Annotated in this window: 51 protein-coding genes, 1 tRNA gene and 1 riboswitch (2 of these 53 running past the window's edge); of the genes, 11 read left to right on the top strand and 41 right to left on the bottom strand. The window is 66.0% G+C overall.

Annotation, left to right across the window (positions count from 1 at the left end; genetic code table 11):
- A protein-coding gene (mobF, locus tag ACV22W_RS15530) for a MobF family relaxase (RefSeq protein WP_448020262.1) crosses the window boundary here: on the top strand, positions 1 to 3,876 show its 3' portion. The gene continues 1,110 nt to the left of window position 1, outside the view; 3,876 of the gene's 4,986 nt are visible here — the last part of the coding sequence; the start codon falls outside the window, past its left edge; it ends in the stop codon at positions 3,874 to 3,876.
- A 36-nt stretch (positions 3,877 to 3,912) separates the two neighbouring features.
- Here the strand turns inward: mobF and ACV22W_RS15525 are convergent, their stop codons facing one another.
- Positions 3,913 to 4,830, bottom strand: coding sequence for a hypothetical protein (locus tag ACV22W_RS15525; protein ID WP_448020261.1), 918 nt, complete (start codon positions 4,828 to 4,830; stop codon positions 3,913 to 3,915).
- Between the two features lie 170 nt (positions 4,831 to 5,000).
- On the opposite strand from ACV22W_RS15525, the gene ACV22W_RS15520 reads away from it, so the two are divergent.
- Positions 5,001 to 5,813: a UPF0489 family protein gene (locus ACV22W_RS15520; RefSeq protein WP_448020259.1), complete on the top strand. Its 813-nt coding sequence runs from the start codon at positions 5,001 to 5,003 to the stop codon at positions 5,811 to 5,813.
- A 163-nt stretch (positions 5,814 to 5,976) separates the two neighbouring features.
- Positions 5,977 to 7,995 carry an ATP-binding protein gene (locus ACV22W_RS15515; RefSeq protein ID WP_448020257.1) on the top strand — a complete coding sequence of 673 codons (2,019 nt, stop codon included), beginning with the start codon at positions 5,977 to 5,979 and terminating at the stop codon, positions 7,993 to 7,995.
- Between the two features lie 101 nt (positions 7,996 to 8,096).
- On the opposite strand, the gene ACV22W_RS15510 is transcribed toward ACV22W_RS15515, so the two are convergent.
- From ACV22W_RS15510 to ACV22W_RS15470, 9 genes are all read right to left on the bottom strand, one after another.
- Positions 8,097 to 10,871 (bottom strand): restriction endonuclease, encoded by a 2,775-nt coding sequence (locus ACV22W_RS15510; RefSeq protein WP_448020255.1) that lies wholly within the window; start codon positions 10,869 to 10,871, stop codon positions 8,097 to 8,099.
- Positions 10,855 to 12,840: a site-specific DNA-methyltransferase gene (locus tag ACV22W_RS15505; protein ID WP_448020253.1), complete on the bottom strand. Its 1,986-nt coding sequence runs from the start codon at positions 12,838 to 12,840 to the stop codon at positions 10,855 to 10,857. The genes ACV22W_RS15510 and ACV22W_RS15505 overlap by 17 nt, the downstream gene beginning before the upstream one ends.
- A 171-nt stretch (positions 12,841 to 13,011) precedes the next feature.
- Entirely contained in the window at positions 13,012 to 13,236 is a 225-nt protein-coding gene (locus ACV22W_RS15500) for a hypothetical protein (RefSeq protein WP_448020251.1), read from the bottom strand.
- A 22-nt stretch (positions 13,237 to 13,258) separates the two neighbouring features.
- A complete protein-coding gene (locus ACV22W_RS15495; RefSeq protein ID WP_448020250.1) occupies positions 13,259 to 13,777 on the bottom strand; it encodes a hypothetical protein in 519 nt (172 codons plus the stop codon).
- A 216-nt stretch (positions 13,778 to 13,993) separates the two neighbouring features.
- Positions 13,994 to 14,069 (bottom strand) — tRNA-Ala (locus tag ACV22W_RS15490).
- Positions 14,070 to 14,135: 66 nt separating this feature from the next.
- The gene (locus ACV22W_RS15485; RefSeq protein ID WP_448020248.1) at positions 14,136 to 14,495 is read right to left on the bottom strand and encodes a c-type cytochrome; all 360 of its coding nucleotides are present in this window, start codon (positions 14,493 to 14,495) and stop codon (positions 14,136 to 14,138) included.
- Positions 14,492 to 15,289 (bottom strand): BON domain-containing protein, encoded by a 798-nt coding sequence (locus tag ACV22W_RS15480; protein WP_059601873.1) that lies wholly within the window; start codon positions 15,287 to 15,289, stop codon positions 14,492 to 14,494. The genes ACV22W_RS15485 and ACV22W_RS15480 overlap by 4 nt, the downstream gene beginning before the upstream one ends.
- Before the next feature lie 17 nt (positions 15,290 to 15,306).
- Complete coding sequence (locus ACV22W_RS15475) at positions 15,307 to 15,891, bottom strand: SIS domain-containing protein (RefSeq protein WP_059691549.1); 585 nt, start codon at positions 15,889 to 15,891, stop codon at positions 15,307 to 15,309.
- Between the two features lie 128 nt (positions 15,892 to 16,019).
- Complete coding sequence (locus tag ACV22W_RS15470) at positions 16,020 to 16,448, bottom strand: YraN family protein (RefSeq protein WP_448020344.1); 429 nt, start codon at positions 16,446 to 16,448, stop codon at positions 16,020 to 16,022.
- A 46-nt stretch (positions 16,449 to 16,494) separates the two neighbouring features.
- Here ACV22W_RS15470 and rsmI point away from each other — a divergent pair, with 46 nt between their 5' ends.
- Positions 16,495 to 17,373: a 16S rRNA (cytidine(1402)-2'-O)-methyltransferase gene (gene rsmI / locus ACV22W_RS15465; RefSeq protein WP_448020246.1), complete on the top strand. Its 879-nt coding sequence runs from the start codon at positions 16,495 to 16,497 to the stop codon at positions 17,371 to 17,373.
- Positions 17,374 to 17,468: 95 nt separating this feature from the next.
- On the opposite strand, the gene ACV22W_RS15460 is transcribed toward rsmI, so the two are convergent.
- Complete coding sequence (locus ACV22W_RS15460) at positions 17,469 to 18,080, bottom strand: septal ring lytic transglycosylase RlpA family protein (protein WP_059691546.1); 612 nt, start codon at positions 18,078 to 18,080, stop codon at positions 17,469 to 17,471.
- Positions 18,081 to 18,740: 660 nt separating this feature from the next.
- Here ACV22W_RS15460 and ACV22W_RS15455 point away from each other — a divergent pair.
- The 3 genes from ACV22W_RS15455 (at position 18,741) to ACV22W_RS15445 (ending at position 20,591) form a co-directional block, all read left to right on the top strand.
- Complete coding sequence (locus tag ACV22W_RS15455; RefSeq protein WP_059533448.1) at positions 18,741 to 19,385, top strand: MBL fold metallo-hydrolase; 645 nt, start codon at positions 18,741 to 18,743, stop codon at positions 19,383 to 19,385.
- Positions 19,382 to 20,041 carry a hypothetical protein gene (locus tag ACV22W_RS15450; protein WP_059452651.1) on the top strand — a complete coding sequence of 220 codons (660 nt, stop codon included), beginning with the start codon at positions 19,382 to 19,384 and terminating at the stop codon, positions 20,039 to 20,041. Before ACV22W_RS15455 ends, ACV22W_RS15450 begins: the two co-directional genes overlap by 4 nt.
- A gap of 79 nt (positions 20,042 to 20,120) precedes the next feature.
- Entirely contained in the window at positions 20,121 to 20,591 is a 471-nt protein-coding gene (locus tag ACV22W_RS15445; RefSeq protein WP_006477376.1) for an Lrp/AsnC family transcriptional regulator, read from the top strand.
- Between the two features lie 27 nt (positions 20,592 to 20,618).
- Here ACV22W_RS15445 and ACV22W_RS15440 read toward each other — a convergent pair whose 3' ends face one another.
- The 3 genes from ACV22W_RS15440 to ACV22W_RS15430 form a co-directional block, all read right to left on the bottom strand.
- On the bottom strand, positions 20,619 to 21,776 hold the full coding sequence (locus ACV22W_RS15440; RefSeq protein ID WP_059533450.1) for a cation diffusion facilitator family transporter: 1,158 nt from the start codon (positions 21,774 to 21,776) through the stop codon (positions 20,619 to 20,621).
- 235 nt (positions 21,777 to 22,011) lie between these two features.
- Positions 22,012 to 22,305: an H-NS histone family protein gene (locus ACV22W_RS15435; protein ID WP_448020343.1), complete on the bottom strand. Its 294-nt coding sequence runs from the start codon at positions 22,303 to 22,305 to the stop codon at positions 22,012 to 22,014.
- Between the two features lie 355 nt (positions 22,306 to 22,660).
- Positions 22,661 to 23,320, bottom strand: coding sequence for a HugZ family pyridoxamine 5'-phosphate oxidase (locus ACV22W_RS15430; protein ID WP_448020245.1), 660 nt, complete (start codon positions 23,318 to 23,320; stop codon positions 22,661 to 22,663).
- 276 nt (positions 23,321 to 23,596) lie between these two features.
- Between ACV22W_RS15430 and ACV22W_RS15425 the strand changes: the two genes are divergently transcribed.
- Complete coding sequence (locus ACV22W_RS15425) at positions 23,597 to 24,811, top strand: MFS transporter (protein WP_448020244.1); 1,215 nt, start codon at positions 23,597 to 23,599, stop codon at positions 24,809 to 24,811.
- A gap of 97 nt (positions 24,812 to 24,908) precedes the next feature.
- On the opposite strand, the gene ACV22W_RS15420 is transcribed toward ACV22W_RS15425, so the two are convergent.
- Positions 24,909 to 26,051, bottom strand: coding sequence for a branched-chain amino acid ABC transporter substrate-binding protein (locus ACV22W_RS15420; protein ID WP_448020242.1), 1,143 nt, complete (start codon positions 26,049 to 26,051; stop codon positions 24,909 to 24,911).
- Positions 26,052 to 26,471: 420 nt separating this feature from the next.
- A complete protein-coding gene (locus ACV22W_RS15415) occupies positions 26,472 to 27,551 on the bottom strand; it encodes an NAD(P)H-dependent flavin oxidoreductase (protein WP_448020241.1) in 1,080 nt (359 codons plus the stop codon).
- Positions 27,552 to 27,821: 270 nt separating this feature from the next.
- Between ACV22W_RS15415 and ACV22W_RS15410 the strand changes: the two genes are divergently transcribed.
- The 3 genes from ACV22W_RS15410 (at position 27,822) to ACV22W_RS15400 (ending at position 32,000) form a co-directional block, all read left to right on the top strand.
- Positions 27,822 to 28,514 carry a dienelactone hydrolase family protein gene (locus ACV22W_RS15410; protein ID WP_448020240.1) on the top strand — a complete coding sequence of 231 codons (693 nt, stop codon included), beginning with the start codon at positions 27,822 to 27,824 and terminating at the stop codon, positions 28,512 to 28,514.
- Between the two features lie 74 nt (positions 28,515 to 28,588).
- On the top strand, positions 28,589 to 30,067 hold the full coding sequence (locus tag ACV22W_RS15405; protein WP_448020341.1) for an amidase: 1,479 nt from the start codon (positions 28,589 to 28,591) through the stop codon (positions 30,065 to 30,067).
- 388 nt (positions 30,068 to 30,455) lie between these two features.
- A complete protein-coding gene (locus tag ACV22W_RS15400) occupies positions 30,456 to 32,000 on the top strand; it encodes a hypothetical protein (RefSeq protein ID WP_448020239.1) in 1,545 nt (514 codons plus the stop codon).
- Positions 32,001 to 32,209: 209 nt separating this feature from the next.
- On the opposite strand, the gene metF is transcribed toward ACV22W_RS15400, so the two are convergent.
- The 25 genes from metF to flhD form a co-directional block, all read right to left on the bottom strand.
- The gene (gene metF / locus ACV22W_RS15395; RefSeq protein ID WP_059452643.1) at positions 32,210 to 33,040 is read right to left on the bottom strand and encodes a methylenetetrahydrofolate reductase [NAD(P)H]; all 831 of its coding nucleotides are present in this window, start codon (positions 33,038 to 33,040) and stop codon (positions 32,210 to 32,212) included.
- A 24-nt stretch (positions 33,041 to 33,064) separates the two neighbouring features.
- Positions 33,065 to 33,418, bottom strand: coding sequence for a phage holin family protein (locus ACV22W_RS15390; protein ID WP_006477367.1), 354 nt, complete (start codon positions 33,416 to 33,418; stop codon positions 33,065 to 33,067).
- A 152-nt stretch (positions 33,419 to 33,570) separates the two neighbouring features.
- Positions 33,571 to 34,989, bottom strand: a complete 1,419-nt coding sequence (gene ahcY, locus ACV22W_RS15385) for an adenosylhomocysteinase (protein WP_059533465.1) — start codon at positions 34,987 to 34,989, stop codon at positions 33,571 to 33,573.
- Between the two features lie 34 nt (positions 34,990 to 35,023).
- A riboswitch (S-adenosyl-L-homocysteine riboswitch) is annotated at positions 35,024 to 35,140 on the bottom strand.
- Between the two features lie 84 nt (positions 35,141 to 35,224).
- Complete coding sequence (locus tag ACV22W_RS15380) at positions 35,225 to 35,959, bottom strand: RNA polymerase sigma factor FliA (protein ID WP_448020237.1); 735 nt, start codon at positions 35,957 to 35,959, stop codon at positions 35,225 to 35,227.
- Positions 35,960 to 35,981: 22 nt separating this feature from the next.
- On the bottom strand, positions 35,982 to 36,791 hold the full coding sequence (locus ACV22W_RS15375; RefSeq protein ID WP_448020235.1) for a nucleotide-binding protein: 810 nt from the start codon (positions 36,789 to 36,791) through the stop codon (positions 35,982 to 35,984).
- Positions 36,784 to 38,523, bottom strand: a complete 1,740-nt coding sequence (flhF, locus tag ACV22W_RS15370; protein ID WP_448020234.1) for a flagellar biosynthesis protein FlhF — start codon at positions 38,521 to 38,523, stop codon at positions 36,784 to 36,786. Before flhF ends, ACV22W_RS15375 begins: the two co-directional genes overlap by 8 nt.
- Positions 38,520 to 40,622 (bottom strand): flagellar biosynthesis protein FlhA, encoded by a 2,103-nt coding sequence (gene flhA, locus ACV22W_RS15365; RefSeq protein WP_059533471.1) that lies wholly within the window; start codon positions 40,620 to 40,622, stop codon positions 38,520 to 38,522. The genes flhF and flhA overlap by 4 nt, the downstream gene beginning before the upstream one ends.
- A complete protein-coding gene (flhB, locus tag ACV22W_RS15360) occupies positions 40,619 to 41,818 on the bottom strand; it encodes a flagellar biosynthesis protein FlhB (protein ID WP_448020232.1) in 1,200 nt (399 codons plus the stop codon). Before flhB ends, flhA begins: the two co-directional genes overlap by 4 nt.
- 407 nt (positions 41,819 to 42,225) lie before the next feature.
- Positions 42,226 to 42,927, bottom strand: coding sequence for a DUF805 domain-containing protein (locus tag ACV22W_RS15355; protein WP_448020231.1), 702 nt, complete (start codon positions 42,925 to 42,927; stop codon positions 42,226 to 42,228).
- A 41-nt stretch (positions 42,928 to 42,968) separates the two neighbouring features.
- A complete protein-coding gene (locus ACV22W_RS15350; protein ID WP_448020229.1) occupies positions 42,969 to 43,466 on the bottom strand; it encodes a VOC family protein in 498 nt (165 codons plus the stop codon).
- Between the two features lie 165 nt (positions 43,467 to 43,631).
- Positions 43,632 to 44,873, bottom strand: coding sequence for a DUF3443 domain-containing protein (locus ACV22W_RS15345; RefSeq protein WP_448020228.1), 1,242 nt, complete (start codon positions 44,871 to 44,873; stop codon positions 43,632 to 43,634).
- A 16-nt stretch (positions 44,874 to 44,889) separates the two neighbouring features.
- Positions 44,890 to 45,393 (bottom strand): DUF2844 domain-containing protein, encoded by a 504-nt coding sequence (locus tag ACV22W_RS15340; RefSeq protein WP_448020227.1) that lies wholly within the window; start codon positions 45,391 to 45,393, stop codon positions 44,890 to 44,892.
- Between the two features lie 278 nt (positions 45,394 to 45,671).
- Complete coding sequence (gene cheZ / locus ACV22W_RS15335; RefSeq protein ID WP_448020225.1) at positions 45,672 to 46,403, bottom strand: protein phosphatase CheZ; 732 nt, start codon at positions 46,401 to 46,403, stop codon at positions 45,672 to 45,674.
- Between the two features lies 1 nt (position 46,404).
- A complete protein-coding gene (gene cheY / locus ACV22W_RS15330; protein ID WP_006754880.1) occupies positions 46,405 to 46,800 on the bottom strand; it encodes a chemotaxis response regulator CheY in 396 nt (131 codons plus the stop codon).
- A gap of 67 nt (positions 46,801 to 46,867) precedes the next feature.
- Positions 46,868 to 47,959: a protein-glutamate methylesterase/protein-glutamine glutaminase gene (locus ACV22W_RS15325; RefSeq protein ID WP_059682805.1), complete on the bottom strand. Its 1,092-nt coding sequence runs from the start codon at positions 47,957 to 47,959 to the stop codon at positions 46,868 to 46,870.
- Entirely contained in the window at positions 47,956 to 48,702 is a 747-nt protein-coding gene (gene cheD, locus ACV22W_RS15320) for a chemoreceptor glutamine deamidase CheD (RefSeq protein WP_059699654.1), read from the bottom strand. Before cheD ends, ACV22W_RS15325 begins: the two co-directional genes overlap by 4 nt.
- Positions 48,699 to 49,685, bottom strand: coding sequence for a CheR family methyltransferase (locus tag ACV22W_RS15315; RefSeq protein ID WP_448020223.1), 987 nt, complete (start codon positions 49,683 to 49,685; stop codon positions 48,699 to 48,701). The genes cheD and ACV22W_RS15315 overlap by 4 nt, the downstream gene beginning before the upstream one ends.
- Positions 49,686 to 49,688: 3 nt before the next feature.
- Positions 49,689 to 51,635 carry a methyl-accepting chemotaxis protein gene (locus ACV22W_RS15310; RefSeq protein ID WP_448020222.1) on the bottom strand — a complete coding sequence of 649 codons (1,947 nt, stop codon included), beginning with the start codon at positions 51,633 to 51,635 and terminating at the stop codon, positions 49,689 to 49,691.
- Between the two features lie 37 nt (positions 51,636 to 51,672).
- Positions 51,673 to 52,188: a chemotaxis protein CheW gene (gene cheW / locus ACV22W_RS15305; RefSeq protein WP_031397017.1), complete on the bottom strand. Its 516-nt coding sequence runs from the start codon at positions 52,186 to 52,188 to the stop codon at positions 51,673 to 51,675.
- Positions 52,189 to 52,239: 51 nt separating this feature from the next.
- The gene (cheA, locus tag ACV22W_RS15300) at positions 52,240 to 54,459 is read right to left on the bottom strand and encodes a chemotaxis protein CheA (RefSeq protein ID WP_448020220.1); all 2,220 of its coding nucleotides are present in this window, start codon (positions 54,457 to 54,459) and stop codon (positions 52,240 to 52,242) included.
- A 33-nt stretch (positions 54,460 to 54,492) separates the two neighbouring features.
- A complete protein-coding gene (locus ACV22W_RS15295; RefSeq protein WP_448020219.1) occupies positions 54,493 to 54,870 on the bottom strand; it encodes a response regulator in 378 nt (125 codons plus the stop codon).
- A 24-nt stretch (positions 54,871 to 54,894) separates the two neighbouring features.
- The gene (gene motB, locus ACV22W_RS15290; RefSeq protein ID WP_448020218.1) at positions 54,895 to 55,914 is read right to left on the bottom strand and encodes a flagellar motor protein MotB; all 1,020 of its coding nucleotides are present in this window, start codon (positions 55,912 to 55,914) and stop codon (positions 54,895 to 54,897) included.
- 13 nt (positions 55,915 to 55,927) lie between these two features.
- The gene (gene motA, locus ACV22W_RS15285) at positions 55,928 to 56,788 is read right to left on the bottom strand and encodes a flagellar motor stator protein MotA (protein WP_448020216.1); all 861 of its coding nucleotides are present in this window, start codon (positions 56,786 to 56,788) and stop codon (positions 55,928 to 55,930) included.
- A 191-nt stretch (positions 56,789 to 56,979) separates the two neighbouring features.
- Positions 56,980 to 57,534 carry a flagellar transcriptional regulator FlhC gene (gene flhC / locus ACV22W_RS15280; protein WP_059452623.1) on the bottom strand — a complete coding sequence of 185 codons (555 nt, stop codon included), beginning with the start codon at positions 57,532 to 57,534 and terminating at the stop codon, positions 56,980 to 56,982.
- A 94-nt stretch (positions 57,535 to 57,628) separates the two neighbouring features.
- Positions 57,629 to 57,671: the 3' portion of a flagellar transcriptional regulator FlhD gene (flhD, locus tag ACV22W_RS15275; RefSeq protein ID WP_014895554.1), read on the bottom strand. It continues 278 nt past the right edge of the window; the window shows 43 of its 321 coding nt (coding positions 279–321); its start codon lies off the right edge, out of view; it ends in the stop codon at positions 57,629 to 57,631.

The raw sequence follows: 57,671 nt of genomic DNA, 5'->3' as shown, positions 1-57,671 counted from the left end.
GGGTTCGTGCAGAAACCGGCGAACCATCGCGGCCAGATCATGTACACGAGCACGTGGATGATCCAGAAGGAGCGCAGCCTGCGCGACATCGACCTGCAACTGCGTGCGAACACCGCCCACAACCTCTCGCCGGAGGTCGTGCGGCAGGCGCTCGCGGACTATGAGCAGCGCAAGACCGCCGAGTTTCAAGCCACCATGTCGCCGGAGAAGTTGAAGGCCGGTCTGGCGAAGGTCGCCGAGGCCGAGGACAACCTGGCGAAGGCTCTCACGCCGGGCGACCGGGCGCTCGCCGAGAAGGCGCTGGGCATCGCGCAACGCAAGGCCGGCATCGCACGCTTGACCGACGAGCAGCGGCGCAACATCGAGTACGCCACCCTGCACACCGGTGGCGTGGCAAACCTGGTCGGCCGCGCCGGCACCGGGAAAACCTTCACCGCGCAAGCGTTCGTGGACGCATACCGCTCGCAGGGTTACGAGGTGATCGGCGTTTCCGGCGGCTGGAAAGCCAGCAAGAAACTCGAGTCCGAGGTCGATGGCATGGAAGCCCGGGCGCTCGCGTCGATCCTTGCCCGGCTCGACGCAGGTACGCTCAAACTGAACGCTAAAAGCCTGGTGATCCTTGACGAGGCCGGTATGGTCGGCACCATCGACCGGCAACGTCTCGAACAACACGTCGCCGCCGCGGGCGGCAAGATCATCGCCACCGGCGACCCGCGCCAGTTGCAATCGCCGAGTGCGGGCGAGTCGTACCGCGTCTCGATCGACGCCGTGGGCAAGATCGAGATGACCGACGTGCAGCGCCAGAAATCCGCGGAGCACCGCCAGACCGTGGCAATGCTGTACGCCGCCGACAACGGCCTGGAAACGTTCAAGCGCATGAAGGCCCACGATCACATCGTGGACGTATCCGTGACCGAGAAAGACCGGGAGTACGGCCGGACGCGCTTCGTGGTGCAGGAACGGATCGCGAAGGACTGGGGCGAGAGCCTGGCGGCGAGCAAGGAGGCCGACCCGAGCAAGCGGCTCAAGAGCCACATGGTGATCGCAACGCTCAACGAGGACGTGCGCGGGCTCAACGAGGCCATGCGCAAGGTGGCGCGTGAGCAAAACCTGCTCACCGGCAACGACGTAACCCTGTCCGTCGTTCCGAAGGCCAGCAAGACCGGCATCGCGGTACAGAAGAACTTCGCGGTGGGCGAGCGTATCCAGTTCATCGACAACCACGATGACCTGGCCGCGGCCAAGAAGTCGCTGCGCATCCTGAACGCCAACATCAACAAGGCGAAGCGCGGCGAGACCGTCACCGATTTCAAGACCGGGGTGACGTTGACGCTCGCCGATCTGCAAGCCCGTTTGCCCGACGTGCAGCGCACGGCCCGGCTGGCCCCGCTGGGCGTGAGCAACGGCACGAACGCGATCATCGAGCGCATCGTGGACCAAGGCAACGGCCACCACACGATCCACGCAACGATTCTGGACGACGTGGTGAAGGACGCGAAGGGCCGGCAGCAGAACGGCCGGCGCATCTCGTGGAGCACCGCCGACTTGAACGCGTTCGACCACGCGTGGGCGATCACCAATCATGGCGGACAAGGCCAAGGCGAGGAGCAGGTGTTCGTGATGGCCAGCCCGACCGACACGAACGACTCGATCCTGGTCCAGTTCACACGCGAGAAGGACATGGTGAGGTTCTACGGGACCACCGAGGACTTCGAGGGCTTTCCGAAAGCCCTTGAGACGTTGACCGTGAAGGGCAACGCGACCGACGACTTGCCCGAGCACCTGCGCGACGACCACGAGAAGGTGCGTTACGCCAAGATCGAGGCCGAGGCCGCCGTGAAGCGCCAGGCACTCGCTGCAACCGCCCGCGAACAACTCACCGGCATGGGCCTCACCGCCGACGCAACGGCGCACGACCGCCGGGCCGACGTGGTGGCCGCGATGGCAAGCGAGCACGCCGCACGCGTGCGCGAACACCCGGAGCAGCCGACCGTCACCGCCGCGGTAAATCCTCGCGACGTGCCCGCGCTCAACGAGGCCATCCGCACCGTACTGCGCGCGGACGGTTCGATCACCGGCGACGACGTGACGCTCAAGGTCGCACGCGGCGGCGACTTCAACCCGCCGTCGTTCCGGCCCGAGCCCGATGCGCGCGTGGCGAAGAACGAGGACGGCGATCGGTACTACCGCGGCGTGCTTTTGGAAACCGGCACCGGCCTGGTCGATCCGAACGACCCGACGAGCCGTTCGCCTTACGCCATCGTCCGCACCCGAGACGGCCACGAGCATCAGGTGTTCGGCGTGGACGTTGTGCCCGGGCTCGAGCGCGCGGGCGTGACGCCGGGCGACACCATCGAACTGCGGCGCACCGGCGAGCAGCCGGTCGCGATCACCGACCGCAAGACCGGCGAGGCAAAGACCGTCATGCGCAACGGTTGGGAAGCCGTCCCGCACGATTTCGCGACCCATGAGCAGGCGCAGCGCGAGACGTACAGCGTCGAGGTGCAACGGCAGCGCGACGCGGCCGAGGCACCGACAACCACCGCCGACCTCAACCTAGCGGCCGGCGACGTGGTGACGTTCGGCAGCCGGGGCGCGGCGCTGTACCACGGCATCACCGACCCGAGCGCACGGCTCACCATCACGGCGGTGGACGGCACCGACCCGGCCAACCCCAAGGCCACGGCCCACTGGAACGGGCAAGACTTCACGCTCACCAACGGCGACCAGATCGAGCACGCGCACGCGGTACCGGTTTGGAAAGCCGCGCGCGATGCGAAAGCGCAGGACGGCCCGACGCCGTTCGTGCAGGTCATGGCGAGCAGCGCGGAGCCGGAGACCGAACCGGACCCGAGCCAGCCGGCGCGCGACCTGATCGACCCGCAAGCGTTGCGCGACCTGAACGCCAAGGCCGGCACGTTGCACGTTCACGGCACCGCCCAGTCGTTCCGGGCCACCGCCCGCGCCCACGCCGACCACCTGGGCCAGCGCGATCAACTCACCGAGCGCGCGGACGACGCCGTACGTTCGATCAACCGGAGCAGCACGATGCAGATCAACGAGAAACCCGACGACGCCGTGAAGGCGCTGGCGCACGCGTTCGTCGCCAGCGACACGCCCGAGCAGGACCGCCGCGCCGTGGGCGGCACGCCGCACGACGTGGCCCGGCTCACGGACGCGATCCGCGACGCCAAGCGCGAAGCCGGCCAGATCACCGGCGACGATCACGCGGTGCGCGTGCGGGCCGGCACGACCAGCATCGAGATGCCCGTGGCCGCGGGCGATCGGATGGTGCTGCGCAACCACAAAAACCTCTCGCTCGCCTTGCCCGTCCGGCTCGAGGAACCGATGGCGGCCACGCTGCACCTGAACGCCGTGGCCCGCGGCGGGGACGGTGTGCTGCGCGCGACCGCCACCGTCGAAAGCCCCAACGAGCACGACCGACAGAACGTGACGCTCGACGAGGACAACCTAAAACGGTTCCGCCATGCTTACGCGACGACGCAGAAAGACGCGGCTGAGCGCCCGCGCCCGCATGTGTTCGCGCTCGTGGGCGAGCGGGACGCACCGGCCCGTGTGGTCGATGCGTTGAAGCCGGCCGGCCAGGCCGAGGTGTTCACCACGCCCAAGGCCGCCGAACGCTTGATCACCCACGTCGAAACCGCCGCACGGCAGGACGCGAAGGCGGTACAAGACAAGGCGCAGACCGCCGAGCGCGCAGCGGCCGGTCGGGACGCGGTCCAGGGCATGATCGAGCAGCGGGAGGCGGCCAAGCAGCAGGCGATCGAGGCGAAGCAGCAGGCCGAGGGGAAAAGAAAGGCGCAACAATGGACCCGGGCCAAGGTGCCGCAACGGGGCGGAGGCATCAGCCTGTAAATGACGACGGGGCGGTTAGGCCCCGTTTCTCTACCATCATTTTCGTGCTTTCTGCTCGGCGTCTAGCAGCGCGTCCTCAAGAACTTGCGTTATTGGGACGTCGCATCCTCGCATTGAATCGGTGGGACGCTCCAAATAAGTTTCGACCGCGTGCCCGGCGGCTCGAAGTGCCTTCATAACCGCATCAAGCTCTTTCAAGCATGGCACGACGCCCAAACGCCGATACCCCCTTTCCGCCTGTCGCATGCTCATCGCCATACGATTTTGCCAGGCGGTGCATAGTATGAATGCTTCACCAGGTTTTGTAGCAGCGCGCGCGCACTCCAATGCCTCTCTGACGTCTCGAAGGAAAAAATGCACGCTGCTTTCCGCGGATGTGGTCGTAGAGATCATGCCTTGGAGGATATTAATGTGTCTTGCTGCCTCCTCAGTACATTGCCGCATTTCGCCCAGGTCCTCCTCGCTGACGGGCCGATTGTTCATATTTACCATGCGAATGGCGTTACGGAGCAATGCGGCCACTCGAGGAAAGTGTTCGCGGCAACGAGCGAACATCGTGAACTCGCCTTGCGAAATGGCAATCCTTTCCAACTGACAGGGCGCCTGTTCGATTGCGTGCTCTTGGGACGAATAAAAGGACTCTGCGGACTGGACGTCATCGATCGCCACCCTCAGTTTATCGAGAGGTGTCATTTCGCCTGGATGTAACACGATATCGCACAGATTGACAACGCCGCCGTAGGCATTGCGAAACCGCAGCACTGCTTCTTGAAATATTTCGTTCGGATCGATGGCTTCCGTCTTAGTTTGAATGACCACTGGCAGCGCTCCGTGTTCACTTATGAAGTCGATCACGGCACGCAAATATTCCGTCAGACTTAAACCTGATTTGGCGGCGACATTTTCCGCTATCGCCTTTCCCTCATCAGGAACGCGTATGTTGATTTGAGCCACATGCCCCCCTACGTTGGCAGATGCGTATACATTGCCTATCGCACGAGAAAGGCACTGTATAGCAAAGAAGATATTTGATAGCATTTTGCTACAAAGTAGCAAAGTCGTCAATGGCCGACGTGGCAAGGAACTCGGAGCCGCGTTGAGCCCGAGCGGCCGTACGTCGTTGTATGCTGACGCTCCCGCGCACCACCATCATTAAGACCATGTTTCACGACAAAATGAACATCGGCGGGAAGGATGTCTACGTCGTCGAGTCGCACCAAGCCGTCCTGGAATCATGGGCGGAGGTTCGCCGTGGCCTGCCGGCGGCACCAGCGCTCCTGACGCTCGACCACCACACCGACACGCGCCCGCCTTTCCTGGGCTACCGTTTCCGCGAGGCGGGAGAAGGTCTGGGCGCCACGGGCAAAGCTTTGATGGACGCCTTGTTGCCAAGCTTGCTTGACAATCTCGACTACAAGAACGAGAAATCCGTTCTGAACGCCATTTTCATGCTGAGGAACGACGAGCACATCACGACCGCCATCGAGGCTGGGATCGTGTCGCGCGCCTTCGTGATCAACCACACGTCGAGCAGGGTGGACCACCTTAAGATCTACGCCACCGCAGCGGCTTGCAGCGTGGAATGCCAGAAGTTGGACCACAGCGATTGCCAGGCGAAGCACTCGGCCCAAATGCTCGAATCGGTTTACCTTGATCGCGCACTGCTCGACCTCAACACTAAAGCGCAGCTCGATGGCGCTCCAGAGGTTGAGGCGGAGCCTTACGTCCTCGACATCGACCTCGACTATTTCCACGCCGAGGCGTCGATCGAACCGGCGGACACGGCGACGTTTTACCGCCTAGTGAAGAACGCAGTCGCCGTTACCATCGCGAAGGAGTCCACGTACGTGCTGTCATGCCGCGACGACGGGTCCACCGTTTCCGCCGCGACGCTTCTAGAAGGCATGAAGCAACACATCGGAGCCGCGATGGCGTGAGCATCGTCGGCATCCGTTCCACTCTTCATGCGATGGGTAGGTCGCCCAGCCAAGGCAATGGCGATTGCCGGGCAACGCTGATAGAAATGGCTTCGAGCCGGACCGGCGGTAGAATGCTGCGATCCAAAACGGTGCGACGACAATACGGAACGGGAGAATGGGCATGGCGGCGAAACAGTACGCGGTCGAGGTCCAGTCGGATTTTCTCGAGAAGATCACACGGGCGAAGCCCGTTCCAGCCCTCTCCGAACTTATCTGGAACTCTTTCGACGCCGACGCGAAAAACGTAGAGGTATCGTTCGAATACAACGACCTCGACGCGCTCGACACGATCGTCGTGAAAGACGACGGCGTGGGCCTTCCATGGTCAGACGCGGAAGGCTGCTTTACTTCGCTCGGCGGCTCGTGGAAGAAATCCAAATCGCAGACCGCCTTGGGCCGGTTTCTGCACGGGCAGGAGGGGCGCGGGCGGTTCAAGGCATTCGCCCTCGGCCGGGTCGCCGAATGGGAGGTCGTCTACCGGCGCGACGACAAGCTCTGGACGTACACCATTCGCATGTCGGCGATCGACATCCGTCACGTCAACATCAGCGACGAGACAGAGGTAAAGGGCGCTGCGACCACCGGTACGACGCTGACCATTGCCGAACCCATTAAGGATTTTCGCACCTTCACGACCGAAGACGGGCGTCAAGAACTGACCGAGGTCTTTGCGCTCTACCTGGCCGATTACGAAGATGCGAGGATTGTGCTCGACGGTACGGCTATTGATCCTGGTTCCGCGATCGCGGGCCGCAAGTTCTTCAACCTCGCTGATCTGGTGATCGACAATAAGCACCACCGAGCGCGCTTGGAGGTGGTCGAGTGGAAGACGAACGGCAACCGTGCGCTGTACCTTTGCAACGAGCAGCGCTTTCCGCTGTTGCAGGTCGATCGCCGCTTCCACATCCTTGGGCAGTTCCAGTTTTCCGGCTACATCGCGTCGCCCTACCTCGATTTGGCACAGAAAGAAGGCACCGTTGATCTGGCCGAGATGCAGCCGGGCGTCCTCGCGGCGATCAGCGAGGCGCAGCAAGTCATCAAGGATCATTTCCGCGCGCGCGCAGCCGAGCAGGCACGTACGGTCGTGGAAGAGTGGAAGGATCAAGAGGTTTACCCGTTCAGCGGTGAGCCCGTGACTCCGGTCGAAAAGGTCGAGCGCCAGGTGTTCGACATCGTGGCGGTCAATGTCGCTCGCCATCTGCCGGATTTCAGCGCAAGCCAGCCGAAGAATCGAAAGTTCCAACTGCGGATGCTGCGCCAGGCGATCGAGCGTAGCCCGGAGGACTTGCAAGTCATCTTGGATGAAGTGTTGAATCTGCCCAAAAAGCAGAGGGAAGAACTGGCCCAACTGCTCCGGGACACGACCTTGCCGGCGATCATCGGCGCTGCGAAGATCGTATCCGACCGGTTGAAGTTCCTGACCGGGTTGGAAGCGGTGCTGTTTGATCCGGAACCCAAAAAGCGGTTGAAGGAGCGTTCGCAGTTGCACCGGATCATCGCGCAGAACTGCTGGCTGTTCGGTGAAGAGTTCGGCCTGTCGGTGGACGACCGATCGTTGACCGAGGTGTTGATCGCTCACAAGAAGATGCTCGATCCCGACATCGTCATCGACGCGCCGGTCAAGCACATTTCGCAGACGCGCGGCATCGTGGACTTGATGCTATCGAAAGCCACGAAGAGGCACGTCGTCAAGTTGACCCACTTGGTCGTCGAACTGAAAGCACCCAAGGTGCCTGTAGCGGCGGCGGAGGTCACGCAGATCGAGAGCTATGCGTTCTCGGTGATGAACGATCCACGATTCAAGCAGGTGGACACAACCTGGGTCTTTTGGGTCATCAGCGACGAGCTTGCGCCGTACACCGAGCATCGCGTGCAGGACGACGCCGGCCTGATTCATACGAAAGGTAACCTGTCGATCTACGCAAAAACGTGGGGACAGGTGATCGAAGAAAACCGGGCGAGGTTGAAGTTTTTCCAGGACAAACTTGAGGTGCAGGTCGATCGCGACGCGTCGCTGAAATACCTGCAAGAGCGCTACGCGGCATACCTCGAAGGCGTGTTTGAAGAGGAAGAGACCGATGCGAACAAGGAGGCCGAGGTTGAAGTTGAGGCTGACGCGGAAGGCTCTGCGTCAGCCTGATCCAACACGGCGTATGCGTGCCTTCCGCTGGGCATCGGCCTCATTGAGCAGAGTCAGCGATTTTGGGATACGTCGCGAGGCCGATGAGGTACACACACCGCTCAACTGCTAGACGAACCTTTGAGCATCAGCCCGTTCTTGTCGGTTGTGTGCGTGTAATCAACCGGGCCTCGCGGGGCAATAGCAAAGTGTTCGCCCGCGAACTGAATACGTTTCTCCTCGTCCCATTCAAGGTCGTTGAGTTTCAGCGTTCCCTTGGTTTCACGTACAAGATAGAGTCGCTGGACGCCACCATCCTCATACACGATCGCCCAATCCGGCGAGTATTCGCCGACCGGCGTTTTAACCTTGAACCGACGCGGCAGCTTCGTAAAGAGTTTGATGTGCTCCCGGTCGTTCGATAACTGCTCTGCAAACGTGCGTTCGACATGACTGTCGTAATCGACGTGATCGAAAAGATTCGCGTCGTCATCCTTGGCTTCGATAACGCCACTTTGCGGATCGGCGTCCCCTGGCTGTGGCTTCGGCGGATTTTTCGACTCGACTTCGAGAAACACCACCTCGGCATCCCACCACGTGGCCTCGTCCATTGGTTCGTACGTGATGTTCTTCACCATCTGCTCGATGGCCTCGATCCGAATGGCGGTGGCAACGATCCGAGCCCACCGGTCGGGGTCGTCCAGCACATGACGTTTGTGTTCGTCAGGGATGGCACGAACGATGTCGCCGACGGTTCGTCGAGTCAGTTGCAGCGGAAACTTGCCGTATTGAAGTTGATCCTCGATCAGTTGGATCACGTCGGGAAGGCGCTGCCCTGCGATCAGGATGCGCTCCCCTCGCGATTCTGCGACAGCCGAATCGGCCGTCGTAACCCGTCCCGTCTCGTCGTAGACCAAATCCGCCGATTGCACGACGTTCGCGCGGCGCTGAATAAACTTCAACTCGTTCAGATGCTTGGACGCCCCGACAACCTGGGCCAAGGTGGATGGGTCGACCGTGACCCGATAGCGAGCCTTATAGCGGATACGGTTCCAAAGTTCGGCGAACTCGGGGCTCTTGAAAAGAGCGGGCCGGCGACGAATGATGATCTCATTGTCGGCGTTCTCCACGGATGGTCCCGACGAGCCACCACCTCCGTCTGCGGTTGCGTACTCCTCGTTCAGCTTGTCCCGGAACTCGGTGAACGACTCATCGACGATCAAGGTTAAGCGATTGATCGACGGGTCCATGACCCGATTTCCCGATTGATTGACGGGTAGCCGCAACCCGCGGCCAATCTGCTGCCGACGTTCCAGATCGGAACGCGAGTGCCGCAGGAAACCCACCTGGAACACGTTCGGGTTGTCCCAGCCTTCTTTCAGCGCCGAATGTGAGAAGATGAACGAACGCGGATTGTCCCGATCCAGGATCAACTCTTTGTTAGCAATGATTTCCTGATAGGCGCGAGCCTCAAACTCAGCGTCGCTCGCACGGCCAGACGTGTCCTTGAGGATGCCCGTTTTGGTGGACGGGAAGTACGCGACCCGCAGTTCTTTAGGGTTCGGCATCTCATCGACAGGCTTGCCTGAACGCGCCCATTCCTCACGGTACAACTCGTCGAACATCGCCGGAAGTACCGCCTCTTCGCCAACGTAATCCGCCACATGTTGGACGAAAAACAGCGACAACACTTTGACGTCGTGCCCCATCGTGTCGATTTGCGACTGGCGATTTAGATGTTGGCGGATCGTGTGGCGAACTTGATCTCGCCAAATCGCAAGATTGTCAACGCCGACTTCCTCATCAACCTTGATGGTCAGACCGTTTTCGAAGATCACGCGATCTGGCTTCCGTTCAAGGCTCTCGACGACCATGCCGCGGTATTGCGCAAGCTCTCCTGATTCATCGAACAGGTCCGTACCTGGAGACAACACGATGTCGACTCGCTCTGCCCCATTGCTGGACGCACGGTCGATGATGGCCTCCGCCATCAGCCGTCTCTTTTGGCTGCGCACCTTGGTGATTCGCACATACGCCTGACCGTTTTCGCCTGCGACGATCCCTTTGACCGACACACGTTTGACCAGTCCCGCTTCCGCCGCCTCTTTCGGGCCAAGACGGTGCACCAGGTTGAACGGTTCCGTATGGGTCGCGCTGTAACGCAACGCCACCAGCGGGTTGAGTGTGGCGATGGCTTTGCGACGCAGCGGCGTTGCCATGTTCTGCGGTTCGTCGATCAAAACGACCGGGCGAGCCCTGGCGATTTGCTGCGCGCCGCTGGACGAGTCACCCCACAGTTGGGGTTGCTCGGCGGTCGAGTACAGTGTGTTCGTTTCGGGCTTGTCCAGCGCTTGAACGCTCGCGATCAAGAACTGGACCGTACCCGATGGCTCCGAGAAATCGGACAAGGCCGAGTTTTCGCCCAGAGTGCCCCATTTGTAGGGAACGCCGGGGTATTTCAGCCGGAAATGCTCCTCGGTTTGCTCGAACGTCTTCACCACACCGGCACGAATAGCGATGGAATGAACGACGATCACAAACTTGCGAAGGCCGTAGAGTTCTGCCAGACGAAGAGCGGTCGATATGTAGACGTACGTCTTGCCGGTGCCCGTCTCCATTTCGACCGAAAAGTTTGGGAACTCCCGGTCAATATCTTGGAGATCGGTCTCGGCAAGAAGGGCAAGTTCGTGCTGTTCGTTAACGGACTCACGCTTGCTAACGGCAGCAAGATTTGCGGTGAGGATTTGCCGATCGAGCGCAAAGCCTGCATGACCGTCCGCGCCTGGGGCTTGTCCAGCCAGCGTCTCACGTGGTGGTACCAGTGCTCCCTCAAAAAGATCAACGACAGAGGATACCGCGGCCGACTGGTGGGGCTGATCATCAAAGCGAAACTTCACGCGGCACCCGTTCCAAGAGAATCAGTTTCGACCGCAGACGCGGGGCAAGGGTAAGCGTCACCGAGTCTTCGATCTTGTCACCACGTAGGATGAGCGTATCGCTGTCGGTGAGCCCGAGTTTGTCGGCAGTCGTCAGCGTAAAGGCGTCGAGGGAAATGAGAAGACGGCCAGCGGTGGACTCGCCATTGGCAGGCGTGAACTCGTACACGGACACTCCGTCAATCGTGTGCGCGATCTCGCGCGCGTCGAGGCGGGTGTCCGTCGATTTCAGAGCGATTTCCCAGGCGACCGCTCCGGGTTTTGCGCCTTTTGCGACGGGCGATCCCGCAGCATGGTTCAACACGTGGTCGAGATACATCTGCCCAGTCAAATCGGGCGTCGCCACGATCGGCTTTTCGACGACCAAGTTGGTCGGACGAGCGCGGAAAACGCGAAAGCCGAGCGCAGCCTCGCTGGCGGCATCTGAAAGCGACGCAGCGACGCGTCGTAGGCGTTCGGCCGTGATCTCGAAAATGGTTTCGTAGCCAGCCTCAAGCGCGTTTTTCCCTGACTCTTCTTCCGAGTTCGGCAGTTCCGGCGCCTGCACGAGTACCCAGTGACGAACTTTACCGTCCTTGGGGTTCTGTTCCCAAACGGCTTGTCCGGTCGAGCCCGAACCCGCGAAGAAGTCGAGGATCAGATCGCCGTCATCCGTGATGGCATGGAACAGGCGCGCAAGAACCTCCGCGCTCTTGGGATCGTCGAAAACTTTGCCGCCCATCAAGGTGTTTAGAGCCGACGACGCACCGCTTCGGTCTTTTGAGAAAGTGGAGGGGGGTGCCCACTCTTCCTGATCATGGAGATACTTTTTGATGCGAATACGCGTTGCGCGCCCCTTTGGATAGAGGAGCTTGCCGTCGACATCCAGTTTCTCCATTGTGGCGAGTTCATATCGCCAGCCGTTTTCGGGCGGAGGGTAGCCTTTGAAATCGTAAACCAGGTTTTCGCGGTAGTTCGGGCTTGAACTATTGTCCGAGGTCCAGACACCTCCAGCATCAATGTGGTCATAGTGGGAGTGCTGCTTTGCTGGATTACCTTCCGGCAAAGCGTCGAACCAGGCACGCAGCTCTACCTTCGCCCCTTCAAAATCTTCACCGTGTTTTTCCAGGAGTTCGCGCTCCTTGGCATAGACGTCCTCAAGCCCCGTTTTGCGTTCACGCCAACGAACATCGTTGGCCTTGAGAAACGACTTATCTCTCGCGTAGACGAGAATGTAGTCCTGCCCCCCAGCGGTCAGTTTGGCATCGCCCTTTCGACCGCCTTGCCAAGTCATCATGTCCACGAAGTTCTCGGCGCCGAACGTTGCGTCGAGCAGCAGGCGCAGATGATGGACCTCGTTGTTGTCGATGGAGATGAGAATCACCCCGTCACGGCGTAGCAGATGGCGAGCGAGGACCAAGCGCGGGAACATCATCGTCAACCATGGGGAATGCTTGCGACCGCCTGTCTCGATCCGGCTGGTCATTGCATTCCCTTGCTCGTCCACCTGCCCAGTCTCCCGGAGGTATTGCGATTCGGGAACTGCGAAATCGTCGTTGTAGGTGAACGTGTCGCCGGTGTTGTAGGGCGGGTCGATATAGACGAGCTTAACCTTACGGCTATAGCCGTTCTTCAGCAGCTTCAGGACTTGCAGGTTATCGCCTTCGATCAGCACGTCCTTTGCGGACGTCCAGTTGACCGAGGCAGCCACATCGGGCGCAAGGGTGGCGGTCGTCGGGGTGCGTGCATGCTCTCGAGCTATCTCGATGCCCGGCCACGTGAATGCAAAGGCGGAGGCCGACTTGTCGCCAAGGCCGAGCGCATCCAGCAAGGCGTTTTTGTCCAGATCCCCATCAAGAAAGGCGCTGGGAAGTAGGTCTCGGAGTTGTGAAAGCAGTTCCGCTTTCCCGTCCGAGATCTCGTTCGAATAGTGAGAGTATGGTTCGGTCACGTTTTTCTGTTCAACAGGGATGCTATGGGAGGCACCCCAAAAAAGATGCGGTCGCTTGGATTGCGGCACAGTTTGTTAGCCGGTTTTATGGCGAATGCCGTCACCGACAGATGATTTGCCATGGTACCAGCCGCAATCGACGGAAAGTCGGTGCCGTGCTGGTCCCGGTTCTTACGACACCTGGCCGCTCACAAACGCCCGTTCGTCGCCGAGTTTGTAGTGCACCACACCGTTCGGGCCGAACGGTGCAGACCACGCCGGGCCACGCCCATCCTTACGATCGACCGACAGTTGTTGGGCCGACCGGCCCAGCAGTTTCCCAACCTGATCGGTGACCAACATCAAGTCGTCCGGGCCGTTCGTCAGCAGTTCGTTCACATTCAGATCGTTGGTCATGGGCTGCCCATTTTTGGTGTATTTAGGGCGTGCTGCGCCTGCGGTCGTACGGCGGAAGATCGGGCATCGCTTCGTCGGTCGCATCGCCCAGCGTGCCGGCTTCGTGCGCCTGGCGTAGCCGAACTTGCTCGGCCCACCACGCATCGAGCGCAGTGAGGAACAGTTGTGTGTAACCGATACCGAGTTTGCGCAGCCGTTCGGCCCGTGCCGCGTTCGTCGGGCGCCCGCCCACCGACATCACTTTACCGGCTCGCACCTGCCGAACCTGAACCGGCAGCGGCTCGTCGCGCGGCGGCGCAGGCTCCTCGCGCCCCATCCCGTCGATGATCTCGGCGACGACCGCGACCGAGAAGACCCGGTTTTTCCCGATTTTCCCGCTCGGGAACGGGAACGTACCCCGTGCGATCTGGTTGCGCACCGACTGCACCGACCACCCGTCCCGCAGGTTCAGCGCTTCGCCCAGCGCTTCGATGAGTTGCGGGATCGTGAGCACCGGGGACGTACCCGCTACCCTCTCCAGTTTTTCCAGCGTCGTTGCCATGCTTTGTTGCTCCGTCGTATGGCAACGATTGTACCGCCCTGCCCGGCCGGCATGGTCCGAGGCCCGCCCGATGGGCGTTTCAGCGCGGAAGGCTGGGGAAAATCTGGGGAAAATGGTCCGTGTTTTTGCGTGTTTTGAAGTGTTGCAACGTGTTGATCAAAACCGGCCACACAAAAGGAAAAAGCCTTGATTTACAAGGCTTTTTCGGGTGTTACTTGGTGGAGCGGAGGAGGATCGAACTCCCGACCTTCGCATTGCGAACGCGACGCTCTCCCAGCTGAGCTACCGCCCCAACAGTCGACCATCATACACACGCATTTCCACGCTTGGCAATAGGGGATCCGTCACCCCCGGCGCGTCACTTTGACGGCGCGCCCGCCAGGACCCATTCGACCACGGAGCGCAGATCCGCGTCGCTCATGCGCGGATGCGCCGGCATCGGAATCGCGCCCCAGACGCCGGAGCCGCCGTCCTTCACCTTCTTCGACAACTTCGCGACGGCTTGCGGATCGGACTTGTAGCGGGCGGCGATGTCCTTGAACGACGGACCGACGAGCTTGCGGTCCACCGCGTGACAGCCCATGCACGCGTTGCCGCGCGCGACCTTGAGGCCGTCGCCGATGTCCGCCTGCGCCGTGCCGAGCACACCGGCCGCGAGCGCCGCGGCCGCGGCGCCCTGCACCATCCATTGCCTGATCTTCATCTGCGTCGACTTCATTGCGGCGTTGCCTTCGGATTGCCCGGGTGCACGCTCGACGAATTCGAGATCGGCGCCGGCGGTTGCAGCGGCGTGGACTGGACCGACGCATCGGGCACCGCGCCGACGGTCGCAGCATCCGCGGGCGCGGCGGCGGCCTGCGCGCCGGACGCCCCGCTCGGCGACGCGGCCTGCAACGCCTGCGCGTCCTGCGGCTGGATGTACTGGAACACCTTCACGACCTTCTCGACGCCCGGCACCTGGCTGGCCGCATCGGCGCCGCGATTGCCTTCGTCGACCGTCACGAGCCCCATCAGGTAGACGTTGCCGCGCTCGCTGACGACCTTGTAGTAGTTCGCCGACAGCCCCTTCGTCGCGATCAGCTCGGACTTCACGCGCCCTTCGAGGTACGAGTCGTTCGCGCGCGACGACAGCGACGACGACGGCTCGACCGACAGCTCGTTGACGATGCCGTTCACATTGTTGATGCCGCGCACGATTTCCTCGGCGCGCTGCTTCGACGCGTTGTTCGGCACTTCGCCCGTCAGCAGCACGCGACGGTTGAACACCGTCACGTTCACGTGCGACTGGTCCGGCAGCCCGTTATTGATCTGCGAGAGCGACTTGACCTGGATCTCGCGATCCTCCGTCTGCGCGCCGAGCGTGCGGCGATCGGTCGCGATCAGCGCGCCACCGCCGGCCGCCGCACCCAGCACGCCGAGCACGCAGCCCTGCAGCGACATCGCGAGGCCCGCCGTCAGCGCGGCGAGCAACGTGGTTCTGACGAGCGTCTGTTTGACGCGGCTTTGATTCATCGACGGCTCTCCTTCGTTCAATCCTCACCCAGCAGCATCGCGTCGATGCCGTCGCACAGGCAGTGGATGGTCAGCAGATGGACTTCGTGGACGCGCGCCGCACGTGAGGCGGGCACGCTGATCGGAATATCGGTGTCGGACAGCGCGGCGGCCACGGCATGGCCGTCGCCGCCCGTCAGCGCGACGACGGTCATCTCGCGTTCGTGCGCCTCGTCGATCGCGGCCAGCACGCGCGGCGACGCGCCGCTCGCGTCGAGCACCAGCAGGATGTCGCCGGTCTGCCCGAGCACACGCACCTGCTGCGCGAACAGCTGATCGGCGGCGGCTGCCCCCGTGAGGCCGCCCTGCGACGCGTCGGTGGCCAGCGCGATCGCGGGCAGGCCCGGACGCTCGCGCTCGAAGCCGCCAACGAGCGACACGGCGAGGTAATGCGCTGCGGCGGCCGACGGGCCATCCCCGCATGCGACGATCTTGTTGCCGTTCGCCAGCGCGGCGAACATCGCGTCGACCGCGGCTGCGATCGGCAGCGACAGCGCATCGGCCGCTTCGGCGTGAAGCGCGGCGCTGTCGCGGAAATGTTGCTGAATACGTTCGACTGACATCGATTCCTGGTGAACTGGGCGCGCATGGCACGCAGCGCGCAACGTCATGGGTGCGGCGAGTTTACCGCACTCCGGCACCCTCTCCGGCGGTATGACAAGAACTCTTTACATCTCGTCACAGCTCGCGGCTATGCATCATCGGCACGAAATGCATCGCGCAGCCACTCGAGCCGACCGGCCTCGAACGCGACGACGTCGAAACGGCATGCGGCCCCCGCGCCGTGCCGCGCCCAGAAATGGAGCGCGGCCGCGACCAGACGCCGCCGCTTGCGCAAGCCGACGCTCGCCGCCGCGCCGCCATGCCGGGCGCTGCGCCGCGCGCGCACCTCGACGAACACGAGCGTGCCGTCGGGCGTGCGCATCACGAGGTCGAGCTCGCCGCCGCGCACCGTCACGTTCGCCGCGACGAACGCGAGGCCGCGACGCTCCAGGAACTGCCGCGCGCGCTGCTCGAACGTCGCGCCAATCGATCTGGATCGCGCCGTGCCGGAAAAGTTGCCGCCGACGGTCGGCAAACCGCGCTCGTTGCCCGGCGCGGCCGGCGCCGCGTGGCACAATGCCGTCCTTGTTCCGCTTGCGCCGCGAATGCGCGCATTGCCTGCCATGACTGCCCTCCTCGAACTCGCGCAAACCCAGCACTACCCGGACGCCGCGCTCTACGTGGTCGCGACGCCGATCGGCAACACCGCCGACATCACGCTGCGCGCGCTGCACGTGCTCGGCCTCGCCGACCGCATCGCGGCCGAAGACACCCGCAACACGGGCCAGCTGCTGGCCCGCTACGGCATCTCGAAGCCGCTCGTCGCCGTGCACGAGCACAACGAGCGCGAAGCCGCGCTGCGCGTGATCGGGCTGCTGCGCGCCGGCGAACGCGTCGCGTACGTGTCGGACGCCGGCACGCCCGGCATTTCGGACCCCGGCGCCCGGCTCGTCGACGCCGTGCGCGCGGCCGGCTTCCCGGTGATTCCGCTGCCGGGCGCGAGCGCGGCCGTGACCGCGCTGAGCGTGGCCGGCGACTGGGCCGGCGCGTTCACGTTCGCGGGCTTCCTGCCGCCGAAGCCGAAGCAGCGTGCGAGCGCGCTGCAGGCGCTCGTGCGGCACCCGTACGCGCTGGTGTTCTACGAAGCGCCGCACCGGATCGCGGACACCGTCGCCGCCCTCGCCGACGCGTTCGGCCCGGCGCGCCGGCTGCTGATCGCACGCGAACTCACCAAGCTACACGAGCAGCTGTTCCAGGGCACCCTGGCCGAAGGACAGAGCTGGCTCGCCGGCGATGCGAACCGCCAGCGCGGCGAGTTCGTCCTGGTGGTCGAAGGCGCGCCGGCCGACGTCGGCGAAGCCGACGACACCGCGCACGACGCTCTGCTCAAGCTGCTGCTGGAAGAAGTGCCGGTGAAGAGCGCGGCGAAGCTCGCGGCCGCGCTGACGGGCGCATCGCGCAACGCGCTGTATGCGCGCGCCCTGGCGCTGAAGGAAGGCTGACGTGCGAGCGCGGGCGGCATCCGCCGCCCGGCACGCGGAAACGAAAAAGGGCTGCCCGAGGGCAGCCCTTTTGCATGAGCGGACGAACTGCCGCGTTACTTCGACGACAGCGACGCGAACATTTCGTCGCGCGCCTCGCGCGCTTCCTGCGGCGACAGCCCTTCGATCTTCACGCGGCCCGTGCCGGCATGCACGAGGCCGATCATCTTGGCGGCGGCGTACGACAGGTCGAGCACGCGGCCACGCTTGTACGGCCCGCGATCGTTGACCTTCACGACGACCCACTTGCCGCTCGACGGATTCGTCACCTTGATGTACGACGACAGCGGCAGCGTGCGGTGCGCGGCGGTCAGCGCGTTCATGTTGAAACGCTCGCCGTTCGCGGTGCGGCGGCCGTGGAAATCCCGGCCATACCACGATGCCCGGCCCGTCTGGCGGAAGTCGGACACGTCCTTGCCGTCGATCGGCTCGGCGTCCGCCAGCGACGACTTCTTCGCGTCCTTGCTGTCGGCAGCCGGCATCGATGCCAGCGCGGAATCGAAATTCAGTTGCTGCTTGTCGTCATCCGCTTTCGCGGCAGCGGCCGTCTTGCTGACCGCGTTCTTCTGGTTGGCGCTGCTGGTGGTCTGGCTGGGTGGCACCGCACAGCCCGTCAGCGCAAAAAATAATGCAATGGTCCCGAATCGAGTCGGAAATCGAAAGTTCATCGACGTGTCGCCTTCTGGTTCGGGCCGCACCGATACAACGCTGCTCAACAACGCAGATACGCGGCCCGGACGGCAAATGCGTGCACGCCCCGCTCGGCTACGCGAGCAGGCGGCTAGCATGGGCGCGGCTTTCGTCTCTGCCGCAACCGTCCTGATTAGTTTTCACGTCTGGCGCAACCTGTCCCCGGCAGCCTGACCAGACCCCACATGCCGCCATCGAACATGGCTTCACGTTCGCGCGCGCTGCATACAGCCAACGCACAGGAACGGCGGCACAGGCCTCATCCGGCGGCGCGGCAGCAGGGCCGCAGAACGGGCGCGCAGCACCCGGCCGGACAAGACGTGAGCACCGAATGCTCGGTGCTGGATACACCGCCGGACTCCCCGGCGGTCGATGCTTGACGGTGATCCGACGCCCTTTTTTTAACGGGGCCGAAACACCTGCGAATTGCGTGAAATTCACGCGCAATGGGCGGCATTATACATAAACCAAAACCCCGGCTCGAAAAGCGCCCCTTCCGGACCATTGATTCTCACTATGGCTGTAACAATCGGAATGCTCCGGGATTGCACTGAGCAGCGCGTCCGACGCCTCGCCGCAGGGGCGGCAGGCAGCGCGCGCGACCGGTACAATCGCTCCTTTTAGCCGCCGGTGCCTCCATGAAAGTCACGCTCATTCCGGTCACGCCGTTCCAGCAGAACTGCTCGCTGCTCGTCTGCGAAAAGACCGGCCGCGCCGCCGTCGTCGATCCGGGCGGCGACATCGAACGGATCGAACAGGAGATCGCGCGGCAGAACGTGCAGGTCGAGAAGGTGCTGCTGACGCACGGCCACGTCGATCACTGCGCGGGCGCGAAGGCGCTCGCGACGCACTACGGCGTGCCGATCGTGGGGCCGCAGGAAGACGAGCGCTTCTGGATCGAGCAACTGCCGATGCAGAGCCAGCGCTTCGGCTTCCCGGCCGCCGAGGCGTTCGAGCCGGACCAATGGCTGAACGACGGCGACACCGTGCAGTTCGGCGACGAGACGCTCGAGGTCTATCACTGCCCGGGCCACACGCCCGGCCATGTCGTGTTCTTCAGCCGCGCGCATCGTGTCGCGATCGTCGGCGACGTGCTGTTCGCCGGCTCGATCGGCCGCACCGATTTCCCGCGCGGCAACCACGCGGATCTCGTGCGTTCGATCAAGGAGAAGCTGTGGCCACTCGGCGACGACGTGACGTTCGTGCCGGGCCACGGCCCGGTGTCGACCTTCGGCGACGAGCGCCGCACGAATCCGTTCGTGTCCGACAAGGTGTTCGGATGAACCAGACAGCCATCCCCGAAATCTACGTCAGCACCGACGTCGAGGCCGACGGCCCGATTCCGGGCCCGCACTCGATGCTGAGCTTCGCGTCGGCCGCCTATACCGAGGACAAGCAGTTGATCGCGACGTTCTCGGCGAACCTCGAGACGCTGCCCGGCGCGCAGGCCCATCCGGTGCAGGAAGCGTGGTGGAAGACGGAACCGGAAGCGTGGGCCGCGTGCCGGCGCGACCTGCAGGCGCCAGAGGCCGCGCTCGTCGCGTACGTCGAATGGGTCGAGGCGCTGCCCGGCAAGCCGGTGTTCGTCGCGATGCCGGCCGGCTTCGATTTCACGTTCATGTTCTGGTACATGATGCGCTTCGCCGGACGCTGCCCGTTCTCGTGGTCGGCGCTCGACATCAAGACGCTCGCGTTCGCGATGACTGGCCTGCCGTACCGCAAGGCGATCAAGCCGCGCTTTCCGAAGCACTGGTTCGACGATCATCCGCACACGCACGTCGCGCTCGACGACGCGATCGAGCAAGGCGCGCTGTTCTGCAACATGCTCGCCGACCTGCGCCGCCAGCAGGCCGCGCTCGCGGGCCTCGCGGTGGGCGACACCGATCGGTCGGAACAGGCGGGGGCGGGACAAAACCCCACGGATCCACGCGCAAATTAGCGAATCTCGCTCAGCGACGCGCCGCCAGATTGCCTTTCCTTTCCCGGCCCTCTAACATTCAGCGTGTTGTAGCTGCCGCATGGAGGCGCAGGTGACGCTCGATTCCTTTTCGCAAAAAATCCTTCGCCTGTTGCAGCTCGACGCGCGCCGTTCCGTGCAGGAAATCTCCGACCAGGTCGGCCTGTCGAGCACGCCGTGCTGGCGCCGCATCAAGGACATGGAACAGTCCGGCGTGATCCAGCGCTACACGGCGCTGCTCGATCGCGAGAAGCTGGGCCTGCACGTGTGCGCGCTCGCGCACGTACACCTGACTCGCCACAACGAAGGCGGCGTCGAGCAGTTCGAGCGCGAGATCGCGACCTGCCCGGAAGTTACGGAGTGCTACAGCACGACGGGCGAGGCCGATTACATCCTCAAGATCGTCGCCCCCGACATCAAGGCCTACGACGTCTTCCTGCACGAACGGATCTTCAAGATCCCCGCCGTGTCGCAAGTGCGCACGAGCGTCGTGCTGCGCGAAATCAAGTTCGACACGCAACTGCCGCTGTAACGCGCGGCCCGCGGTCGCCCGCGCCGCTCAGGCCTGCGCGGGCAGTCCGCGCGTGAAGCCGATCCGGCGCGCGCCGAACTGCCGCTTCAGCGCATCGACGTCGAGCCGGCCGGCCAGCGCCGCGTCGGTATCGCCCGCGCCGGCGTCGAGCGTCACGTCGATCTCGAGCCCCGTGCTCAAGTAGTGCAGATTGATGGCGGCCGGATGCAGCCCGCGTTGCGCGAGCGCGGCCTCGAGCCGCGCCGTGATCTCGGCACGCGGCGGCAGCGCGAGCGCCGGACGGCGCGCCGTGTCGTTCTCCGGGTCGACGTGGATCAGCGCGTCGAGCACGCGCGGGTCGCGCAGCACGCGTGCACGTGCGGTTTCCGCGATGTAATGGCCTTCGGAGACGGAGATCATGGGATCGACGAGGATGTGCGCGTCGACGAGCGCCGCATCGCCCATCTTGCGCGTGCGCAGGTCGTGCACGTCGCGCACGCCCGGCGTCGCCTCGAGCAGCGCGCGGATTTCGGCCGTGTCGGCGGTGTCGAGCGCGCGATCCGACAGGTCCTGAAGCGCGTCGTAGCCGAACGTCCAGCCCATGCGCGCGACCATGAAACCGACGATCGCCGCGGCGATCGGGTCGAGCAGCCGCACGCCGGCGAGACTGCCGACGATGCCGATTGCGACGACGAGCGACGAAGCGGCGTCCGAGCGCGCATGCCACGCGTTCGCGACGAGCATCGCCGAACGCACGCGCCGTGCCTCGCGCAGCATGTAGCGAAACAGCGCCTCTTTCGACACGAGCACGGTCAACGCGACGATCAACGCGGAAAAATGGACGGCCGGGATGTTTTCGAGATTCACGAGACGGTCGCCGGCGCGCCAGAGCATGCCGATGCCGACCGCGATCAGGATCGCGCCGAGAAACAGCGACGCGACGGTCTCATAACGGCTGTGTCCGTAATTGTGATCGGCATCCGGCGATGCACCACTATGGCGATTCGCAACCAGCACGACAAAATCCGAGATCAAATCGGAAATCGAATGGATGCCATCGGCAATCAATGCCTGCGAATGCGCAACCACGCCGACGACGATCTGAAACGTCGCAAGCACCACATTCAGCACAATACTGACGAGGGTGCTCTTGCGCGCGACCGCGTGCTTATCCGCGCTTTGCGCGTCGTCGGAAAACGTTGACATGAAATACGAGATATCGGTTGGGATACGGAATTCTATCAAACGAAGTGCGCCCGGCATTCCGATATCATGAAATTTTCCATTCAAATCAACCGCTTATGCGAACGGGTTGCATTTTCATTCACGCCCATTCATGACGTTTTCATGACAAGACGCATACATTTCTATACCGGAATGCAAAAAGCCGCGCTCCTGGCGGATGCGCGGCTCTTTTTGAGACGTCGACTTAAACGGATGTTTAAATCGAAAACTGTTCGCGGTTCTTGCCAGCGATCCAGCGCGGCGGCTTGCCGCGGCCCGACCACGTCGCGCCCGTTTCCGGATCGCGGTATTTGGCTGCCACACCTGCGCGCGGGCGCCCGACCTTGCCTGCCTTCGCGCGGCTGAGGCCGAGTTCGGCGAGCGAAAAGCCGTAGTCGGCAATTTTCTGCTTCACGTCATTCAGCACTTCGGCGTATTCACGCGACTTCGCTTCTTCGATTTGCTTCTCCAGCTTCTCCCGCTGGGCCAGCAGGTCCTTGTAAGAAGACATAGTTTCCCTTTCTATATGACCAATGGCACCGGTCTGCAGCCGGCTCACCATTCATGGAATATTTGTGCCTCGGATTTTCGAAGGCAGAGATTAGCACAAAAAGGATTTGATAGAAGCGGGATTCACGAAAATCCCGAGACCAATTGTAATTCACGCATGTCATTTTGACCGGTTGCGGCCTTTTCTCAAATTTCTACGCACTTGCATAGAGATTAGGACATTACTGATCGGGTAATAAGTCTATCAACATACGCAATTACCCTGCATGCGAAAAAATCAAAGCTTTCATCCGGCGACAAGTTCGGGAAAATCGTACGGCGCGCGGCGCTATTCAGACAGATCTGTATTCGCGGCGTCAGGTCACATCCCGCGCGCTGGCAATCAACCGTTCGTGCAATGCACCGGCGTCGCCGGGCACCGAGTCGAAGGGCGTGCGCACGCGGCGGCCGTCGGAGCGCCAGTCGGCGCCGTGGCGGTCGACGCCGAGCAGGTCGAGCCCTTCGCGACGCGCATCGCTCGACTCGTACGCATCCCACAACGCCCGTTCGTCGTCGAACCCGAGCGGCGGCAGCGCATCGAGGCCAGTGCCGTCCACCCAGCCCATCCGGCCGAATCCGCCGATGTAGCGCAGCCGCTCGATGTCGAGCGCCCAGAACGTGAAGTCGCCGAGCGCGAGGTAGCGTGCGGCATCGGGTTCGTAGCGCGTGTAGCGCGCGGCGACATGGGGATCGTCACCGAGCGGCACGAAGCGGCCGAGCAGTGTCGCGCGCTCGGCGTTCAGCACGTCGCCGTCCGGCGCGTCGACGACGAGGAATCCCGCGCGCGGATCGGCGGCAAGGTTGCGCGTGTGCTCGGCAAGGCCGCTCACGAGAATCACGGGTCGATGATTCGCATCGGGTGCGAACGGAACGACCGTCGGATAGGGAAAGCCTTGCGGATCGCGCGCGTGGGTCGCGAGCGTACCGAGTGCGCAGCGGTGCAGCAGGTGCAGCGCAAGGGCGGGATCGATGTTCACGGTGGCTCCTGCGGTCAAAAAGCCTGGGCGGCAACGGTAGCGATGACGCGCCGTACTGGAACGCTTCGGGCGCGCCGCCTGCGCACCGATGTTACCCGCGGCGGCGTCCCGCCGGGCATCCGCCGATCGGCTGGCGCGGCCCGCGCAGGCACCGTGCGTGCCGAAGCGTGATCGGCCGAACGGCCAGCGCGCCGGCAAGACCGTAAGCGGTTCGATAGAATCGGACCCATCCGACGGGCGCGACGCGCCCGCGCATCGTCCATTCAAGAGCGCTCCGTGTCCGAAACCTCCTCCCGATCCTCGTCCGACTTCGCCGCGCCGCCCGACGCGCATCGCGTGCTGGCCTTGCCGGTCCGCCAGCGTGCACGCACGGCCACGATGGCGCTGTTCTTCATCGCCGGCATGATGTACGCGTCGTGGGGCGTGCACGTGCCGACCGTGCGCGACAAGTTCGCGTTGAGCCCGGGACTGCTGTCGATCGCGCTGTTCGCGGTCGCTGGCGGCTCGATCGCCGCGATGCTGACGATCGCGCGCTGGATCGCGCGCGTCGGCTCGCGCACCGCGTGCCTCGCGGGCGGGCTCGTGATGTCCGCGTGCGCGGCGCTGATCCTCGTCGTGCCCGATTACTGGATGCTGCTCGTCGTGCTCGCGCTGTTCGGCTTCTCGATGGCGACGCTCGACGTCGCGATGAACGCGGAGGCGAGCGCGGTCGAGATCGCGCTCGGCAAGCCGATCATGTCGTCGCTGCACGGAATGTTCAGCATCGGCGGGATGTCGGGGGCGGCGGCCGGCGGCGCGCTGCTGTCGGCCGGCATGGCGCCGGCCGTGCATCTCGCGCTCGCGGCGGCCGTCGGCGCGGCGGTGCTGCTCGTCGCGAGCCCGGCCGTGCTGCCGCACGTGCCGCATCACGAACACGCGCACGGCGGCGGCAACCGCTGGCGCTCGCCCGCGCTGTGGATGCTCGGCGGCATCGCGCTGATCGCGCTGATCGCCGAAGGTGCGATGTACGACTGGGCGACGGTCTACATGCGCGACGTCGTCGCGGCGAGCCCCGCGCTCGCAAGCGCGGCCTATGCCGCGTTCTCCGGCGGGATGGCGGTCGCGCGATTCGCGGGCGACGCGGTGCGTGCGCGTTTCGGCGCGCCGCAGCTCGTGTTCGCGAGCGCGTCGCTCGCGTGCGCCGGGATGATCGGCGCGCTGTTGCTGCCGAACCCGATCGCCGTGCTGACGGGCTTTACGCTGATGGGCGTCGGCCTCGCGAACATGATGCCCGTGCTGTTCGCCGCCGCCGCGCGCGTGAAAGGCATCCACGCGGCCGAAGGGCTCGCGCACGTGGCCGGGCTCGCGTATTTCGGACTGCTGTTCGGTCCGGTCGTGATCGGCGCGGTCGCGCAGGCCGTGAATCTGACCGTCGGGCTGTCGGTCGTCGCGCTGTGCGCGGCGCTCGTCGCGGCCGTCGCGCCGAAGGTGCTCGCGCACCTGAAGATCTGACCGCGGCGCGGCCGCCCCGCTGCGGGATCGCCAAAAAGAAGGCGCGCCCGTGTTGCCACAGGCGCGCCTTCACCCCTTCTGCCGGCCGCTTTTCAGCTTACATCTTCACTTCGTCGAGCAGCGTCTTCTTGCCGCTCTTGTAGTTGTACAGCGAAATCACGCCGTGCTGCAGGTCGCCCTTCGAGTCGAAGGTCGTCGTGCCGATCACGCCCGTGTACTTCGTCGCCGGCATCGCCGCGAGGATCTTCGCCGGGTCCGTCGAGTTCGCGCGCTTCATCGCGTCGGCGATGATGTACACGGCGTCATACGTGAACGGTGCGTAGATCTGGATCGGCTGACCGAAACGCTTCTCGTACTTCGCCTTGAACGCTGCGCCGCCCGGCATCTTTTCCAGCGAAGCACCGGCTTCCGAGCACACGATGTTGTCGGTCGCGTCGCCGGCCAGGTCGGCCAGCTTCTCCGTGCACACGCCGTCGCCCGCGAAGATCTTCGCGCGCAGGCCGAGTTGCTTCGCCTGCTTCGCGAACGGGCCGCCGGTGGCGTCCATGCCGCCGTACATGATCGCGTCCGGGTTCTCGCCCTTGATCTTGGTCAGAATCGCGCGGAAGTCGACCGCCTTGTCGTTGGTCGCGTCGTGCGACATCACCTTCAGGCCGAGCGCCTTGGCCTTCTTCTCGAATTCGTTCGCGAGGCCCTGGCCGTAAGCGGTCGAATCGTCGACCACCGCGACGCTCTTGATGCCCTTCGAATGCGCGTAGTTCGCGAGTGCCGGACCCTGCTGCGCATCGGTCGCCACCACGCGATACGTGGTCTTGAAGCCTTGCTGCGTGTAAGCCGGGTTGGTCGCCGACGGCGAGATCTGCACGATGCCCGCATCGCTGTAGATTTTCGAGGCCGGGATCGACGTGCCCGAGTTCAGGTGGCCGACCACCGCGACGACCTTGTCGTCGACGAGCTTCTGCGCAACCTGCGTCGCCTGCCGCGGGTCGGCCGCGTCATCCTGCGGGTCGAGTTGCAGCGTGATCTTCTGGCCGCCGATCGTGAGACCCTTCGCGTTGATTTCCTCGACTGCGAGACGCGCGCCGTTTTCGTTGTCCTTGCCCAGGTGTGCAATGCCGCCCGTCAACGGCGCGACGTGGCCGATCTTGACGACTTGATCGGCGGACGCGTTGCTTGCAGCTGCAGCACACAGCATCGCCGCTGCGGTGATCGGCAACAGCTTTTGCATCTTGATATTCATGTAAGTCTCCAGTTTCGGTCCCAATAAACGCCATCGCCCGGTGCCCCGCTGCCATCCCTGTGTTTGCATTCACTGGACGATTCGCCGGTTGCATCCTTCATGCACTTGGCCTCAAGCACGTGGGGAAACGGCCGCTTTTAGCAGCCGCCCGCCCGTACTTGCGCGCAAGTGTAGGTGATCAAATTAATTTGTGGGACTTTTTTGGGGTAGTGGTAACACTACCGATACGGGCGCTTTGGAATGAATCCTCGAATATCGCTGCGAGCCGCACCGGATAAGGGTTTCCGCTAATCTCGGACGACCGGATGAAAGGTTGATTCAAAGCATTCCCGCGTCATTTCGATTCGGTATTTTGTGCGCGGGATCATTGAATGAAACGCGCGTGACGACACGCGCTTTTCTCGCTTCGATACGAGCCGGTCAGGCGTCCGTTGCGCGCCATTCGGCGTCGAGCGCGTCGACGAGTTGCGACGTCGTCAGCGCGGCGGCGCGCCGTCGCGCGAGCGGTGCGCCCTGCCCGGCCCACAGCGACAGATGGTCGCCGTCGTTCGCGCGCGCGGCGGCCTGGCGCAGCGGCTGGGTCAGCGCGTTCTGCACCGGATACGGCGCGGCGTCGGCCACGCGTTCGCCGAGCCGCATCATCAGCGTATTGCGCAATCCGCGCGCATGACGGCCGGTGATCGCGCGCGTGACCTGCGTCGACGTATCGGCGCTCGCGAGCAGCCGCGCTTTCCAGTCCGCCGCGATCGCACTTTCCGCACACGTCAGGAACGCGGTGCCGAGCTGAGCGCCCTGCGCGCCGAGCGCGAGCGCGGCGGCGATGCCGCGACCGTCCATGATGCCGCCCGCGGCGAGCACGGGCAGGCCGGTTGCATCGACGAGCTGCGGCACGAGCGCGAGCGTGCCGATCAGCGCATCGTCGCCCGAGCCGATGAAGGTGCCGCGATGGCCGCCGGCTTCGGCACCCTGCGCGGACAGCGCGTCGGCGCCGGCCGCCTGCCACGCGCGCCCTTCGGCGACGTGCGTCGCGGTGCCGATCACGTAGGTGCCGACGGCCTTCAGGCGCGCGACGTCGGCCGCGTCGAGCACGCCGAACGTGAAGCTCGCGACCGGCACGCGCAACGCGACGAGCGCGTCGAATTGCGCGCGGAAGTCGGGCGCGTAGCGTGCGGGCGCGGTGCCCGGCGGCAGCCCGAGCGTCGCGTTCAACGGATCGATCGCGGCGAGCGCGCGCGCGACGGTCGCCGCGTCGGGCGCGGCCTCGGGCAACACGAACAGGTTCACGGCGAACGGACGCGCGGTCGCCGCGCGAATCGCGGCGACTTCGGTCGCGAGACGATCCGGCTCGAACGCGCCGGCGCCGAGACTGCCGAGCGCGCCGGCATTGGATGCGGCCGCGACCATCACGGCCGTGGTCGCACCGACCATCGGCGCCTGCACGAGGGGCAGGCGCAGGCCGAAGCGTTCGGAAAACGGAGTGGAAAATGCACGGGCTGGCATGGCGAATCCTTCGATGACGATGTGCGAAAGCGCTTTGTAAAGGCCGACACGTCGACTCTATCGAAGCGGCGCACCGTCGAAAAATGAATAATCGAGATCGAAACGATCGCTGCGCGAGAAGCCGGTCCGGGACGCGGATTCGCAACGCGCACACACCGGCCAGGCGCGCCGCTTGCGCGCTGCAGCGCCACCGGATTGGTGGCACACTAGGCCGCCCTTTTTTTCATCCGCGGTGCGCATGTCGCGCACCCGTTCGCCAGGAGTTCCAACGTGACTGCCCAATGGATCGACATCCCGACCGGTAACGACAGCTTCGGCGGCTATCTTGCGCTGCCCAAGCGCGGCAAGGGCCCCGCCGTCATCATCATCCAGGAGATCTTCGGCGTGAACGCGCACATCCGCTCGGTCGCCGACCAGTACGCGGCCGACGGTTTCGTCGCGCTCGCGCCGGACGTCTTCTGGCGCACGCAGCCGCGCGTCGAGCTGACCTACGACGGCGCCGATCGCGACAAGGGCATCGAGCTGATGAAGAAGACCGACGTCGGTCTCGCGATCGCGGACATCGGCGCGGCCGCCGACGCGTTGCGCGCGCGCCCCGAAGTCGCCGGCAAGGTCGCCGCGATCGGTTACTGCTTCGGCGGTCAGCTCGCGTACCGTGCGGCCGCGGCCGGCAAGGTCGATGCGGCGGTCGCCTATTACGGCGGCGGCATCCAGAATGCGCTCGACCTCGCCGGCAAGGTCACGCAGCCGATCCTGTTCCACTACGCGGAGAATGACCACGGCATCCCGCTCGACGCCGTCGAGCAGGTGAAGACCGCATTCGCGGGCCGCCACAATGCGTCGTTCCATCTGTATTCGGGCGCCGAACACGGCTTCAACTGCCCCGATCGCGCGTCGTACCACCAGCGCGCGTCGGCGCTTGCGCACGGCCGCACGCTGACGTTCCTCGCCGAGCACGTGTAACGGCAGCGGGCCCGGCTCGCCGGGCCCGCGTTATTCTCCTTTCATCGCCACGAGTCACAACGGGGGTGACTGCGATGCACTCGGACTATCTCGCGCATGACGCGATCGGCCTCGCCGCACTCGTGCGCGAGCGCAAGGCGAGCCCGCGCGAACTGCTGGACGCCGCGATCGGCCAGGCCGAAGCGGTGAACGGCGCGATCAACGCGATCGTGCTGCAGGACTACGACGATGCGCGCAAGCGGGCCGAATCGGCCCTCGATACGGGCACCGATGTGCCGTTCGCGGGTGTCCCGTATCTCGTCAAGGATCTCGGCGCGGCGGTCGCCGGGCTGCCGTTGTCGATGGGCAGCCGCCACTATCGCTACTTCGTCCCCGCCGACGACTCGCCGGTGATCGCGCGCAGCCGTGCGGCGGGACTCAACGTGTTCGGCAAGACCAACACGTCGGAAATCGGCCAGATGCCGTACACCGAACCCGAACTGTTCGGCGCGTGCCGCAATCCGTGGAACCTCGATCACACGCCCGGCGGCTCGAGCGGCGGCGCGGCCGCGGCAGTCGCGGCCGGCATCGTGCCGCTCGCGCATGCGTCGGACGGCGGTGGCTCGATCCGGATTCCGGCGTCGTGCTGCGGGCTGTTCGGGCTGAAGCCGAGCCGCAATCCGGTGCTGGTCGACCAGCCGTCGAACGGCGAGCTGGTCGTCCAGCATGCGGTTTCGCGCAGCGTGCGCGACAGCGCTCTGCTGCTCGACGTGACGACCGGTCAGACGCTGCCGCCCGGCGCGTCCGGCACCTTCCTCGGCGAGCTCGACACACCGCCCGGTCCGCTGCGGATCGGCCTCGTCGTCGACCCGATGCTTGCGCCGGCGCTCTCCGACGATACGCGCGCGGCGCTCGACGACGCGGCCGCGCTCGTCGAATCACTCGGCCATCACGTCGAACCGGCGACACTGAACATCGACTACGCACGCACGGCCGAAACCTTTCTCACGCTGTGGGCGACGATCGCCGAGGAGATGGTGCTGGGTGCACGCGCGCTGACCGGGCGCACGCCGAAGCGCGCGGAGTTCGAACCGGCGACGTGGGCGATGGCCGTCGTCGGCAGGCGCATCGCCCGCGCGCGACTGCCGGACGTGCTCGAATGGCAACGCCAGCTCACCGTGCAGGTCTCGGGCCTCGTGTCGCGCTACGACGCGATCCTGTGCGCGACGCTCGCGGGCCCGCCGGTCAAGATCGGCGAGCTGCAGCCGACGCCGCTCGAAGCCGCGCAGATGAAGCTGCTCGGCGCGCTGCCGGTAAAACCGCTGCTGCGGGAAATGCTCGCGAAGGCGTCGGAAAAGGCGTTCGCGTGGGCCGGCTGCACCGAGCTGTTCAACCTGACGGGCCAGCCGGCGATGTCGGTGCCGCTCTACTGGAACGCGCGCGGCCTGCCGATCGGCGTGCAGTTCGTCGCGCGTCACACCGACGAGGCGTTGCTGCTCAAGCTCGCGCGACAACTGGAGCAAGCGCGGCCGTGGTTCGGCAAACGGCCGCCGTTGATGCAGGCACAGGGGTAAGGGGCGCTGCGCGGGAGGCACCTCGCGCACCGCGCGCGGCCCGCGGGCATGTGACGCAGCGCTTCCGTCCGGCGCGGCAACGCCGGCCGAAAGCCTGGCCGACCGCCTTCAGCGCCACCCGTGCGCCGTGAAAGCCGCCAGGTGAGAAGTGCTCCCCCTTCCGGCCTCGCTCGCACTTGCGCGTCGGTCCAACTGACTCTTTTCGGACCGTTCTCATGTGCAGCATGGGTTGCAGAACCTAGCATGTCCGTTCTCTTTAACCCACAGGCGATCCAGCAACTCGTCGAATTGCCGTACGCCTGCTCCCGGGGCGTCATCCTGCATCTGCCGCTTGCGGTCGCCCATTTGCACGCCAATGATCCATCCCGCCAAACACCACTTGCTCCGCGTGGCATTCGCCGCCGTGTCGCTCTGCGCGATACCGGCAGGGAATGCGCTGGCCGGTATCAACCCGTACCTGCTCAAGATGTGTAAGCCGGATAACCGGAGAGGACTCTTTGAGGCATCAGTGCGTCCAATCCATATCGCGGTCCGCAACCGGATCTACCTCACGGCGGACGGCCCGCTTGCGAATGGGGCACTGGTCGGCTACGTGGACGTTCAGGATCCGACCAAGTCGCAACTCGCCGCTGCGTTTCCGTTCATCGGCGATGAAACTTGGACCTTCAAGCTGAGCGCGGGTATCTGGGTCGACGTCGCGGGCCGGATCGCTTCGCTGTCCGTCGCCGGCACGGAAGATACGCGCAATCCCTCCTTGCCATTCGCTCGTCGCGGGACCCGGAACCAGAACTCAACCTATACGTACAACGGGCTAATGCTCTACGGCGCCGAGTCTCCCACGATTGTGTCGAAGGAGCCGCCGATAGGCACGCAAGTGATGGACAACAAGGCAAAGTCGTTGATTGCCGACGCGATCGCCAACAACCAGCCGTTCGACGTGGGAATGATGACCGCCTATCACCCCGACTTCGCCGCAAACTGGAATGATGACGATGGCTTCGGGATCTGCCGCGGCGGCTACGGATACATGCTGCACCTGCTGCACGTGCACTCCACCGGCTACACACTCGATGTCGAACCCATTTCGGGTCGTGCCGAAGTCACGCAGGGCCACGTGCTCACACAGGTGCCCGACGCATGCACCAATCGCGGCGACCGGATGGAGTGCCCGATCGACGTCAAGACCAACACCGTGTCCGGCGGCTTTACGCTGAAGCTCGACACGATCGCCGCCAGCGACGCCTGGCTCCTCGTCGACGGACGGAAAACCCGCGAGATCGACGTGTCCGAACTCAACCGCACGACACTAGTCGTCACCGCGAGGTATCTTTCGGACCTGCTCGGCTCGAAGGACGTCACGACGCTCGACGACGTCGCACTCACGATCGTGCCCAACCACATGCCGCAGCTGACCTCTCCGCTCAGCCTGCTGTCCAACGTCGAACTCAAGCGCCTCACGTTCGGCGTGGCGATCGAAGAGCGCAATCCGTCCGCGCTCGGCCATTACATCGGCAGCATCGGGCAAGACCCCGACATCGCGATTCCGCTTACGGTCCGGCAGTTCGGTGTCTCCAAAGCTACCCGCGTGTCGGTCGAGGTCAAGGCCCCAAGCGTGTCGACCACGCAAGGCCCGCGCTGCAAGTTCGTCGGCAACCAGGGCGCGACCGTCGTCGGCATTCCGGCCAATCTGCGGTTCTACAGCGGCACCGAACACATCGACCGCGCGGACAACTGCACCGGCCTCACCCACGACGTCACGTCGATGAAATGGCGCGAAGTCGTCGGCGGCAACCATCCCTACATGGGCTCGCTCGACATGGACCTGATCTTTCCGCTGTCGCCCAGCGGACTGCATCTCGACGTGGCTGGCAACACCTGGGTCGGCAAAATCGAGGCGAGCGGCGACGTCGTCGTGAAGGGCGAGTGGAAATGAGCGGCATGACCGCCGTTCATCTTGCGCCCGTGCACTGCGCGCATTGAACGAGCGGCCGGAGCGGCATGCGTCGATCCGGCCATTTCACGTTCCACTCGAACGCCGCAGATTCAACCGATCGCCCCGCCACTCGACGCCCCTCCCGCAAAAACGAAAAAGCCCGGCCGGCTTGCGCCGGTCGGGCCTCATTCGCGTATGCCGCGCGCCGCTCAGAATCCGAGCCGCTCGCAGATCGTCTTGGTGGCCGCGGCCGCGTTCAGCGTATAGAAATGCAGACCCGGCACGCCCGCGTCGATCAGGCGCTGGCACAGGCTCGTGACGACGTCCGCGCCGAACGCACGGATCGCGTCGCGATCGTCGCCGAAGCTCTCGAGCCGGCGCGCGACCCAGCGCGGCACTTCCGCGCCGCACATTTCCGAGAAGCGCATCAGCTGCGAGAAGTTCGTGATCGGCATGATGCCCGGCACGATCGGCACGTCCACACCCAGCTTGCGCGCATCGTCGACGAAGCGGAAATACGCATCGGCGTTGAAGAAGTACTGCGTGATCGCGGAATTCGCGCCGGCTTTCACCTTGCGCGCGAAGTTTTCGAGATCGGCCTTCGGCGAGCGCGATTGCGGGTGGTATTCCGGATAGCCGGCGACTTCGATGTGGAACCAGTCGCCATGCTCGGCGCGGATGAAGCTGACGAGCTCGGACGCATAGCGCAGCTCGCCGACCTCGCCCATCCCCGACGGCAGGTCGCCGCGCAGCGCGACGATATGCCGGATGCCGTGCGAGCGGTACTGGTCGAGGATCGCACGCAGGTTGTCGCGCGACGAGCCGATGCACGACAGGTGCGGCGCGGCCTCGAGGCCGTCCTTCTGCATGTCGAGCACGGTATCGAGCGTGCCCTGCTGCGTCGAGCCGCCGGCGCCGAACGTCACGGAGACGAATTTCGGCTTCAGCGGCAGCAGCTGCGCACGCGTCGCGCGCAGCTTTTCGACGCCGTCCGCCGTCTTCGGCGGGAAGAATTCAAACGAGAGTTCGATCGATTTCATGATTCGCAAGAATGGGCGCGGCCGTCAGCCGATGTCGCGCTGCCCGAAGATCAGCGCGGACAGCAGCCACGACACGATGCTGTACAGGATCGAACCGAAGAACGCCGACCAGAAACCCGACACCTCGAAACCCTTCAGTAGCGACGACGCGAACCAGAAGCACAGCGCGTTCACGACGAGGATGAACACCCCGAGCGTGACGATCGTGACCGGCAGCGTCAGCAGGATCAGCACCGGCCTGATCACCGTGTTGATCAGGCCGAGCACGACCGCGATGATCAGCGCGGTGCCGAAGCTCTTGATGTGGATCGACGGAACGAGGTACGTGATGATCAGCAGCGCGAGTGCGTTGATGACCCAGGTGAGGATGACGCTCATGGAGGGCTCCGGTTCGGTTGTCGATCTGGTCGGTCAGTGGCCGCCGCCAGCCGCCGCGCGTGCCCGCGCGGCGGCGGACATAACGCGACGGCCGGCGGTCCGGCACCGTGCCGCCGCGCTGCGCATGAACGCGGCGCGACGGCGGCGGTGCATCAGTAGCGGTAGTGGTTCGGCTTGAACGGGCCGTCCTTCTGCACGCCGATGTACGAAGCCTGCTCGTCCGACAGCACGGACAGGTTCGCGCCGATGCGCGCGAGGTGCAGGCGCGCGACCTTTTCGTCGAGATGCTTCGGCAGCACGTACACCTTGTTCTCGTACTGTTCGCCGCGCGTGAAGAGTTCGATCTGCGCAAGCGTCTGGTTCGCGAACGAGTTCGACATCACGAACGACGGGTGGCCGGTCGCGCAGCCGAGGTTCACGAGGCGGCCTTCGGCCAGCAGGATCACGCGCTTGCCGTCCGGGAAGATGATGTGGTCGACCTGCGGCTTGATGTTTTCCCACTGATACTGGCGGGTCGACGCGACGTCGATTTCCGAGTCGAAGTGGCCGATGTTGCAGACGATCGCGTTGTGGCGCATCGCCTTCATGTGATCGTGGTTGATCACGTGGTAGTTGCCGGTCGCCGTCACGAAGATGTCGGCCTTGTCGGCGGCATATTCCATCGTCACGACGCGGTAGCCTTCCATCGCCGCCTGCAGCGCGCAGATCGGGTCGATTTCGGTGACCCACACCGTCGCGCCCAGGCCGCGCAGCGATTGCGCGCAACCCTTGCCCACGTCGCCGTAGCCCGCGACGACCGCGACCTTGCCCGCGATCATCACGTCGGTCGCGCGCTTGATGCCGTCGACGAGCGACTCGCGGCAGCCGTACAGGTTGTCGAACTTCGACTTCGTGACCGAGTCGTTCACGTTGAACGCCGGGAACGGCAGGCGGCCGTCCTTTTCCATCTGGTACAGGCGATGCACGCCGGTCGTGGTTTCTTCGGTCACGCCCTTGATGTGCGCGAGGCGCGTCGAGTACCAGGTCGGATCGGCGTCGAGGTGCTTCGCGATCGACTTGAAGAGCGCGACTTCTTCCTCGTTGGTCGGCTTCGCGATCACCGAACGGTCCTTCTCGGCCTTCGAGCCGAGGATCAGCAGCAGCGTTGCGTCGCCGCCGTCGTCCAGGATCATGTTCGCGAATTCGCCGTTCGGCCATTCGAAGATGCGGTGCGAGAATTCCCAGTATTCGTCGAGCGACTCGCCCTTGAACGCGAACACCGGCGTGCCGGCTTCGACGATCGCGGCAGCGGCGTGGTCCTGCGTCGAGAAGATGTTGCACGACGCCCAGCGGACATCGGCGCCGAGCGCCTTCAGCGTCTCGATCAGCACGCCGGTCTGGATCGTCATGTGCAGCGAACCTGCGATGCGCGCGCCCTTCAGCGGCTGCTGCGCCTTGTATTCGTCGCGGATCTGCACGAGGCCCGGCATTTCGGTCTCGGCGATGTTCAGCTCCTTGCGGCCCCAGCCGGCAAGCGCCATGTCGGCGACGATGTAATCCTTGGAAGCTTGCGAATCGATAATGGCGTTCATCACGCCCTCCTTTCTAAAAAAGTTCTAGAAATTGGTGACGTGAGCGCCGTTCAGGAAGCGGGGCCGGCGCGAATGTTGCCGCACGGCTGCTTGGTGAAGCTTTCCGAGCCTGGCGGACGCAGGATGGTCCGTCGCAACGCTCCTCGGAAAACGGGAGGGATTGTAGCAAATCGGCGCGGGAAATGCGCGCCGCGCGCCGCGCGCGGCGTCGACGCGCGCGGGCGTTATGAAAGGGTCAGTTCTCGGCGCCGACCCATGCCTGTTCGCGCAACCGCGCGCGCAGGCGCGCGACGGCCTGGCTGTGCAGCTGGCACACGCGCGACTCGCTGACCTCGAGCACCGCGCCGATCTCGCGCAGGTTCAGCCCACGCTCGTAGTACAGCGACATCAGCAGTTTCTCGCGCTCGGGCAGCCGCTCGATCGCTTCGACGAGCGCCTCGCGCAGGTGTTCGTCGAGCAGCGACGACAGCGGATCGGCGTGATCGACGCGATAGCGGTCGAGGAACGGCTCGTCGTCGGCCGCGCGATCGAAATCCTCGTAGTAGATGAGCTGGCTGCCGTGCAAGTCCTGCAGCATCCCCTGGTATTCGTCGAGCGGCATCTTCAGGTGCTGCGCGATCTCGGCCTCGCTCGCCGAGCGGCCGAGCTGCTGCTCGACCTGGTGCACCGCGTACTCGACCTCGCGCGACGTCTTGCGCAAGCTGCGCGGCAGCCAGTCGTTGCTGCGCAGCTCGTCGAGCATCGCGCCACGGATGCGCTGGGTCGCGTAGGTCTCGAACTGCGCACCCTGGTCTTCCTTGTAGCGGCCGGCCGCGTCCATCAGCCCGATCATGCCGGCCTGGATCAGGTCGTCGAGATCGACGCTCGCCGGCATCTTCGCGACGAGCTGCAGCCCCAGGCGCCGCACGAGCGGCGCGTATTGCGCGAGCACGTCGGCCTGGGTCATCTTTCCTTGAGCGTTGTACATCATGGCTCTCTCCTTCCGGTGGCGCTCACGCGGCGTGTGCCGCACCCGCCTCGTACGACGGCTTGCCGCCCGCATGCACGGCGCGGCCGGCGCCCGATCGCGGGCGCATCGGCCAGTACAGCAGGTCGGCGGCGATCTGCCGGTAATCGCGCGCGGCAACCGACGACGGGAACGCGTCGACCGCGGTATGCATCAGCTCGCGCGCATGCTCGACGAGCGGATCGGCGCTCACGCAGCCGGCGTCGGCGATCGACACCGTCAGGTAGCGGCTCGCGACGCCCGCGAGGTTGTCGAATGCGGTCCTGGCGTCGGCGTGGCTGCCGACATGATTGGTCAGCACGCGGAACTGCGCGACCGCGTGCGCGAAATGCAGGCGCTTCATGCACGCGTACGCCTCGGTGATCGCTTGCGCGGCGACCCGCGTGACGATCAGCACGTCGTGCGCCTCGCGCGCGAGCGGGGAGAACGTGCCGTCTGCACCGAGCTGCGCGTCGACCAGCACGATGTCGGCCTGGCCGTCGATGAAGTCGCTCAGTTGCGAATCGCTGTAGCCGTCCCGCGCGGCCGCGCACAGGCCGAACCCGGCGGCGACGCGCGTGCGTTCGCCGTCGCGCAGCCAGGCGCCCGCGAGCGTCGCCGTGGCCGAATGCACGTCGGCGCGCTCGTCGACGACGAGCACGTCCTTGCCGAGCGCGGTCAGCGCCGCCGCGACGTTCACGACGGTCGTCGTGCAGCCGACGCCCGCCGGCCCGCCCGTCACCGCGACGATGCGCGACGCGCGCCCGGCCAGCAGGCGCCGCAGCCCTTCGGCCTGATCGATGATCCGTTTATCCAAATCGCACCTCGTGCAGCTCGGCGGTGGAACGTGCGGTCAGTGCGGAAAGCAGCGTCGGCATGTCCTCGTCTTGCGGCACGAAGGGCGAGCCGTCGCGCGGCACACAGAACGCGCTCTTCAGCAGGAACCGGGTCGATGCGACGTACAGGTTTTCCGGCACTTTCTGGCCGGTCGACACGTAATGGACCGGCAGCTTGTAGCGGATCACCGTGTCGAGCACGCCGCCGAGGTGGGTCGCCTCGTCGAGCTTGGTCAGGATGCAGCCGGCGAGATCGGGATACTCGGCCGCGCTGCGGTAGGCCTGGACGACCTCGTTGAGCGTGTCGCCGTGGCTCGTCGCGTTCAGCAGCAGCAGGCGCTGCACCGGCGCGTTCGCGCCGTGCAGCATCGCGATCTGGTCGGACAGCGCGCGGTCGCGCTGGCTCATGCCGATCGTGTCGATCAGCACGATGTGCTTGTTGCGCAGCTCGGACAGTGCGAGCTCGAGATCGCCCGCATCCTTCACCGCGTGCACGGGCACGCCGAGGATCTTGCCGAAGATGCGCAGCTGCTCGTGGCCGCCGATCCGGTAGCTGTCGGTGGTCAGGAGCGCGACCTTGCTCGCGCCGAAGCGCATCACGCAGCGCGCGGCGAGCTTCGCCGTGGTGGTCGTCTTGCCGACGCCGGTCGGCCCCATCAGCGCGAACACGCCGCCGCGCTCCATCAGCGCGTCTTCGCTCTCGAGCACCGGCAGGTTCGCCGCGAGCACCGACTGCGCCCATTCGGCGGCCTGCTCGAAGGTCTGCGCGTCGTCGCCGGACGGCAGGTTGTCGACCAGCATGCGCACCAGTTGCGCGGAGAAGCCGGCCGAGAACAGGTGCCTGGTCAGCGCGCCGTGCACCGGGCTGCGGCGCTGGCGGTCGTGCCACATCAGGCTGTCGAACTGCTCTTCCATCATCCCGCGCATCGCGCCGAGCTCGTGCATCACCGTGTCGTTGACGATGCTCTCGATGCGCGTCTTCACCGCGTCGGCCACCGCGGCCGCTGCTTCCGCGGACAGGCGCGTGCGTTCGGCCGGCTTCGCGGCGCCCGCTTCGCTCTGGCGGTTCGTGGACGCGGTGGCCGACGGCATCCGGCGTTCGGCGTCGCGCACGATGTCGCGCGCCCAGCCAGCCGGCGTCGCGGGCGCGGCGTCCTGCTGCGCGCGCGCCGGCGCTTGCGGCGCGGCCGGTGCGGCCTGCGTGCGGGCGATCAGCGCTTCGCGCTGCTGGGTCAGGCGCTTCGCGTGCTCGACGAGCCACGGCGCGGGTTCGGACGCTGCCGCCTGCGCGCCGGCAGCGGGCGCAGGTGCGGCCGGCGCCGGCGATGTCGTGTCGAAGGCGACCGCTTCCGCGGCCGGCTCCGTCATTTCGGCGCTCGCGCCGAACACCGACGAGAACACGTCCGGCAGGCCGCCTTCGCCCGCCGCATACGGATTGACGGCCGGGCGCGCGAGCCCGGCACCCGGGCGCGACACGATGCCCGGAACGGCCGCGGCCGGCACGGATTCCGGCGCGCGCGGCGCGAGGGTGCGCGCCCGGACGGCGGCCGGCGGCGTGACCGCGGCGAGATCCGAGTCGGCGAGTGCGACGATTTCGACGCTGCCGTCATCGAGCGTGCGGTTCGACAGCACGACGGCGTCGGCGCCGAGTGCCTCGCGCACGAGGCGAAGCGCGTCGCGGCTGGTCGCGCCGGTGAATTTGCGAATGTTCAAGCGGAACCCCCGATGACGTTAACGACTTTGATCGTGCGCGTGTCCGGCACTTCGGCATACGACAGCACTTTCAGTTGCGGCAGGCTGCGGCGCAGGAAACGCGCGAGCATCGCGCGCAGCGCGTGCTGCACCAGCAGCACGGGCGGCAGCCCGAGATTCTGTTGACGCAGCATCGCCTGCTGCGTGCCGGTCAGAAGGTTGTGCGCGAGGCCGGGCTCGAGGCCCGGGTTCGCGCCGGTGGCGAGCGCCTGCGACAGCACGCGCTCGAGATTCGAATCGAGGCCCATCACCTGCATCTCGCCCGAGCCCGGATACCACTGCTGCGTGATCGCGCGGCCGAGCGACAGCCGCACCGCGGCGGTGATCTCGTACGCGTCGCCACGGCCCGCGTGTTCGGACACGGCCTCGAGGATCGTGCGCATGTCGCGGATCGGCACGCCTTCCTCGAGCAGGTTCTGCAGCACTTTCTGCAGCGTCGTCAGCGAGATCGTCTTCGGCACGAGGTCCTCGACGAGCGACGGTGCATCCTTGCCGGTGCGCTCGACCAACGCCTGCACTTCCTGGCGGCCGAGCAGTTCGGCCGCGTGCTGGACGACCAGATGGTTCAGGTGCGTCGCGACGACCGTGCTCGCGTCGACGACCGTGTAGCCGTACACCTGCGCCTGCTCGCGCATCGCGACGTCGATCCACACGGCCGGCAGCCCGAACGCCGGGTCCTGCGTCACGGCGCCCGGCAGCGCGGCCGTCACCTGGCCCGGATTGATCGCGAGCCACTGGCCCGGGAACACTTCGCCGGCGCCGATCTCGACGCCCTTCAGCGCGATCCGGTATGCGTTCGGCCGCAGTTCGAGGTTGTCGCGGATGTGGATCACCGGCGGCAGGAAGCCGATCTCCTGCGCGAATTTCTTGCGGATGCTCTTGATGCGCTTGAGCAGTTCGCCGTCGCTGTTCTTGTCGACGAGCGGAATCAGGCGGTAGCCGACTTCGAGGCCGAGCGGATCGATCAGCTGCACGTCGTCCCAGGTCGCCTCGTGGCTGTCGCCCGGCAGCGCGGCGGGCGGTGCGATCTCGGTCACGTCGCCGGCCGCCACGCGGGCCGCCGCGCGGCGGACTTGCGTGCGGGCCAGCCAGATCGCGCCGCCGCCGAGCGCGAGGAACGCGAAGTGCGGCATGCCCGGGATCAGCCCCATCAGCACGATGATCGCGCCGGTGATGGTCAGCACGCGCGGGTTGGTGAACAGCTGGCCGGTGATCTGCGTGCCGATGTCCTCGTCGGTCGCGACCCGCGACACGATCACGCCGGCCGCCGTCGAGATCACGAGCGACGGGATCTGCGCGACGAGGCCGTCGCCGATCGTCAGCAGCGTGTAGTTGGTGCCGGCCGCCGCGAACGACATGTCGTGCTGCACCATCCCGACGATCAGCCCGCCGATCACGTTGATCGCCATGATGATCAGGCCCGCGATCGCGTCGCCGCGCACGAACTTCGACGCGCCGTCCATCGAGCCGTAGAACTCGGCTTCCTGCGACACGGCGAGGCGCCGCTTGCGTGCCTGCTCTTCATTGATGAGGCCCGCGTTCAGGTCGGCGTCGATCGCCATCTGCTTGCCCGGCATCGCGTCGAGCGTGAAGCGCGCGGACACTTCGGCGATCCGCCCCGCGCCCTTCGTGATCACCATGAAGTTGATGATCATCAGGATCACGAAGACAACGATGCCGACCGCGAAGTTGCCGCCGACGAGGAAGTGGCCGAACGCCTCGATCACCTGGCCGGCCGCGTCGGGGCCGGTGTGGCCCTCGAGCAGCACGACGCGCGTCGACGCGACGTTCAGCGACAGGCGCAACAGCGTCGAGAACAGCAGCACGCTCGGGAACGCCGCGAAGTCGAGCGGCTTCATCGTGTACATGCTGACGAGCAGCACCATCACCGACAGCGCGATGTTGAACGTGAACAGCAGATCCAGCAGCAGCGGCGGCAGCGGCAGGATCATCATCCCCAGGATCATGCAGATGAGGATCGGGCCCGCGAGCGCGCGCAGGTTGGTGCCGGCAAACGGATTCTGGCGTTTGGCGAACAGGCCGGTGGTCGGGGTGCTCATGCTGCGTTTCCTTGCTTGCCGAGCGTGTCTTCGGCTTCTTCACGCTCGTCGTCGGCCGATACCGACGACCCCTTGTCGAGATCGGCCGGCACGTCGAGATCGACCGGCGCGGCCGGGAAGGCGCCGCCTTCCGAGCGGAAGCGCCGCAGCTGGTAGACCCACGCGAGCACTTCGGCGACGGCCGAGTACAGCGAGCCGGGAATCTCGCGTTCGAGTTCGACGTTGTGATACAGCGCACGCGCGAGCGGCGGCGCTTCGAGCAGCGGCACGTTGTGCTCGGCCGCGAGCTCGCGGATGCGCGCGGCGACGAGGTTCACGCCCTTCGCGACGACCTTCGGCGCGCGCATCTCGCCGTCCGTGTACTGCAGCGCGACGGCGAAGTGCGTCGGGTTCGTGACGACCACGTCGGCCTTCGGCACGGCGGCCATCATCCGGCGCCGCGCGATCGCGCGCTGCTGCTGGCGGATGCGGCCCTTCACGTGCGGATCGCCTTCGTTCTCGCGATGCTCGCGCTTCACTTCTTCCTTCGTCATGCGCAACTTCTTGTTGTACTGCCAGATTTGGTAAGGCACATCGAGCGCGGCGACCACCAGCATCCCGGCGACCGTCGTGCCGCAGCACACGGCGACCAGATGCATCGCATCGGCGAGCGCCGAGCCGAGCGGCTGGGTCGCGAGGCCGAGCAGCTCGTCCTTGCTGCGCCAGATCGCGATCCCGCCGATCCCGCCCACGACGATCGTCTTCGCGAGCGACATCCCGAGCTGGATCGGCCCCTGGATCGAGAACATCCGGCCGAGGCCGGAGATCGGGTTCAGGCGGTCGAACTTGAGCTCGAAGGTCTTCTGCGAGATCAGCCAGCCGCCGAGCGCCATCGGCGCGAGCAACGCGGCGAGGCCGGTGAGCGCGAGGATCGGCAGCAGCGCCGCGAGACCTTCGACGCTCGCGCTGCCGGCCGCCGACAGCATCCGGTGCGTGTCGAACGCGGTCGCGCGGTCGAACGCGAACGCGCCGCGCAGCATCGTCTCGAGATGGGCGCCCGACGGACCCGCGAGCAGCCACGCGCCGTAGAACCCGGCCGCGAGCAGCGCGAACGAAGCCAGTTCGCGCGAACGCGCGACCTGCCCCTCCTCGCGCGCCTTCTCGCGGCGTCTCGGAGTGGCGGCTTCGGTTCTGTCGAGATCGCTCTCGTCTGCCACGGTGCCTCCAGTCGGGTACGGCGAAATGCCGCTTTCCAGTGACACCGATTATTCATGCGCACGTCAAACGCCGATCGGTCGAGCAAAGCCGGGAAAGGGGGGTATTTCGGGGAATCGGGCGAGCCGGTGCGGCGGGAGGTCGCGGGCAGGCGCGAGGGGCCGGGAGGCGGTGGAAACCGCGTTCGCGGGCGGGCGCGGTGAGGCGGATGAAGCGGATGAAGCGGGAAAGCGGGAAGCGGGGAAGCGGGGAAGCGGGAAGCGGGAAGCGGGAAGCGGGAAGCGGGAAGCGGGAAGCGGGAAGCGGAAAGCGGGAAGCGGGAAGCGGGGAAGCGGGAGATCGAGGCGGCCGTGGAACGATCGTCGGCCCGCCCCGACGCGACGGCGTCGCGCGTCGAGGCGGGCGGCGCTCAGATCACCGGGATCGGGTCCGAGCCGAAACGGTTCGGGCCGTTGGTGCCGCGCGAGCACATCCACACGAACAGCAGGATCCCGCCGACGATCGGAATGAACGCGATCAGCAGGAACCAGCCGGAGCGGCCCGTATCGTGCAGGCGGCGGACGGTGACCGCGAGGCTCGGCAGCACCAGCGCGAGCGACACGACGGCCGCGACGATCATCAGCAGCAGCGAAAGTGCGCTCGCGTCGCGCCCCGTCATGGCGATCACCTGGCAGACGATCGACACGATGCTGGTCAGCAACGCGAAATACCAGTATTCGGCACGGCGCGCGCGGCCCTCGAATTTCGCGTATTGATTGAGTGCGGAACGAACGGCTTCGGTGAAATTCATTTTATTGCCCTCATGTTTTATATCGGCGACCCCGGAAACAACGCGGGCATTATAAGTTTGAATTTCCGGGCATTGCATCTCTTTTCGCATGCCGACCGGTTCGCACGCGGCCTCCGGCAGAACTGGAGCGGCTTCGGCGGCGGCATGCCGTATCCCCTGCGGGCATGTCACGTCATTTTTATAATCGCGACGTCCCGACATAAACAACGGCCAGATAATCCATGACTTGATTACACCAGCATGAAACGCGCCGCGATCGATAATCGAATCGATCGTTCGGCGCGCATTTACCGGCCGACCGGGAATATTGCCGGGCGTCACGTACGCACGTCGAGAACGGCGCGTCCCGGCCGGCGTTCGCGCTAGCCCGCCGCCGCCTGCTCCAGCACATGGAGATCGAGTTTCTTCATCTTCATCACCTGCGCCATCACGCGCTCGGCGCGTGCCGGATCGCCCGCCATCAGTTCGGCCATCTGCACGGGCACCACTTGCCACGACACGCCGAAGCGGTCGCGCAGCCAGCCGCACTGCTGCGCGCGCTCGTCGCCGCCTTCGGCCAGGGCCGTCCAGTAGCGGTCGATCTCCTGCTGGTCGCGGCAGTTGACGACGAACGACACGGCCGGCGTGAGCGGAAACGCCGGGCCGCCGTTCAGCGCGAGAAACGCCTGCCCGTCCAGTTCGAACGACACCGTCATCACCGCGCCCTCGGCCTGCCCGGACGCCTGCGCACCGGACTTGCCGTAGCGGGCGACGTGCAGGATCCGCGCGTCGTCGAACACCGACACGTAGAAGCGGGCGGCCGCCTCCGCGTCGTGGTCGAACCACAGAAACGGCGTGATGCGTTGAATACGCTGGCTCATGGCGCTGTCTCCTCGATGTCGTGCCGGCACCGTTGCCGGTCTTATATCGTAGGCGCTGTGCCGGCACGGCGCGGCCGCCCGACGCGTAGTGCGTCGCCGCCTTCGAAGGCGAAAAAAAGGGGGCGATCGCTCGCCCCCTTTCTTGCCGCCGCCGTGCGCGCGCGGTCAGAACGCGACGTAAGGCTGCGCGCCGCCGCTGCCGGTCCGGTCCATCCCGAAGTAGATCGTCTTGCCGTAGAAGTGCGGCATGCCGATGTCGAGCCAGCCGGCCGCGCCGAACGGGCCGGCGATGTCGTTGAACGCGAACGTCGACGGATTCGCGAACAGCGCATCGGCGTTCGCGACGGGCATCGACACGCCGCCCGACACACCGTTCTTGCCGGTCAGCGTCGCCGTATAGGTGGTCGTCGACGACGGGCAGTAGAACTGCGTGTTGGTCGAGCAGGCCTTCTGCGTCGAATCGTTGAAGAAGTATGCGTTCGAGCCCGTATCGAAGAACGCGGTCACGTTTCCGCCGAGGAACGTCGCATCGACGTCGCCCGTCGTCGTCGACGTCAGCACCGTCGACGCCCCGAGCGCGTTGTTGCTCTGCGTATTGATCCCGAACGTCAGCAGGCCCGTCGCGCTGCCCTGCCCGCTGCTCGAGATGTTCGGCATCTGCACGATCACGCCGTTGTTGTCGGTCGCGAAGCGATGGACCGGGTTGGCCACCTGCTGCGCAACCGGCACCAGCGCCACCGCGCAGCTCGAATTGCCGTTCGGGCACGCGTAGTAGTTGTTGGACGTCGCCGACGTCGACGTCGCGCAGCTCGTGCCGCAATCGACCGGCGCCGGCCCGATGCCGAGGATGCCGTTCGCGCCGAGGTCGCCGGCCGTGTTGGCCGATGTTCGGGCGCCGTTGTTCGAGCATGAACCCGGCACGTTGCTGGTGCCGAGATCGCCGATGATCTGCACCGGCAGCGAGCCCGCCTGCTCGGTGCCGATCGACAGGTCGACGGTGCGCACCGAGCCCCACGTGAAGCTCGACACGAACTTGCCGCACTCGGCCACGGGCGCGCCGCCGCTCGTCGTCTGCGGCAGGTTGTTCAACACGCCCGACGACAGCGCGCTGCTGACCAGCCGCAGCCCGTACGACGCCGTATCGACGAGGACGTTGTTGACCACCTGGCAGTTCGTCGTGCCCGGCACGCAGATCTTCACGTTGACGGTCGGGATGTTGATCACGTGCGCGACACCGGTGCCGACCGTGATCACCGCCGTGTTCGCGGTATTGCCGTCCGATACGTTGGAGCCGCCGCTGTTGCCGTTGTTGTCACCACCGCCGCCGCAGGCGGTCACGAGCATGGCCGTCGCGGCCGCGGCGCTCAGCAGGCCGAGCCAGCGCTTGAAGGTACGAGGAATTCGCAAGATCGCTCTCCCGCTGTCACTGGATGTCGTTGCCGGTCAGCCCGGCAGGCAGCGCCGTCGGCAGCCATGCCTGGCCCGCGAAGGCGCCCATGTGGCCGCCGGTGCGGATCACGAGGCCGCTCGTATCGACGGACACGGGCGCGCGCCAGCCGCGCGCCGCATGCGCGACCTGGACGCCGGCCGTGTACTGCGGAAAATAGCTGCCGAGCAGCGACTCGAGGTCCGGCATGCTCGGCCCACGCCAGGCGAGACCGAACACGGTGCCGGCCGCGGATGTGTATTCGTGGATGACGGTGCCCGATCCGAGCGTGATCTCGCGGACGGTGTAGGCGGCCGCATTCGCCTGCGCGCCGTCGGCGGAGCGCATCGCGCGCTGCAGCGCACGCACCGTGGCGGCACGATCGTCCGCCGGCGGCGACATCGGCGCGCCGCCCAGTTCGGCCCGTGCGTGGACGGCCCACAGCACACCCATTGCGGCCGTCGCGTGCGCGGCGGCCCAGCCCAAGCGTTTCAGCTTCACGTTCCCCCCCAAGGGACTGGCTTCGTTGCCGGCGGTGCGCCATCAGACGCGGCACCGCGGGTCAACAAATCATAGTCTTCAGAATGACGCTTCGTTGCTGCTGACGCGTAGTATGCCTGCGGAGTGTGTCAGAGTGTCAAATCAACGTTGCATGACGCAGCGCAGCATGACATTCGGCACGACCCGCGCGCGGGGGCGCGTCGTGAACAAGCACGGGGAGTGCCATGCGCACCGAGCCGCGCCACGATCGGGCGCGGCGGCGATGCGACGGGACAGGATCAGAAGCCGAGACTCGCGAGCAGGTCGTCGACCTGCGCCTGGTCCTGCACGACGTCGGACTTGCCTTCCGGCGCGATCTGCGGCCCGTTCAGCAGCGACTCGGGGCTGCCGGTCGCGCTGATCTGCTCGGCCGCGAGCGCAGCCGCGGTCGCCGCGAACTGCTCGCGCCGCTCGGGCGCGATGTTCTCGACGAGCACCGTGAGCAGTTGCTGCTCGATCAGGTAGACCATGTCCATGATCTTCTTGATCACCTGCCCGGTCAGGTCCTGGAAATCCTGCGCGAGCATGATCTCGAGCAGCTGAGCGCTGGTCGCCGACGCCGCCTCCGGCAACGCGCGCAGGAACGTGCGCGTGTCGTCCATCAGCTCGCGCACTTCCGCGTGCTCGATCGGCGCCGCATACCACTGCGCCCAGCGCGCATCGAGCGCTTCGGCCTCGTTCTGGATGCGCTCCTGCATCGGCTTCGCGACCTCGATCGCGTTCAGCACGCGCTCGGCCGCCTGCTCGGTCATCGTCGCGACGTAGCGCAGCCGGTCGCGCGCATCGGGCACGGCTTCCGCCGCGCGCTCGACATGCTTGTCGAGCCCGAGCTCGCGCATCGAATCGCGCAGCGTGCGCGTGACGTGGCCGATGCGCGCGAGGATCCGGTCGCTCGCGAAATCGGCGCCTTCGGCGTGGCCGTCGGCGTTGACTGCCGCGCCGGCGAGCGCCGCATGGATCGGCTCGTTCACGTCAGCTCCCGGCCTTGGCCATCTTGTCGATGATCTTGTTCAGCTTCTCGTCGAGCGTCGCGGCCGTGAACGGCTTCACGACGTAGCCGCTCGCGCCCGCCTGCGCGGCCGCGATGATGTTCTCCTTCTTCGACTCGGCCGTGACCATCAGCACCGGCAGGTGCGTGAGCGTCGCGTCCGCGCGGATTTCCTTCAGCATCGCGAGGCCGTCGAGGTTCGGCATGTTCCAGTCGGAGATCACGAAGTCGAAGCCGCCGCCGCGCAGCCGCGCGAGTCCTGCCGCGCCGTCCTCGGCTTCGTCGACGTTCGTGTAGCCCAGTTCCTTGAGCAGGTTGCGGACGATCCGGCGCATCGTCGGGAAATCGTCCACCACCAGGATTTTCATGCTCTTGTCCATCGTCGTTCCTTTGCAGATTCGTTACCGTCGGGGCCGGCAGCATCGCACGTGCCCCGTGACATTTCATTCAGACGCGCTGCACGCGGTCGCCCATCGTCGCCAGTCGCGCCATCACGCGCCGGCTCATCTCCGAAAGCGGCGCGACCTCGTCCGCGCCGCCGAGCGCGATCGCCTCGCGCGGCATCCCGAACACGATGCAGCTCGCCTCGTCCTGCGCGAACGTGTGGGCGCCCGCGCGCTTCATGTCCAGCAGGCCGGCCGCGCCGTCGCGGCCCATCCCCGTGAGGATCACGCCGATCGCGTTTTTGCCCGCGTGCTGCGCCGCCGAGCGGAACAGCACGTCGACCGACGGCCGGTGCCGGTTCACCGGCGGCTCGTCGGACAGCTGCGCGATGTAGTTCGCGCCGCTGCGCGCGAGCAGCAGGTGCGCATGGCCCGGCGCGATGTACGCATGGCCCGGCAGCACGCGCTCGCCGTGCTCGGCTTCCTTCACCGCGATCCGGCACAGGCCGTTCAGCCGCTGCGCGAAGGACTTCGTGAAGCCGGGCGGCATGTGCTGCGCGATCAGCACCGCCGGCGCGTCCGGCGGCAGCGGCGTCAGCACCTCGCGGATCGCCTCGGTGCCGCCCGTCGACGCGCCGATGATGATCAGCTTCTCGGTACTGACGAGCGGGTTGTTGACCATCGGCGCGGCCGGCTGGCCGCTCGCCGTGCGCGCGGCGGCCTGCGGCTGCGGCGCCTGGCGCACGCGCGCGCGCGATGCGGCGCGGATCTTGTCCGCGAGCTTTTCCGCGTAGTCGAGCATGCCGTCGCGAATCCCGACGCGCGGCTTCGTGACGAAATCCACCGCGCCGAGTTCGAGCGCGCGCAGCGTGATTTCGGAGCCGCGCTCGGTCAGCGACGACACCATCACGACCGGCATCGGCCGCAGGCGCATCAGCTTCTCGAGGAAATCGAGCCCGTCCATGCGCGGCATTTCGACATCCAGCGTCAGGACGTCGGGGTTGTGCTGCTTGATGAGCTCGCGCGCGACGAGCGGATCGGGCGCGGTCGCGCACACTTCCATGTCGGGCTGGCTGTTGATGATCTCCGTCATCAGGCTGCGGATCAGCGCCGAGTCGTCGACGCACAACACTTTGATCTTCTGCACTGCGGTCATGCCTCCTGCTTTCTCGAAAGGTTGGCCGCAAACGGGCTGCCGGCCTTCGTGTTCGTCGTCTGCGCGCCCGCGCCGCCGCGTGCGCCGAACAGCTCGATGCGCGGGCGTGCCGGCGGCGGCGCGGCCGGCCGCTTCGCCGCGAACAGCTCGACGTGCGCGCGCGGCCGCTCGGCGCGCACGCGGTCGGCCTCGCGCGCCAGCGCGGCTTCGCGCTCGGTCACGCCCGGCACCTGCAGCCGCAGCTTCTTCACCATCGCGCGGCCGGTGCGCGGCATGAACGCGACCTTGCGCGGGTGCACGCCCTGCAAGTCCTCCGCGGTGATGCGGATGCGTTCGAGCGCGAGGTAGCGGCGCACGAAATCCGCGTTGCGGTCACCGATGTTGATGGTCGTCATCCCGGCCAGCACGGCCGCGCCGCCGAACACCTTCGCCTCGAGGCGCTCGCGGCGCCCGCCGGCCTTGATCAGTTCGTTGATCAGCACTTCCATCGCGTACGCGCCGTAGCGCATCGACTCCGATGCGGCCGCGCCGGCATCGGCGCCGTCGTCGGGCAGCATGAAGTGATTCATCCCGCCGATGCCCGCCAGCGGGTCGTGCAGGCACGCGGCGACGCACGAGCCGAGCACGGTCATCAGCACCATGTCCTCGGACGTCGTGTAGAACTCGTTCGGCAGCAGCTTTACGCCGGGGCGTTCGAAGTGGTTGTCGAAGTAGCGATTGGTCGCGATCGGCAGGGCGCTCATCCGCGTTCTCCGTAAGCGGGCACGGCGCCCGCGGCACGCGCATGGGCGCGCGGCGGCGCCGCCGCGGCCGGCGCGGCGCCGTGCGGGCGCAGGCCCGGCGCGGCATCGCGCGTCAGTTCGTACACCGTCTGCCCGCGCAGCCGGAACGCCTGCGAGACGTACGTGAAATTCTCCGAATGCCCGGCGAACAGCAGGCCGCCCGGCTTCACGAGCGGCTCGAAGCGCGACAGCACCTGCCCCTGCGTCGGCTTGTCGAAATAGATCATCACGTTGCGGCAGAAGATCGCGTCGAACGGCTTCGCGATCCCGTAGTCGGCATCGGTCAGGTTCAGCTGCTCGAAGCGGATCATCGCGCGCAGTTCCGGGCGCACCTTCACGCGGCCGGCCTGCGCGCCCGTGCCCTTCAGGAAGAAGCGCTTGAGCCGCTCCGGGCTCAGGTGCTTGACCTGGTCGTACGTGTAGATGCCGGCCTCGGCCTTCGCGAGCACCTGCGTGTCGAGATCGGTCGCGAGAATCGATGCGCCGCGCGCGGCCGATTCGCCGAGCGCCTCGATCAGCGTGATCGCGATCGAGTAAGGCTCCTCGCCGGTCGACGCCGCCGAGCACCACACCGACACGGGCGCCGCGCGCCCCTTCACGAAGTCGGCCAGGATCGGGAAATGGTGCGACTCGCGAAAGAACGCGGTCAGGTTCGTCGTCAGCGCGTTGGTGAACGCTTCCCACTCGAGCGGATCGTCCTCCTGTTCGAGCAGGTCGAGGTAGTCGCGGAACGTGTCGAGGCCGCGTGCGCGCAGCCGGCGTGCGAGCCGGCTGTACGCCATGTCGCGCTTGTGCTCGGACAGCGAAATGCCCGCGCGTTGATGGATCAGCGCGCGGATGCGTGCGAAATCCGCGCCGGTAAACGCGAAGTCGCGCCCCGGCTCGCCCGCGCGGGGCGAGGCATCCGGTGCATCGGGTCGAAACGGTGCGCGCGCGGACGGCATGGCTTAGAAAGTCTCCCAGTCGTCGTCGGACGTGCCGGCCGCCGCCATCGCCGGCTTCTCGCCGTTCAGCGCGGGGCGGACCAGTGCGGGTTTCTCGGCGGACTTCGGCGCCGGTGCGCCGGCCGCCTTCGCGAGACGCGGGCCGTAGCCGCCCGCTGCCGGCGCTTCCTTCGACGCGCGTGCGGCGGCGGCGTCCGGCGCGCGCCGGGTTTCGTGGCTCGCGGCCGGTGCCGCGGCATGCGGCGCCGGTGCGGCGCGACGGGCCGGCTGCGCGGCAGCCTGCGGTGCCGGCAATGCGGCCGGCGACGCTTCGTGACGGTGCGCCGACGGCAACGCCGGCGCCGCTGCATGCGCGGCCGGGCGTGCAGCATGGCGCGCCGGCGCGAGCGCGATGCCGCCCGCGACGCGCCACTCCGACACGACCGCCTTCATCTGGCGCGTCTGCTCCTCGAGCGAGGCGGCCGCCGCCGCGGCCTGCTCGACGAGCGCCGCGTTCTGCTGCGTGACCGAATCCATCTGGCCGACCGCGCGATTGACCTGCTCGATGCCGGTCGACTGCTCGTCCGACGCGGCGCTGATCTCGCCCATGATGTCGGTCACGCGGCGCACGGCCTGCACGATCTCGTCCATCGTCGAGCCGGCGCGCGCGACGAGCGCCGAGCCGCTTTCGACCTTCTCGGCCGAATCGCCGATCAGCTGCTTGATTTCCTTCGCGGCGCTCGCGCTGCGTTGCGCCAGCGAGCGCACTTCGCCCGCGACCACCGCGAAGCCGCGGCCCTGCTCGCCCGCGCGCGCGGCTTCGACCGCCGCGTTCAGCGCGAGGATGTTGGTCTGGAACGCGATGCCTTCGATCGTGCCGATGATGTCGACGACCTTGCCCGAGCTCGCCGCGATGTCCTGCATCGTCGACACGACCTGGCCGACCACGTCGCCGCCCTGCGTCGCGATGTCGGACGCGTTCACCGCGAGCTGGCTCGCCTGCCGTGCGTTCTCCGCGTTCTGCCGCACGGTGCCGGTCAACTGCTCCATGCTCGATGCGGTTTCCTGCAGCGACGCGGCCTGCTCCTCGGTGCGCTGCGACAGGTCGGTGTTGCCGGTCGAGATCTCGCGCGCGCCGACGTCGATCGACTCGGTGCCGCGGTGCACGGCCTGCACCATCGTCGTCACGGCGTCCTGCATCCGCTTGATGCCGCCGAACAGGCGGCCGATCTCGTTGGTGCTGGACACGTTCACCGGCTGCGTGAGGTCGCCGCCGGCGATGCGCTCGAAGTGCGCGATCGCATCCTCGAGCGGCTTCACGATCAGCCCGCGCATGGCGAAGCGGATCGCGATCACGACGACGAACGCGATCGCGATGCCGGCCGCGATCAGCACGACCATCAGCGAGATTTGCGATTGCGTCGCGGCCTGGCGTTCTTCCGCGCGCTTCTGCAACGATGCGATCACGGCCGCCGCCGTCTGGTCGAACGCGACGAACATCGGGCTGATCTTCGCGTCGGCAATCGCGTGGTACGCCGCCATGTCGCCCGCGCGCGCCGCGGCAAATTCGGGCTCGACGCCTTCCTTCACGATCGTCGTGTAGCGGGCGGTGAGCTCGTCGATGAGCGCCTGCTCGACGCCGAGCTTCGGCGTCGACTGGAACGCCTGCCAGTTCTGGTTCGACTTCGAATACAGCTCCTGCGCGCGGTCGAGCACCTTCGCCGCCTCGGCCGCATTGCCGGCTTCGGTCAGCGTACGGAAGCGATCGAGCGCTATGCGCGAGCGCAGCAGGTGCGCGGCCGTGTCGTCCAGCGTGTGAATCGCCGGCAGGTCGACGTGCGCGATCTCGTCGAGCGAACGGCTCGCGTGATTGAGCGCGTAGAGGCCGAGCCCGCCGACCGCGGCGGCCAGGCACACGAGGATGAGTCCGACCGCCGTGAGCGTCGTGCGGATCGACCAGTTATGCAACATTGCAGATTCTCCCGAAATTCCTGCGCGCGCGGCGCGCTTACCCGCCGAGTGTTTCGATCAGCGCCATTTCCCGGCTCGACATCAACTTTTCGATGTCCATCAGGATCAGCATCCGGCCGTCGACGGTGCCGAGGCCCGTCAGGTATTCGGTCGTCAGCGTCGCGCCGAATTCCGGCGCCGGCATGATCTGGTCGGTCTGCAGCGTCAGCACGTCCGACACGCCGTCGACCACCATCCCGACCACGCGATTCGACACGTTCAGGATGATCACGACGGTCTGGTGGTCGTACTCGACGCGGCCGAGATGGAACTTGATCCGCATGTCGACGATCGGCACGATGATTCCGCGCAGGTTGATCACGCCCTTGATGAAGTCCGGCGCGTTCGCGATGCGCGTGACGCTGTCGTAGCCGCGGATTTCCTGCACCTTCAGGATGTCGATCCCGTATTCCTCGTCGCCGAGCGTGAACACCAGGAATTCCTGGCCGGTCGCGTCGCCTTGTTCCGCGTCGCGGCGACTCGTTGCCGCGTTCGCCGCGGCCGGATTGATCATTTGGACTTCAGCAGACACGTTTGCCCCCAATCGGTTGAATGGCGAGAGACATCAGATCATCGCGAGCTCGGCGCCGGCACGGGCGCCGTGCATCGCACGGGTTTCGCGGTTCAGCGCCGCGACGTCGACGATCAGCGCGACGCTGCCGTCGCCGAGAATGGTCGCCGCCGAGATGCCGTGCACCTTGCGGTAGTTCGTTTCGAGGTTCTTCACGACCACCTGCTGCTGGCCGACCAGCTCGTCGATGAGCATCGCGAAGCGACGCCCCTCGGTTTCCATGATCGTGACGATCCCCTGGGTCGGATCGGTGCGCGCGTCCTCGACCGAGAACACCTCGTGCAGCGCGACGAGCGGCAGGTATTCGCCGCGCACACGCACCACGCGCTCGCCGTTGCCGACCGTGTAGATGTCGTCGTTCGACGGCTGCAGCGACTCCATCACGAAGTTCAGCGGCAGGATGAAGATTTCCGTGCCGACCTTCACCGACATCCCGTCGAGAATCGCGAGCGTGAGCGGCAGCACGATCCGCGTGGTCGTGCCGCGGCCGGCCTGCGAGCTGATCTCGACGTGGCCGCCCATCGACTGGATGTTGCGCTTCACGACGTCCATCCCGACGCCGCGGCCCGACACGTCGGTCACCGTCTCGGCGGTCGAGAAGCCCGGCGCGAAGATCAGCTGCCAGACTTCGTCGTCGCTGATGGTGTCGGGAATCTGCATGCCCTGCTTCGCGGCCTTCGCGAGAATCCGCTCGCGGTTCAGGCCGCCGCCGTCGTCGCTGACCTCGATCACGATGTTGCCGCCGTGATGCGCGGCCGACAGCACGAGCTGGCCGACCGCGTCCTTGCCGGCGGCGCGCCGCTTGTCGACGGTCTCGATCCCATGGTCGAGGCTGTTGCGCACGAGGTGGGTGAGCGGGTCGATGATCCGCTCGATCAGGCTCTTGTCGAGCTCGGTCGCCTGGCCGAACGTGACGAGCTCGACCTGCTTGCCGAGCTTGCCGGCCAGGTCGCGCACGAGGCGCGGGAAGCGGCTGAACACGTAGTCCATCGGCATCATGCGGATCGACATCACCGCTTCCTGCAGGTCGCGCGCGTTGCGTTCCAGTTGCGCCATCCCGTTGAAGAGGCGGTCGTGCAGCGCCGGATCGAACGCGCTCGCCGTTTCCGCGAGCATCGCCTGCGTGATCACGAGTTCGCCGACCAGGTTGATCAGCTGATCGACCTTCTCGACGCCGACGCGGATCGAGCTGCCTTCGGCGCCCGATGCGGCAGCGGCCGGGCGCGGACGCTTGTCGTCGTGGTGCGCGGCAGCGTGGGCAGCCGGCGCGGCGGGTTCGGCGTGCGGTTGCGGGGCCGCTTGCGGCGCCGGTTGCGACGGCGCTTGCGGTGCGGCGGCGGCCGGTGCGGCACCGGCGGCTTGTGCGAATACCTCGACGCGGGCGGCCGGCTCCGGCGCGGCCGCCGGTTCGAGCGCGGCCGGCGCGGCGGCGGGCGCCGCCGGTGCGGCCGGCGCGGTGCCGCGCGCAATGCGGATCTGGCTGTCGTCGATCACGAAGCAGCACACGGCGACGATGTCGTCGGACGGCACGTCCGATTCGAGCCACAGCGTCAGGTCCGCGCCTGCTTCCTCGCGGCCGACGATCCGGCCGAGATTGCCGAGTTCCTCGGTGAGCAGCGCCTGGTCCTTCGCGTCGACGCCGACGAGCGTGATCTTCAGGTGCGGGCCGCCCGCACCGGCGTCGTCCGCCGGATGCGCGGCCGCGACGGCCTGTTCGACCACGTGATCGGGCGCGCGGTCGTCGGCGACGGGCGCCGGCGCCGGTGCGGCCGCCTCGGCCGGCACGGCAGCCGCTACGCCAGCGGCCGCGGGCGCACCCGCGCCGCTCTCGGCCTTCAGGCGTTCGAGCTTCGCGCAGATCGTCGCGGCAGCCGCCGCGTCCGGTTCCGCGCTCGCGCGATAGTCGACCAGTTGGTCGGACAGCACGTCCTTGGTCTCGAGGAACGCGTCGACCATTTCCTTGGTCAGCGTCAGCTCATGGTTGCGCGCGCGGTCGAGCAGCGACTCGAGGATGTGGGTCGTCTCGGTCAGCGCGGAAAAGCCGAAGGTCGCCGCACCGCCCTTGATCGAATGCGCGGCGCGGAAGATCGCGGCCAGGTCCTCGGGGTCGGGCGAGCCGACGTCGAGGTTCAGCAGCAGCTGCTCCATCTGCGCGAGCAACTCGTCCGCTTCGTCGAAAAAGGTCTGGTAGAACTGCGTGATGTCGAGAGTCATGCCCGGTCACCGGTTGAATTCGTCGCGTACATGTCAGGAGGCGGTCTGCTCGGACAGCGTCGCGACCAGGTCGATCAGCACGGCCGGGTCGATCGGCTTTTCGATCCAGCCGGTCGCGCCCGCGTCGCGCGCGGCGTCCTTGAAGGCATCGCTGCCTTCGGTGGTCAGCACGAGGATCGGCGTATCCGCGTACGCCGTCAGCTTGCGCAGCGAGGCGATCACCTCGAGCCCGTTCTTGCGCGGCATGTTCTGGTCGGTCAGCACCAGGTCGTACGGCACGGTGGCCGCCATGTCGAAGCCGGCTTCGCCGTCCGGCGCCACCGTCACGTCGTAGCCGGCCTGCGCCAGCGTCGCGTGCAGCAGCGCACGCATGGTCGCCGAGTCGTCGATGGCGAGAATGGTTCGGATCATGTCTGTCTCGAAATCTGGGAAACGTCAGGGTTTCGGCGCCACGGCGACGGCGCTCGCGAGCACCGGTCGCGCGGCCGGCGCCGGGCCGCCGAGCTGCTGGGCCAGCAGCTTCGAGCCCGCCGCGTCGGCCGACAGCGTCGTGGTCGTCGCGTCGTCGCGCATCAGCGCATCTTCGGATTTGCGATTCAGCACGATCACGCTGATCCGGCGGTTTTCCGGATCGAGCGGATCGGCCTTGTTCAGGTTCTGCGTCGACGCGAGGCCGAGCACGCGCAGCACCTTCGCCTCGTCCATGCCGCCCGCGATCAACTCGCGGCGCGACGCGTTCGCGCGGTCGGCCGACAGCTCCCAGTTGCTGTAGCCGCCCTCGCCGCCCGCGTACGGCACCGCGTCGGTGTGTCCCTGGACGATGATCCGGTTCGGCACGTCGTTCAGCGTCTTGCCGATCTCGCGCAGGATGTCGCGCATGTACGGCTCGACGTGGTCGCTCGACATCGCGAACATCGGCCGCTTCTGCGTATCGACGATCTCGATGCGCAGCCCCATCAGCGTCGAATCGATGCGGATCTGCTGCTTGAACTGGCGCAGCGTCGGGTTCGCCTCGATCGCCGCCATCAGCTTGATCTGCAGGTCGTGCAGGCGCGTCTGCTCGAGCCGGTCCTGCGCGCCCTGCGCCTGCGAGCGCGTCTTGTCGTCGCCGGCCTTCGCGACGCGGTCGGCGAGCGACGTCGTGCCGTCGGTGCGGCGCAGCGTGCCGGCGTCGAGGCTCGACAGGTCGCGGCCGCCGCCGTTGATGATGCTGGAGTCCTGCGAGCTGCGGTCGCCGCTGCCGAACAGCGCGGCCTTCAGCGGCGTGTTGAAGTACTCGGCGATCCCCTTCAGCTGCACCGGCGTGACCGAGCTCAGCAGCCACATCAGCAGGAAGAACGCCATCATCGCGGTCATGAAGTCGGCATAGGCGAGCTTCCATGCGCCGCCGTGGTGGCCCTTCTTCTGCGGGGCCACCCGTTTCACGACGATCGCGCGATCCTTGTTCTTGCTCATCGAACGCTCCGCGTCACTTCGCCTTCACGCGGCGCACGTGCTCTTCGAGCTCGGTGAAAGACGGCCGCTCGGTCGAGAACAGCACCTTGCGGCCGAACTCGACCGCGATCGCCGGCGCATAGCCGTTCAGGCTCGCGAGAATCGTCACCTTGATGCACTGGAACATCTTGGTCGACTCGGCCACGCGCTGCTCCGCGAGGCTCGCGAGCGGCCCGATCAGCCCGTACGACAGCAGGATCCCGAGGAACGTGCCGACCAGCGCCTGCGCGATCATCGCGCCGAGCACCGCGGGCGGCTTGTCGGCGGATGCCATCGTGTGGACGACGCCCATCACGGCCGCGACGATCCCGAACGCCGGCATCGCGTCGCCGACGCGCATCAGCGCGTGCGCCGGGCCTTCGCCTTCCGCGTGGTGCGTCTCGATCTCCTCGTCCATCAGGCTCTCGATCTCGAACGCGTTCATGTTGCCGCCCACCATCAGGCGCAGGTAGTCGGTCAGGAATTCGACGATGTGGCGATCGGCGAGGATCTTCGGGTATTGCGTGAAGATCGGGCTCTTGTCCGGATCGTCGATGTCGGCCTCGAGCGTCAGCGTGCCTTCCTTGCGCGCCTTCGCGAGCAGCACGTACAGGAGCGCCATCAGCTCCATATAGACGTCCTTGGTGTACTTCGAGCCCTTGAAGAGCGTCGGCAGCACACGCAGCGTCCCCTTGATGGTCTTCAGGCCGTTGCCGAGGATGAACGCGCCGACGCCCGCACCCGCGATCATCAGGATCTCGACCGGCTGGATCAATGCGCCCAGATGCCCGCCTGCCAGCGCGTAACCGCCGAAGACGGACAACAGCGTCACGAGTGTTCCCACGATAATCAGCACTGCCTGTCCCTCACGAATGACCGGCGGGGAGACCGCCGTTAATCAGGTTTACGGCAGTCGGCAGGAAAACTTTCGCGGCCGCACAGCAGCGGCGCGGCGGTGTTTACCAGCAAGCCCCGGCCGGTTCGCGCGGCGCGCGGCTGCCGTCCGGCGCGCGCTTGCGCCCCGCCAGGCCTTGCCCGGCCCGGCGCTCAGGCCGCGGCGGCGGACAGCTCGGCGCGCGCGGCGGCGGCCTTGCGGGTCTTGCCGGCGCGCGACGGCGGCTGGCAGAGGCCGCACACGAAACCTTGATGCGGATCATGCGCATGCGCGACGAAGTGGCCGCCGCAGCGCGTGCACGGGGTCATCTGCAGCATCCCCGAATCGAAGAAGCGCACCAGCGTCCATGCGCGCGTGAGGCTCAGCGCGGCCTCGTCGCCGGACAGGTTCACGTGCTCCAGATAGAGCCGGTACGCCTTCACGATCGACTGGATCGGCTCGCAGCGGCCGTGATCCTGCATGAACCGGTAGATGTTGTAGAACAGCGACGAGTGGATGTTCGGCTGCCACGTCATGAACCAGTCGGTCGAGAACGGCAACATCCCCTTCGGCGGCGACGCGCCCTTCAGCTCCTTGTACAGCTTGATCAGGCGATCGCGCGACAGGCTCGTTTCCGCCTCCAGCAGTTGCAGCCGGGCGCCCAGTTCGATCAGTTCGATGGCGAGGGTGATTTCCTTCACCTCGATCACGACGCTTTTGCTTGCCATGGTGAATAACCGTCCGCTTGACGTTGTTCGGATGAGTGGCCAATACGCCGCCTGCCGGCGCGGCGCGCCGGGACGAACGCAAGGCGGGGAAGGATCAGCGGACGCTTTCGACCGGCTGGCCGGCCATCAGGATGGCC

It is taken from the genome of Burkholderia sp. AW49-1 (genome assembly GCF_053427845.1).
This window is presented reverse-complemented; position numbering and strand designations above follow the sequence as displayed.

Coding starts and splice junctions, on each gene's coding strand:
- ACV22W_RS15405 (WP_448020341.1), top strand. CDS start 28,589: ATGCACTCGGACTATCTCGCGCATGACGCGATCGGCCTCGCCGCACTC.
- ACV22W_RS15350 (WP_448020229.1), bottom strand. CDS start 43,466: ATGAGCCAGCGTATTCAACGCATCACGCCGTTTCTGTGGTTCGACCAC.
- ACV22W_RS15295 (WP_448020219.1), bottom strand. CDS start 54,870: ATGATCCGAACCATTCTCGCCATCGACGACTCGGCGACCATGCGTGCG.
- ACV22W_RS15390 (WP_006477367.1), bottom strand. CDS start 33,418: ATGAGCGTCATCCTCACCTGGGTCATCAACGCACTCGCGCTGCTGATC.
- ACV22W_RS15520 (WP_448020259.1), top strand. CDS start 5,001: ATGCTGACGCTCCCGCGCACCACCATCATTAAGACCATGTTTCACGAC.
- ACV22W_RS15325 (WP_059682805.1), bottom strand. CDS start 47,959: ATGACCGCAGTGCAGAAGATCAAAGTGTTGTGCGTCGACGACTCGGCG.
- ACV22W_RS15445 (WP_006477376.1), top strand. CDS start 20,121: ATGGAGGCGCAGGTGACGCTCGATTCCTTTTCGCAAAAAATCCTTCGC.
- ACV22W_RS15475 (WP_059691549.1), bottom strand. CDS start 15,891: ATGTCAGTCGAACGTATTCAGCAACATTTCCGCGACAGCGCCGCGCTT.
- metF (WP_059452643.1), bottom strand. CDS start 33,040: ATGAAATCGATCGAACTCTCGTTTGAATTCTTCCCGCCGAAGACGGCG.
- cheW (WP_031397017.1), bottom strand. CDS start 52,188: ATGATCAATCCGGCCGCGGCGAACGCGGCAACGAGTCGCCGCGACGCG.
- ACV22W_RS15440 (WP_059533450.1), bottom strand. CDS start 21,776: ATGTCAACGTTTTCCGACGACGCGCAAAGCGCGGATAAGCACGCGGTC.
- ACV22W_RS15315 (WP_448020223.1), bottom strand. CDS start 49,685: ATGCCGTCCGCGCGCGCACCGTTTCGACCCGATGCACCGGATGCCTCG.
- flhA (WP_059533471.1), bottom strand. CDS start 40,622: ATGAGCACCCCGACCACCGGCCTGTTCGCCAAACGCCAGAATCCGTTT.
- ACV22W_RS15420 (WP_448020242.1), bottom strand. CDS start 26,051: ATGAATATCAAGATGCAAAAGCTGTTGCCGATCACCGCAGCGGCGATG.
- ACV22W_RS15435 (WP_448020343.1), bottom strand. CDS start 22,305: ATGTCTTCTTACAAGGACCTGCTGGCCCAGCGGGAGAAGCTGGAGAAG.
- ACV22W_RS15500 (WP_448020251.1), bottom strand. CDS start 13,236: ATGACCAACGATCTGAATGTGAACGAACTGCTGACGAACGGCCCGGAC.
- cheA (WP_448020220.1), bottom strand. CDS start 54,459: ATGACTCTCGACATCACGCAGTTCTACCAGACCTTTTTCGACGAAGCG.
- ACV22W_RS15480 (WP_059601873.1), bottom strand. CDS start 15,289: ATGAATCAAAGCCGCGTCAAACAGACGCTCGTCAGAACCACGTTGCTC.
- rsmI (WP_448020246.1), top strand. CDS start 16,495: ATGACTGCCCTCCTCGAACTCGCGCAAACCCAGCACTACCCGGACGCC.
- cheD (WP_059699654.1), bottom strand. CDS start 48,702: ATGAGCGCCCTGCCGATCGCGACCAATCGCTACTTCGACAACCACTTC.
- flhC (WP_059452623.1), bottom strand. CDS start 57,534: ATGGCAAGCAAAAGCGTCGTGATCGAGGTGAAGGAAATCACCCTCGCC.
- cheY (WP_006754880.1), bottom strand. CDS start 46,800: ATGGACAAGAGCATGAAAATCCTGGTGGTGGACGATTTCCCGACGATG.
- ACV22W_RS15380 (WP_448020237.1), bottom strand. CDS start 35,959: ATGATGTACAACGCTCAAGGAAAGATGACCCAGGCCGACGTGCTCGCG.
- ACV22W_RS15450 (WP_059452651.1), top strand. CDS start 19,382: ATGAACCAGACAGCCATCCCCGAAATCTACGTCAGCACCGACGTCGAG.
- ACV22W_RS15415 (WP_448020241.1), bottom strand. CDS start 27,551: ATGCCAGCCCGTGCATTTTCCACTCCGTTTTCCGAACGCTTCGGCCTG.
- ACV22W_RS15495 (WP_448020250.1), bottom strand. CDS start 13,777: ATGGCAACGACGCTGGAAAAACTGGAGAGGGTAGCGGGTACGTCCCCG.
- ACV22W_RS15310 (WP_448020222.1), bottom strand. CDS start 51,635: ATGTTGCATAACTGGTCGATCCGCACGACGCTCACGGCGGTCGGACTC.
- ACV22W_RS15485 (WP_448020248.1), bottom strand. CDS start 14,495: ATGAAGTCGACGCAGATGAAGATCAGGCAATGGATGGTGCAGGGCGCC.
- ACV22W_RS15455 (WP_059533448.1), top strand. CDS start 18,741: ATGAAAGTCACGCTCATTCCGGTCACGCCGTTCCAGCAGAACTGCTCG.
- ahcY (WP_059533465.1), bottom strand. CDS start 34,989: ATGAACGCCATTATCGATTCGCAAGCTTCCAAGGATTACATCGTCGCC.
- ACV22W_RS15515 (WP_448020257.1), top strand. CDS start 5,977: ATGGCGGCGAAACAGTACGCGGTCGAGGTCCAGTCGGATTTTCTCGAG.
- ACV22W_RS15460 (WP_059691546.1), bottom strand. CDS start 18,080: ATGAACTTTCGATTTCCGACTCGATTCGGGACCATTGCATTATTTTTT.
- motB (WP_448020218.1), bottom strand. CDS start 55,914: ATGAGCAAGAACAAGGATCGCGCGATCGTCGTGAAACGGGTGGCCCCG.